The 57,671-nt window shown below is 59.4% G+C and carries 51 protein-coding genes (2 of these 51 only partly in view); 14 read left to right on the top strand and 37 right to left on the bottom strand.

Translation table 11 applies throughout. The annotated features are described in order from the left end of the window. Together ABIB48_RS04360 and ABIB48_RS04365 are read right to left on the bottom strand one after the other, a co-directional pair. On the bottom strand, window positions 1-55 hold the start of the coding sequence (locus tag ABIB48_RS04360) for a redox-sensing transcriptional repressor Rex (RefSeq protein WP_110105124.1). The gene continues 659 nt to the left of window position 1, outside the view; only the first 55 of its 714 coding nucleotides appear in the window; it begins with the start codon at window positions 53-55; the stop codon falls past the left edge of the window. Window positions 56-213: 158 nt separating this feature from the next. Further along, entirely contained in the window at window positions 214-516 is a 303-nt protein-coding gene (locus ABIB48_RS04365; protein ID WP_110105125.1) for a glutaredoxin family protein, read from the bottom strand. Between the two features lie 163 nt (window positions 517-679). Between ABIB48_RS04365 and ABIB48_RS04370 the strand changes: the two genes are divergently transcribed. Then, on the top strand, window positions 680-1,492 hold the full coding sequence (locus tag ABIB48_RS04370) for an HAD family hydrolase (RefSeq protein WP_110105126.1): 813 nt from the start codon (window positions 680-682) through the stop codon (window positions 1,490-1,492). 95 nt (window positions 1,493-1,587) lie between these two features. On the opposite strand, the gene ABIB48_RS04375 is transcribed toward ABIB48_RS04370, so the two are convergent. From ABIB48_RS04375 to ABIB48_RS04435, 13 genes are all read right to left on the bottom strand, one after another. Continuing rightward, window positions 1,588-1,686: a 30S ribosomal protein bS22 gene (locus ABIB48_RS04375; RefSeq protein ID WP_074712200.1), complete on the bottom strand. Its 99-nt coding sequence runs from the start codon at window positions 1,684-1,686 to the stop codon at window positions 1,588-1,590. 113 nt (window positions 1,687-1,799) lie between these two features. Further along, on the bottom strand, window positions 1,800-2,036 hold the full coding sequence (locus tag ABIB48_RS04380; protein ID WP_354212379.1) for a helix-turn-helix domain-containing protein: 237 nt from the start codon (window positions 2,034-2,036) through the stop codon (window positions 1,800-1,802). A 449-nt stretch (window positions 2,037-2,485) separates the two neighbouring features. Next, window positions 2,486-3,619, bottom strand: a complete 1,134-nt coding sequence (locus tag ABIB48_RS04385; RefSeq protein WP_354212248.1) for a 3-deoxy-7-phosphoheptulonate synthase — start codon at window positions 3,617-3,619, stop codon at window positions 2,486-2,488. A gap of 261 nt (window positions 3,620-3,880) precedes the next feature. Continuing rightward, the gene (locus ABIB48_RS04390) at window positions 3,881-5,140 is read right to left on the bottom strand and encodes an NAD(P)/FAD-dependent oxidoreductase (protein ID WP_110105129.1); all 1,260 of its coding nucleotides are present in this window, start codon (window positions 5,138-5,140) and stop codon (window positions 3,881-3,883) included. 134 nt (window positions 5,141-5,274) lie between these two features. Next, window positions 5,275-5,955 carry a DUF1961 family protein gene (locus tag ABIB48_RS04395; protein ID WP_110105130.1) on the bottom strand — a complete coding sequence of 227 codons (681 nt, stop codon included), beginning with the start codon at window positions 5,953-5,955 and terminating at the stop codon, window positions 5,275-5,277. 231 nt (window positions 5,956-6,186) lie between these two features. Then, on the bottom strand, window positions 6,187-7,281 hold the full coding sequence (rhaS, locus tag ABIB48_RS04400) for a rhamnose ABC transporter substrate-binding protein (protein ID WP_354212249.1): 1,095 nt from the start codon (window positions 7,279-7,281) through the stop codon (window positions 6,187-6,189). A gap of 65 nt (window positions 7,282-7,346) precedes the next feature. Next, a complete protein-coding gene (locus ABIB48_RS04405; RefSeq protein ID WP_354212250.1) occupies window positions 7,347-8,363 on the bottom strand; it encodes an ABC transporter permease in 1,017 nt (338 codons plus the stop codon). Then, the gene (locus tag ABIB48_RS04410; RefSeq protein ID WP_354212251.1) at window positions 8,353-9,375 is read right to left on the bottom strand and encodes an ABC transporter permease; all 1,023 of its coding nucleotides are present in this window, start codon (window positions 9,373-9,375) and stop codon (window positions 8,353-8,355) included. Before ABIB48_RS04410 ends, ABIB48_RS04405 begins: the two co-directional genes overlap by 11 nt. Next, window positions 9,372-10,931 carry a sugar ABC transporter ATP-binding protein gene (locus ABIB48_RS04415; RefSeq protein ID WP_354212380.1) on the bottom strand — a complete coding sequence of 520 codons (1,560 nt, stop codon included), beginning with the start codon at window positions 10,929-10,931 and terminating at the stop codon, window positions 9,372-9,374. The genes ABIB48_RS04410 and ABIB48_RS04415 overlap by 4 nt, the downstream gene beginning before the upstream one ends. A gap of 126 nt (window positions 10,932-11,057) precedes the next feature. Then, window positions 11,058-12,536, bottom strand: coding sequence for a rhamnulokinase (locus tag ABIB48_RS04420; protein ID WP_354212252.1), 1,479 nt, complete (start codon window positions 12,534-12,536; stop codon window positions 11,058-11,060). Then, entirely contained in the window at window positions 12,533-14,614 is a 2,082-nt protein-coding gene (locus ABIB48_RS04425; RefSeq protein WP_354212253.1) for a bifunctional aldolase/short-chain dehydrogenase, read from the bottom strand. Before ABIB48_RS04425 ends, ABIB48_RS04420 begins: the two co-directional genes overlap by 4 nt. A gap of 3 nt (window positions 14,615-14,617) precedes the next feature. After that, on the bottom strand, window positions 14,618-15,784 hold the full coding sequence (gene rhaI, locus ABIB48_RS04430; RefSeq protein ID WP_354212254.1) for an L-rhamnose isomerase: 1,167 nt from the start codon (window positions 15,782-15,784) through the stop codon (window positions 14,618-14,620). Next, window positions 15,781-16,140 (bottom strand): L-rhamnose mutarotase, encoded by a 360-nt coding sequence (locus tag ABIB48_RS04435; protein WP_354212255.1) that lies wholly within the window; start codon window positions 16,138-16,140, stop codon window positions 15,781-15,783. Before ABIB48_RS04435 ends, rhaI begins: the two co-directional genes overlap by 4 nt. Window positions 16,141-16,264: 124 nt before the next feature. On the opposite strand from ABIB48_RS04435, the gene ABIB48_RS04440 reads away from it, so the two are divergent. After that, window positions 16,265-17,275 carry a LacI family DNA-binding transcriptional regulator gene (locus ABIB48_RS04440; RefSeq protein WP_354212381.1) on the top strand — a complete coding sequence of 337 codons (1,011 nt, stop codon included), beginning with the start codon at window positions 16,265-16,267 and terminating at the stop codon, window positions 17,273-17,275. 104 nt (window positions 17,276-17,379) lie between these two features. On the opposite strand, the gene gdhA is transcribed toward ABIB48_RS04440, so the two are convergent. The 3 genes from gdhA to ABIB48_RS04455 all read right to left on the bottom strand — a co-directional run bounded on the left by gdhA (window position 17,380) and on the right by ABIB48_RS04455 (window position 20,827). After that, the gene (gene gdhA / locus ABIB48_RS04445; RefSeq protein WP_110105131.1) at window positions 17,380-18,720 is read right to left on the bottom strand and encodes an NADP-specific glutamate dehydrogenase; all 1,341 of its coding nucleotides are present in this window, start codon (window positions 18,718-18,720) and stop codon (window positions 17,380-17,382) included. A 160-nt stretch (window positions 18,721-18,880) separates the two neighbouring features. Beyond that, on the bottom strand, window positions 18,881-19,606 hold the full coding sequence (locus ABIB48_RS04450; protein ID WP_354212256.1) for an ArsR/SmtB family transcription factor: 726 nt from the start codon (window positions 19,604-19,606) through the stop codon (window positions 18,881-18,883). A 72-nt stretch (window positions 19,607-19,678) separates the two neighbouring features. Then, entirely contained in the window at window positions 19,679-20,827 is a 1,149-nt protein-coding gene (locus ABIB48_RS04455; RefSeq protein ID WP_354212257.1) for an acetoin utilization protein AcuC, read from the bottom strand. A gap of 189 nt (window positions 20,828-21,016) precedes the next feature. Between ABIB48_RS04455 and ABIB48_RS04460 the strand changes: the two genes are divergently transcribed. Genes ABIB48_RS04460 through ABIB48_RS04480 form a run of 5 tightly spaced genes read left to right on the top strand, consistent with a single transcriptional unit; the run spans window position 21,017 to window position 24,836 of the window. Continuing rightward, window positions 21,017-22,393 carry a TrkH family potassium uptake protein gene (locus ABIB48_RS04460; protein WP_354212382.1) on the top strand — a complete coding sequence of 459 codons (1,377 nt, stop codon included), beginning with the start codon at window positions 21,017-21,019 and terminating at the stop codon, window positions 22,391-22,393. A gap of 40 nt (window positions 22,394-22,433) precedes the next feature. Next, entirely contained in the window at window positions 22,434-23,072 is a 639-nt protein-coding gene (locus ABIB48_RS04465) for a potassium channel family protein (RefSeq protein ID WP_110105338.1), read from the top strand. 51 nt (window positions 23,073-23,123) lie between these two features. Further along, window positions 23,124-23,630 (top strand): methylated-DNA--[protein]-cysteine S-methyltransferase, encoded by a 507-nt coding sequence (locus tag ABIB48_RS04470; RefSeq protein WP_354212258.1) that lies wholly within the window; start codon window positions 23,124-23,126, stop codon window positions 23,628-23,630. Between the two features lie 21 nt (window positions 23,631-23,651). Continuing rightward, a complete protein-coding gene (locus ABIB48_RS04475; protein WP_354212383.1) occupies window positions 23,652-24,218 on the top strand; it encodes an RNA polymerase sigma factor in 567 nt (188 codons plus the stop codon). Window positions 24,219-24,224: 6 nt separating this feature from the next. Beyond that, window positions 24,225-24,836, top strand: coding sequence for a methylated-DNA--[protein]-cysteine S-methyltransferase (locus ABIB48_RS04480; RefSeq protein WP_354212259.1), 612 nt, complete (start codon window positions 24,225-24,227; stop codon window positions 24,834-24,836). A gap of 158 nt (window positions 24,837-24,994) precedes the next feature. Here ABIB48_RS04480 and proC read toward each other — a convergent pair whose 3' ends face one another. The 7 genes from proC to ABIB48_RS04515 form a co-directional block, all read right to left on the bottom strand. Next, window positions 24,995-25,834 (bottom strand): pyrroline-5-carboxylate reductase, encoded by an 840-nt coding sequence (gene proC / locus ABIB48_RS04485; RefSeq protein ID WP_354212260.1) that lies wholly within the window; start codon window positions 25,832-25,834, stop codon window positions 24,995-24,997. Window positions 25,835-26,205: 371 nt separating this feature from the next. Further along, the gene (locus tag ABIB48_RS04490; RefSeq protein ID WP_354212261.1) at window positions 26,206-27,045 is read right to left on the bottom strand and encodes a sugar phosphate isomerase/epimerase family protein; all 840 of its coding nucleotides are present in this window, start codon (window positions 27,043-27,045) and stop codon (window positions 26,206-26,208) included. Between the two features lie 20 nt (window positions 27,046-27,065). Further along, on the bottom strand, window positions 27,066-28,052 hold the full coding sequence (locus ABIB48_RS04495) for a Ppx/GppA phosphatase family protein (RefSeq protein WP_354212262.1): 987 nt from the start codon (window positions 28,050-28,052) through the stop codon (window positions 27,066-27,068). A 103-nt stretch (window positions 28,053-28,155) separates the two neighbouring features. Then, window positions 28,156-31,584, bottom strand: coding sequence for a family 20 glycosylhydrolase (locus ABIB48_RS04500; protein WP_354212263.1), 3,429 nt, complete (start codon window positions 31,582-31,584; stop codon window positions 28,156-28,158). A gap of 298 nt (window positions 31,585-31,882) precedes the next feature. Continuing rightward, the gene (topA, locus tag ABIB48_RS04505) at window positions 31,883-34,660 is read right to left on the bottom strand and encodes a type I DNA topoisomerase (protein ID WP_354212264.1); all 2,778 of its coding nucleotides are present in this window, start codon (window positions 34,658-34,660) and stop codon (window positions 31,883-31,885) included. A gap of 135 nt (window positions 34,661-34,795) precedes the next feature. Then, window positions 34,796-34,954, bottom strand: coding sequence for a hypothetical protein (locus ABIB48_RS04510; protein WP_354212265.1), 159 nt, complete (start codon window positions 34,952-34,954; stop codon window positions 34,796-34,798). A gap of 220 nt (window positions 34,955-35,174) precedes the next feature. Continuing rightward, window positions 35,175-36,809 (bottom strand): DUF7059 domain-containing protein, encoded by a 1,635-nt coding sequence (locus tag ABIB48_RS04515; RefSeq protein ID WP_315913969.1) that lies wholly within the window; start codon window positions 36,807-36,809, stop codon window positions 35,175-35,177. A 55-nt stretch (window positions 36,810-36,864) separates the two neighbouring features. On the opposite strand from ABIB48_RS04515, the gene ABIB48_RS04520 reads away from it, so the two are divergent. Continuing rightward, window positions 36,865-37,182 (top strand): YrhK family protein, encoded by a 318-nt coding sequence (locus ABIB48_RS04520; protein WP_110105144.1) that lies wholly within the window; start codon window positions 36,865-36,867, stop codon window positions 37,180-37,182. A gap of 64 nt (window positions 37,183-37,246) precedes the next feature. Here the strand turns inward: ABIB48_RS04520 and ABIB48_RS04525 are convergent, their stop codons facing one another. Beyond that, a complete protein-coding gene (locus tag ABIB48_RS04525) occupies window positions 37,247-37,801 on the bottom strand; it encodes a DUF421 domain-containing protein (protein WP_110105145.1) in 555 nt (184 codons plus the stop codon). Between the two features lie 47 nt (window positions 37,802-37,848). Then, window positions 37,849-38,742 (bottom strand): oxygen-dependent tRNA uridine(34) hydroxylase TrhO, encoded by an 894-nt coding sequence (trhO, locus tag ABIB48_RS04530; RefSeq protein ID WP_110105146.1) that lies wholly within the window; start codon window positions 38,740-38,742, stop codon window positions 37,849-37,851. Window positions 38,743-38,819: 77 nt separating this feature from the next. Between trhO and ABIB48_RS04535 the strand changes: the two genes are divergently transcribed. Beyond that, window positions 38,820-39,536: a GNAT family N-acetyltransferase gene (locus ABIB48_RS04535; protein ID WP_315913967.1), complete on the top strand. Its 717-nt coding sequence runs from the start codon at window positions 38,820-38,822 to the stop codon at window positions 39,534-39,536. 95 nt (window positions 39,537-39,631) lie between these two features. Continuing rightward, a complete protein-coding gene (locus tag ABIB48_RS04540; RefSeq protein ID WP_354212266.1) occupies window positions 39,632-41,962 on the top strand; it encodes a DEAD/DEAH box helicase in 2,331 nt (776 codons plus the stop codon). A gap of 91 nt (window positions 41,963-42,053) precedes the next feature. On the opposite strand, the gene ABIB48_RS04545 is transcribed toward ABIB48_RS04540, so the two are convergent. The 7 genes from ABIB48_RS04545 to ssd all read right to left on the bottom strand — a co-directional run bounded on the left by ABIB48_RS04545 (window position 42,054) and on the right by ssd (window position 47,928). Then, window positions 42,054-42,452: an Rv3654c family TadE-like protein gene (locus ABIB48_RS04545; RefSeq protein WP_354212267.1), complete on the bottom strand. Its 399-nt coding sequence runs from the start codon at window positions 42,450-42,452 to the stop codon at window positions 42,054-42,056. Next, a complete protein-coding gene (locus ABIB48_RS04550) occupies window positions 42,421-43,050 on the bottom strand; it encodes a TadE family type IV pilus minor pilin (protein WP_354212268.1) in 630 nt (209 codons plus the stop codon). The genes ABIB48_RS04545 and ABIB48_RS04550 overlap by 32 nt, the downstream gene beginning before the upstream one ends. A gap of 39 nt (window positions 43,051-43,089) precedes the next feature. Beyond that, window positions 43,090-43,395 (bottom strand): DUF4244 domain-containing protein, encoded by a 306-nt coding sequence (locus ABIB48_RS04555; protein ID WP_354212269.1) that lies wholly within the window; start codon window positions 43,393-43,395, stop codon window positions 43,090-43,092. A gap of 273 nt (window positions 43,396-43,668) precedes the next feature. After that, a complete protein-coding gene (locus ABIB48_RS04560; RefSeq protein WP_354212270.1) occupies window positions 43,669-44,283 on the bottom strand; it encodes a type II secretion system F family protein in 615 nt (204 codons plus the stop codon). A gap of 2 nt (window positions 44,284-44,285) precedes the next feature. Further along, window positions 44,286-45,158: a type II secretion system F family protein gene (locus ABIB48_RS04565; protein ID WP_354212271.1), complete on the bottom strand. Its 873-nt coding sequence runs from the start codon at window positions 45,156-45,158 to the stop codon at window positions 44,286-44,288. Beyond that, the gene (locus ABIB48_RS04570; protein WP_354212272.1) at window positions 45,155-46,459 is read right to left on the bottom strand and encodes a TadA family conjugal transfer-associated ATPase; all 1,305 of its coding nucleotides are present in this window, start codon (window positions 46,457-46,459) and stop codon (window positions 45,155-45,157) included. The genes ABIB48_RS04565 and ABIB48_RS04570 overlap by 4 nt, the downstream gene beginning before the upstream one ends. A gap of 152 nt (window positions 46,460-46,611) precedes the next feature. After that, window positions 46,612-47,928, bottom strand: coding sequence for a septum site-determining protein Ssd (gene ssd, locus ABIB48_RS04575; RefSeq protein ID WP_354212273.1), 1,317 nt, complete (start codon window positions 47,926-47,928; stop codon window positions 46,612-46,614). Window positions 47,929-48,048: 120 nt separating this feature from the next. Here ssd and ABIB48_RS04580 point away from each other — a divergent pair, with 120 nt between their 5' ends. Beyond that, window positions 48,049-49,779 (top strand): bifunctional 3'-5' exonuclease/DNA polymerase, encoded by a 1,731-nt coding sequence (locus ABIB48_RS04580; protein WP_315913944.1) that lies wholly within the window; start codon window positions 48,049-48,051, stop codon window positions 49,777-49,779. Between the two features lie 34 nt (window positions 49,780-49,813). Here ABIB48_RS04580 and ABIB48_RS04585 read toward each other — a convergent pair whose 3' ends face one another. From ABIB48_RS04585 to ABIB48_RS04595, 3 genes are read right to left on the bottom strand one after another with little or no spacing between them, the layout of a single operon-like run. Next, on the bottom strand, window positions 49,814-50,509 hold the full coding sequence (locus ABIB48_RS04585; RefSeq protein WP_315913943.1) for an NUDIX hydrolase: 696 nt from the start codon (window positions 50,507-50,509) through the stop codon (window positions 49,814-49,816). After that, complete coding sequence (gene nth / locus ABIB48_RS04590; RefSeq protein ID WP_354212274.1) at window positions 50,506-51,312, bottom strand: endonuclease III; 807 nt, start codon at window positions 51,310-51,312, stop codon at window positions 50,506-50,508. Before nth ends, ABIB48_RS04585 begins: the two co-directional genes overlap by 4 nt. 13 nt (window positions 51,313-51,325) lie before the next feature. Beyond that, window positions 51,326-52,744, bottom strand: coding sequence for a hypothetical protein (locus ABIB48_RS04595; protein ID WP_354212275.1), 1,419 nt, complete (start codon window positions 52,742-52,744; stop codon window positions 51,326-51,328). A 366-nt stretch (window positions 52,745-53,110) separates the two neighbouring features. On the opposite strand from ABIB48_RS04595, the gene acs reads away from it, so the two are divergent. The 3 genes from acs to ABIB48_RS04610 form a co-directional block, all read left to right on the top strand. Then, complete coding sequence (gene acs / locus ABIB48_RS04600) at window positions 53,111-55,087, top strand: acetate--CoA ligase (protein ID WP_354212276.1); 1,977 nt, start codon at window positions 53,111-53,113, stop codon at window positions 55,085-55,087. Window positions 55,088-55,368: 281 nt separating this feature from the next. Beyond that, complete coding sequence (locus tag ABIB48_RS04605; protein ID WP_354212277.1) at window positions 55,369-56,691, top strand: ABC transporter substrate-binding protein; 1,323 nt, start codon at window positions 55,369-55,371, stop codon at window positions 56,689-56,691. A gap of 108 nt (window positions 56,692-56,799) precedes the next feature. Beyond that, window positions 56,800-57,671, top strand: partial view of a carbohydrate ABC transporter permease gene (locus ABIB48_RS04610; RefSeq protein ID WP_110105158.1) — the 5' portion only. Its footprint extends 103 nt past the window's final position; 872 of the gene's 975 nt are visible here — the first part of the coding sequence; its start codon is at window positions 56,800-56,802; its stop codon lies beyond the right edge, outside the window.

Here is a 57,671-nt window from a genome sequence, read left to right on the forward strand (position 1 = left end):
GCTCTGCTACAGGCTCCTCCACGGGCTGCGCTGGGTTCACATCACTACTCCACATTCTCAAAATAAGGCCGCCCGTAGATACTGAACATGCGTCCGCAACGTCGGTGCTGGCCTGCAATAACTCTATGACTTCGCTGGGTCAGAGCCAAAAGCCACGGCCTGGTCGCCTCGAAGCGGCAGCGGACGCGGCGGCCCGCGCCCGGCAGCAGGGCCTCAGGAGTTCCCAGTGAGCGCTTGGCTAAGGATGTTACCCAGGCGGATCGGGTCAATGTGCCAAAAGTCGCGCTGGATCCCGTTAACAAGAACAACCGGGATCTCCTCGCCATAGCGTTCCGTCAGTTCGGGATGGTCATCGAGGCTGACCTCGGTCCAGTGCAACTGCAATTGCGTGGCAATGGTATCCACCACCTCACGTGCGTTCTCACACAAATGGCACCCCGACCGTGTCACAAGTTGTAGGAGTGGCACTTTGGGCAGCTCAGGCGTTGCAGCGGGGTTATTGAGAATAGATTCCATAACTACAACGGTACTCAACGTAAAGCCACCGGAGGGCTCTGGACCCGTAGGCCCAGCACCATGGGCGCTGTCCGTGCGTGAAATATATGATTTTGCCCAGAGTTAACCCCTGCAGGTAGTGGCGTGGCAGGCGGCACCTCGAAGCATTGACTAGACTCATTCCATGCCCGACGTGACTTCCAACAGTGCCGAGGCCCCCTCGACTGCTGCAGTGCACCAAGGCGAGGCAGCCTTTTTTGACGTGGACAATACCCTCATGAAGGGCGCCAGTCTGTTCCATGTAGCCCGCAAGATGTATCAGAAGCGGGCATTTACCCTGCAGGACGTTGCCGGCTTCGCGTGGAAGCAGGCAAAGTTCATCCTGCGCGGGGAAAATATGAACGATGTCCACTCCGTTCAGGATTCTGCACAAAAACTAGCCGCTGGCATCAGCACCGAATTCATCCGCCAACTTGGCGAAGAGGTCTATGACGAGATGATCGTCTCCAAGATCTGGCCCGGAACCAAAGCGCTGACCCAGGAACATTTGAAGTCCGGGCGTCAAGTGTGGCTGGTTACCGCCACCCCCGTGGAAGTAGCCGGCGTCATTGCCTCCCGGCTGAACCTGACGGGTGCCCTGGGCACGGTCGCGGAGATAGCGGACGGCGTCTACACGGGTCACCTCGTGGGCGAGATCCTGCACGGACCGGCCAAGGGCCGCGCCATTGAGGAACTTGCGGTTCGCGAAGATCTGGATCTGACGCGCTGCTGGGCTTATAGCGATTCTTACAATGACATCCCGCTGCTGACTACCGTGGGCAATCCTGTGGCCATCAATCCCGACGCAAAGCTTCGCAAGCACGCCAAGGAGAACAACTGGCCCATTTATGACTACCGCTCGGGGCGCCGTGCAGCCACGCTGGGGCTCAAGGCAGCCACCGGAGCCGGAGTTGTCTATGGCCTCTGGAAGGGCATCTCGATGATGCGCAAGCGCTAATCCCTCCACCACTCCCACTATTTGGGGCCTAGAGCATGAAAAAGCACCCGCCCACCACAAGGGTGAACGGGTGCTTTTTTGATAAAGAAGAAGATTTACTTCTTATTGCGACGCTGGTGACGCGTCTTGCGAAGCTGCTTGCGGTGCTTCTTCTTGGACATCCGCTTGCGGCGCTTCTTAACTACTGAACCCATGAAAGTTCCTCACAAACTGCATAGAACAACCTCGAATGAGGCCGTAAACGATTGGTCGACCGATCGCAGGAATCGGTCAAAGCCGAAAATGGATCTTTCCTAGGGTACCGCCTTTACCCTGTATGCGCCGAACCGGGGTTTCCATGAGTCCCTGTGCCATCGACCACTGCGGAGCGCAAATAACTTTCGACGGCGCTTGCCGGGACCCGATAGGAGCGCCCAAAACGCACTGCTGGCAGCTCTCCTGCGTGCACCATCCGGTACACAGTCGTCTTTGACACGCGCATGAGCTCGGCAACTTCTTGCACCGTAAGGAAATTCACATCTTGAAGATTTGACTCCTGCATCATGGCTGTTGGGTCCATTTCACTGAGGTTTTAGCCGTCCAGAACGCGGGTTCAAGCGCGCTCTAAAGGCTAACTCTAGGTGCTGTTGGGGCCAATGTGAATGGGGCGGATGTTATCTACCTGTCTTGGCACGACGGCGCTTGGCCCACCAACGGTCGATGATGAAAATGCCAAGAATCCAGCCGCCCTGCCACCAATGAATCAACAAGATTGATTGCTGTGCGCAAGAGAAACCGAATCATTTCCGCCACCACCCCATTCTGGTTGCGCCCCGGTTTCAGCGCCCGTTGAACGCTCCGCTGCTTCGTACGCTATCAGCGCACCTCCAGCCTAACAATATGGCTCTCCAGTACATGGTTTAGAGATGCTTGGTTTAGAGATGCTTAGCGGCGTCTCCATGCCCCCAGCGATGCCTCAGAACACGAAACCGCCGCCCCAAGCCCTGCTTTGACCTACACCTGGTTGCTGGTGCGCCGCACACGTGAGGCTTGCGCCAGCTTGGTCAAGACATCGGCCGTGACGTCCCAGTCCATGCAGGCGTCCGTGACACTTTGACCGTATGTCAGCTCCGCCTCGCCAGCGGCAACCTGCTCAACATTGAGATTCTGGGCGCCGCCCACCAAAAAACTTTCAAGCATGACACCGGCAATGGTGTGCGCCGAGGAGTCGCCTGTTTCCAGCTGGGCCCCAATTTCCAGCGCCACTTCTGCTTGACGGTGGTGGCTCTTGCCGGAGTTGGCATGGCTGGCATCCACGATCAGGCGCGGGTTCACCCCGGACCCGGCAGCCTTGGCGGAGGCCGCCGCCACCTCTGCGGCCTTGTAGTTGGGGCCCTTGCGCCCGCCACGCAGGATCACGTGCGTGTCCTGGTTGCCGGCCGTGCTGACAAGAGAAGCGCGCCCGTCGCCATCAATTCCCAAGAAGGACTGTGCCGCACTGGCTGCGTTGCAGGCGTCAAGGGCAACCTGCAGGTCGCCATCGGTGCCGTTTTTGAAGCCAATCGGCATAGATAGGCCAGAGCTGAGCTGGCGGTGGATCTGGCTTTCAGTGGTACGGGCACCAATGGCACCCCAGGAGATCAAATCTGCCGTGTACTGAGGGCTGATGGGCTCAAGGAATTCGGTGCCGGTAGGCAGCCCCAGCGCGGCCACGTTCAGCAGAAACTCGCGCGCCAACTCCAGCCCCTTCGCCACATCATGACTGCCGTCCAGGGCGGGATCATTGATCAGGCCTTTCCAACCCACAGTGGTGCGGGGCTTTTCGAAGTAGGCGCGCATGACAATCAAGAGGTCCGCTTCGTGTTCCTTGGCGGTTTCAGCCAGCCGTGCCGCGTATTCCAAACCGGCCTTGGTGTCATGGATGGAGCACGGGCCTACTACCACCAGGAGCCTGTCATCAAGCCCGCCCATGATGGCGCGGACCTGGTCACGGCCACGTTCGACGACGTTGCTTGTGTGGGCATCGAGCGGCAGCTTTGCGCTCAGTTGCGCAGGTGAGGGAAGTGCCGTGAATTGGCTGACACGCAGATTTGCTGTGATGGCTGGGGCTGAGTTTGTGGTGGATTCTGCGGCTGCTGTGATGCTCATGTGAGAGGGTTCCTTTTGCGGGCTGGCAGCGAGCCCCTTTTCAGAAACCCGCCTGGAAATGGCGAAGGACAGAGAAAGATTCTCTGTCCTGTTGGCTCTGAAGGTGATGGATGCGTGTCAGTTAGACGCGGGCTCCTCCAGAGCCAACGAAAAATACGCATACCAACGGTTTGTCATGTCCACACCATATGCCGAAAATTCTTCACCCCGCAAATCGGTCGCGTCACATGTGGACTCTTGAACTGAGCTGCGGCCAGCACCCTAACGCAACGGGTTGAAGTGGCGCATGCTGGCTGGCGGGGTATTGGACGTCAACTCCGCAGCCACCATTTTGCCCGTGAGCGGGCCCAGCGCGATTCCCCACATGCCATGCCCGCCAGCCACGTGCACGCGTGGGGAGCGGGTGGCACCCACCAGCGGGAAACCGTCGGTGGTGCAGGGCCGGGACCCCACCCATTCCTCGGCCCGGTCATCCCAGTTAATACCGGTAAACATGGGTGAGGCTGCGTCCACAATGGCCTTGATACGCCGGGCATCCAAGGGTGCATCAGCGTTCCGGAACTCCATCATCCCCGCCACGCGCAATCTGTTCCCCAAGGGCGTGCAGGCAACACGTTGGGCTGGGAAGTAAATGGGGTGGGTGGGTATGGCCTCCGGGACCACGGTGAAACTGTAGCCGCGGCCTGCCTGCACTACCCGTTTGACGCCAAACTTGCGTGCGAGCGTCCCCAACCAGGCACCCGTGGCGAGGACAACGGCGTCGGCAATCAGGGAACGCCCTGCCGAACCAATCACCTCAACACCGCTGCCGGTGTCCCTGACATCGAGCACTGTGAAGGCCGTGGTCACAGTGGCGCCACGGGCTATCACAGCTTCGGCGAGGGAAGCCATGAAGTTCGGCGGGTCAATGAAGCGCTGGTCACGGATGGCAATGCCGGCCGCAACTCCGGCACCCAGGGCTGGTTCCAGATGGCGGATTTCCTCCCCACTCATGAGAGTGAAGTCCACGTGACCACCCGTTTCACGGATCACATGAAATTCCTTAACCAGGGCATCACGGTCCTTCAGCGAGGCGAAGCCGGTCAGGAAGGGGTCGGCCAGATGCGTGGGCTCAGCGAGCGCCGGGGTGCCCTCGGCAAGTTCTTGGAACGCGTCGATCCCGGACCGACCAAGCTCGGCAAAAATTTTCATGGCAGCCCGCCATTTCCCGGGCGTGCAGTTGCGGGCAAAGCCGAGCAGGAATTTCAGCAGCAAGGGGTCGGTGGAAAAGGGGATGTAGAGGGGGGACGCCGGATCCAGAATGGCCTTGAGCCCATAGCTGAGCACGGAGGGTTCACTCAGCGGAAGCGTCAGTGCCGGGGTCAGCCAGCCAGCATTTCCCCAAGATGAACCGGACGCCACTTCACCCCTATCAACCACTGTGACCTTAACGCCTTGTTCCTGCAGGTACCACGCGGTGGACAAACCAATAATCCCCGCACCAACAACCACTACATGCCCAGGCGCCGTTGCACTGACCACGGTTCACACTCCTTGAGTGAAAAGCCGGAGAGCTAGTTTTCCGGCACTTCCCCTAGGGTATCCGTGATTGCTCCTCCAACGAGCCATTGCCCTGGCAAGCCACTTTTCCGCCAACTCGTGGGGTCAAGTCCACGTCAGTGCAACGCGGTGACAACGAGGTTTCTATAGACTGCCCACAGCGGTGCCATCTGGCGTAAACCCAAGTATCCCCCGCCGATGCCCGGGCCGGTGGCGGGGTCCTCATCCAGCCATTGGAAGATCCGCAGTCCGTTGATCTCAAGCGTGACTTGCGGGCCATCTTTACAGATTTCCATGTGATAGAAACCCTCTGCATCCTCCGGGCTTGGCAGCGGGTCTGCGCCCTGCACCACAAGGTGCGCCCCCGGACTCTTGCGCAGATTACACGTGCGGAAAGCCCTTTCGGAAGCAAACTTACGCCGCTGATAGGAGATGTGAAGCGCTTTGATATCTGAGGAATGGTAGTGCGGATAGAACCCGGTGCGTGGGGCAAGCTCAGGAGAAAAAAGATCGCGGCCGGCGCTGCCTTGAGCTCCAAAGAAGAGCATGGCAAGCCCCTGGCCCTCGAGGGGTTGGAAGTCCCAAGAAATCCGAATCCGGTCCGGGAAAATAATGGGGCACCAGAGGAGGAAATGGGCATGCGCACCCATTTTCACCGGGTCAGCGCTACTGCCCAACACGGCCCCACCGTAGCCGTCCTCAACAGTCACCGGCCCCTCACGCACCCAATCAGCCAGGGACTGCTCCGACATCTCGTTGCTGTACAGCACTGTTTCCCCAGTGGATCGCAGGTTCATGTGGTTCCTTTTGAAAATATCAGGCATGTGCGCCGGTGTGCCGTCTTGAACACCGACCCTACGCGACTTCTACGCTCGCCACGGGGCGGAGTAAAGCTGTAGCGGAAAATCCGAAAAGGGCTGGGCCACAAAAGTGCTGAAAGCGAAAAGCAGCCCACCTCGGGATCAACTGTGACTTGTCCGGGCTGGGCTGCTTTTCGGCCCCTTATGAGGGCTGGTGCGGTCTAATTTTTAGAAGTTGAACTGGTCCACATTATCTGCTGTGAACACGGTGGGATCGCCAAGGAGTACAACGCTATCAGCGCCAATAGTGAACTCGCCGAGATCGCCCGCCTTAAAGGTTTCACCTTCGGCCCCCGTGATCTGCCCGGATGCGAGGGCAGCGCCTGCATAGGCTGCCAAGTAGCCAAGCTTCTCAACGTCCCACAAAGCGAAGGACTTCATGGTGCCGTTCTTGATGAATTCTTTCATCTGGCTCGGGAACCCGAGTCCTGTCAGCTGAACCTTGCCTTTGTATTCTGAACCGGACAAATACTGTGCGGCCGCAGCGATACCTACAGTAGTAGGCGAAATGATTCCCTTGAGGGTGGGGTGCTGTTGCATCAGCGCCTGGACCTCCTGCTGTGACTTCTGAGCATTATCATCACCATACACAGTGGCAACGAGCTTCAACTTGGAGTACTCCGGTTTCTGAAGTTCCTTCTTCATCAGTTCGATCCAGGCATTCTGGTTCGTTGCGTTTGCTGTGGCTGAAAGAACGGCGATGTCTCCGCCATCGGCTCCGATGGCTTCTGAGATGAGCTTCACTTGAGTGGAAGCGATCCCCTCTGCTGTGGCTTGGTTGATGTACAGGTCACGGCAGTCAGCGTCAGTGTCCGAGTCAAAGGTAACCACCTTGGCGCCCGCACTGCGTGCTTCATCGAGCGCCGAGCAAATGGCTTTGGGGTCGTTGGCTGATGTGGCAATCACATCCGCACCCTGCTGGGTAAGGGTGTTGATGTAACTCACCTGGCTGGATGCGCTGGCTTCAGAGGGGCCAACCTCGGAGAACGTTCCCTTGTACTCTTCAACGGCCGTCTTCCCTCCACGGTCAGTCACAGTGAAGTAGGAGTTGTTGAGCTGCTTGGGAAGGAACGCAACTTTAAGACCCTCTTTGAGCGGCGCATCCGGGTTAGCCGACGCTGCCGAAGTACCACTGTTGGCAACCTCGTCTGAATCGGAATTGACTGTGGTTCCTCCGCATCCAGAGAGGGCCAGGGTAAGACCTGTGACAATAGCTAAGAACACCGGTGCGGTGCGGCGTGTTGCTTTGCTGCTAAACCTCATTGTTAATGCCTTTCAGTTGAGAAGTTATTGCCGCCATTTGCAGCAACAAGGAAGTGTGAAATCAGTTAATAGGTGGTGAGAACTTTCTTGCGGATTTTTTGGGCCCATGTAATCGCGTTCGGAGCAATCACTGCCACGATCAGCAGCCCACCGGTCAGCATCGACAAGGTGTCTTCTGGAACGCTTGCAAGTTGTAAGGCGTTGCGAAGGATAGCCAAAAGGGCAACGCCAGCGATGACACCGGGCAAGTTTCCCTTGCCGCCAAAGATGGAAACCCCACCTAAGAGCACTGCCGCTATAACTGAGAGTTCCAGTCCGTTGGCGTTGTCACCACGTGCACTTCCGTAGCGCAACGTCCACCAAATACCCACAATCGCTGCCACCACTCCGGACACTAGAAAGAGCCAGAACTTAGTCTTTGCAACAGTGATACCGGCGAATCGTGCCGCATCTTCGTTGTATCCGATCGCGAACAGTGAACGGCCAAAGCCAGTGAAGTGAAGAACCACCCCAAACACAATCGCCAGCAACAGAACCGGGAGAATCCACACGGGAATCCCGGTTGTACCAATCTTTGCCTGCAATCCGGTGGTGATGGCTCGCGGGAAGCTGGTTACCGCTTGATCCCCTAGGATCACGAAAGCCAGGCCTCGGTAGAGTGCCAAGGTTCCGATGGTCACTGCGAGGGAAGGTAAGCCAACCACGGCAACGAGAAAACCATTGACTGCCCCTGAGACGGCCCCGACCACTAGGCACAACGGGATGATGACTTCCATGGGCAGCCCTGCGTTCCACAGGAACCCAAAGACACAGCTGATGAAACCGACAATACTGGCAACCGAGAGGTCAATTTCTCCTGTCAGTACAATCAGCGTCATGGGAAGCGCCAGCAACAGGATGGGAATCATGTCTATCAGCATGAATCCGGCATTTCTAGGTGAGGCGAAGCCGTCAACAACCAACGACGCCACGAGGACACTGAGAATGACGGCCACAATTATGGCTGTATCCCAGGTCTTCAGAAAGCCGAATCGGTGAACTTTGATGGAGGCCTTGCTTCGAACTCTTGTATCAGTCAGCATAGGAATTGAGTCCTCTCAGCCTTCGCTCAGTACGAATGGCTAGGTAGCGGTCAAGGGCGATCGAGGCGAGGATCAATGCACCGATCATGGCTCGTTGCCAGAACGGAGATACACCCAGAACAGGCAGGGCAGAAGTGATCGTCGTCAGGAGGACTGCACCAATCGCAGCGCCATAAACGGTACCTACCCCGCCAGCAATTGCTACGCCGCCAACAACAGCCGCTGCAACAACGTTTAGTTCCAACCCTTGTCCCGCGGTGGCATCCAAGTTGCCATACTTGGCAGCGTAAATGACACCTGCCAACCCAGCTGTGGCGCCTGAGATAGCAAAGGCCATGAAGATCTTCTTCCCAACACCAATACCGTAGAGACGAGCCGCCAGATCGTCGGAACCGATCGCATAGAATTCCCGACCAGAGCGCATATTTTTGAGGTAGAAACCGCAAACAATGACAACAGCCAAAGCGATGAGTGCAAGATAGGGAAGACCAAAGAAGGTTCCGTTGCCGAGGTTTAGAAATCCTTGGGGCAAGTCCGAAGGGCTAATCTGTTTGCCTTGTGCCCACGCAAAATCAATACCTCTGAAGATGTACAAGGTTCCTAAGGTGACAACGAGCGAAGGTACTTTCGCCACTGCGATCAGGGCTCCGTTAAACGCGCCGAGCAGCGCTCCCACGACAATTCCAATCACAATCATGGCCGCTACGGGAAGATCAGGAAGTGCGATGAATATTTTCCCTGTTGCAAACGCTGTCAGCCCAAGGATGGATCCGACAGACAAATCCACGTTCTTCGTGATAATCACAACGGCTTGACCAACAGCCAAAATAACGAGGATGGAGGAGTTGAGCAATAAGTCTTTGATGCTCTGTGCGCTGAGGAAACGAGGGTTTACCGCGACGGTGACGGCAACGAGAATCACGAGAGCGAGAAGGACACTGAACTCTCGAGAACGGGTCAACGTTCCCAGCAAGTTCGCTGCTGGCACGCGCCGTAAAGTTACTGTGGTCACGCGGGGATCTCCTTAGTATGGGCATTGATGCCGGTAGCGGCAGCCATGACTGTTTCCTCTGTGGCCTCGCTTCTGTTGAGCTCTGCGGTAATTCGTCCTTCATGCATCACCAACACTCGATCCGACATTCCTAGAATTTCGGGTAGTTCTGATGAGATCATCAGGACAGCCAATCCGGTTCCCGCTAGTGCGGAGATCAGACGGTGAACTTCAGCTTTTGTACCAACGTCAATGCCCCTGGTTGGCTCGTCAATAATGAGTACTTTAGGTCCGGTGGCCAGCCATTTACCGAGAACGACTTTCTGCTGATTTCCTCCAGAGAGCGTGGAAATTGGCGAACTGGGTGCGCTGGCTTTGATCTGCAGCCGCTTGGCCCAATCGCTGGTGGTGCGCGCTTCGGCTCCATTGGTGATCAATCCAAAGCGGCTCAGTTTTCTGCGCAGTGTCAGCGTCAGATTCCGGCTGACATTTAGTTCCATCACCAGGCCTTGTTTGCGCCGATCCTCGGGGACGAAACCCAACCCTGCCACCATGGCATCTCGCGGCGAGAATTTTCGTAGAGATTCTCCATTCACACTGACTTCGCCTGTGTCATATTTATCAATCCCGAAGACAGCGCGCGCCACTTCGGAGCGGCCGGCACCCACCAGCCCGCTGAGGCCAACAATTTCCCCAGTCCGAACGGTAAAAGAAATATCTCGGAATACGCCTTGACGGCTCAGCCTTCTGACTTCTAAAGCAACTTCGCCTATTTCGGTTTCCTGCTTGGGAAAGAGCGTGGCCACGTCTCGGCCCACCATTTGACGAATAACCTGATCAACGCCAAGCTCAGAAGTCGGCGAGGTGGCCACGTGTGCCCCATCTCGCATCACGGTGATCCAATCTGAGAGGGCGAATACCTCTTCAAATCGGTGAGAGATAAACAGGACCGCCGCGCCCCTGGCTTGCAGCGTCCTAGTAACAGCAAATAGCCGCTCCACCTCCACACCACTTAGTGCAGCGGTCGGTTCATCCATGATCAGAACCCTGGCTTCCAAGGAGATGGCCTTGGCGATCTCCACTACCTGCTGATCAGCAATGGACAAACCTTGTGCCAAACGATCAGGATCAATCCGCACACCAAGCTGCTCGAAAAGCCCGGCAGTCTTACTGCGCATCGTTTTGCGATCGATCCGGAGGAAAGCCCCAAGCGGCTGGCGGCCCATAAAAATGTTTTCCGCGACGGTCAGGTCCGGAAACATGGTTGGCTCCTGATAAATCACTGCAATCCCAGACTCCCGAGCATGCAGTGGATCACGGAATGAGACCTCCTCCCCATCGAGGAATACCTGCCCGCTGTCCTGCTGGTGCAAACCCGCCAGCGTCTTAACCATTGTCGATTTGCCGGCGCCATTTTCTCCGACGAGGGCCGTAACCTGGCCGCGGTAAAGGCTGAGGTTGGCCCCTTGGAGAGCTTTGGCTGCGCCAAACGATTTATGCACATTCCGCATTTCAAGAACGGGGCTGGCAAGTGGGTCGCTCGGGAGGTCGACGTCGCGTGTTTCGGTGCCGTCCATACCGCTTCTCCTTTGAATGAATCGTTTCATTTGTGAACTCTCTCACAGATTAGGGCAATGTTTGGTAGGCTGTCAAGCCGTCCCTTCGTGCGGCTTTGGAAGCTGAACTCCGGCTAGATTCCACGCCTAGGCAGCCGGCGCATAGCGCTTCATTGGATGACTGGCCGCAACCATGGCCCGCAGTTCCATGAGCGTGGCAGGTGCCGCGCAGGCAGCCCGCGCCTGCAGCAGGACATTACCCAGCGCTGTTGCCTCAACCGGACCGGCCACAACACTCAGCCCGGTTGCGTTGGCGGTGAGCTGGCACAGCAGCTCGTTTTGAGATCCGCCACCCACAATGTGGATGACCTCCACCCGCTTACCTGACAGCTCCTGCGCCCGAGCCACCGTGTCTGCGTAAGCCGTGGCCAGGCTGTCCAGGATGCAGCGCACAATCGCGGCCGGCCGGGTTTCCAGCGTCTCTCCCGTTGCGCGCACCGCGTCACGGATTCGTTCCGGCATGTTTCCGGGGGCTAGAAACTCTTCAGCATCGACGTCGATCTGCGGGCCGCCCGCCGGCTCTGTTGCCGCCGCAACCAATAGCTCCGGGAGGGAAAGCTCAGCCGGGGCCACTACGGAAGCCGGGGAACCGGCGTCGGATGCTTCCTTCTCCCACGTACGGATCGATTCACTGAGCAGCCACAACCCACCCACATTGCGCAGGTAGCGGGTAGTCCCGTCCACGCCTCGCTCGTTGGTGAAGTTCGCGGATCGACTAGCCTCCGTCAGGACCGGCGCATCCAGTTCCACCCCCACTAGCGACCAAGTACCAGAGGAGATGTAGGCGAAATTGGGCCCCGAGGCAGGCACCGCCGCCACGGCAGAGGCGGTGTCATGGGAGCCCACGGCGACAACGTTCGTGGTCACGGGCAGCCCCGTCCGTGAAGCAATCTCAGATAGCAGCGGACCAACAACATCGCCAGGCTCTATCAGCGGGGGGAAGAGTCCGGCAGGCAGGCCCAGGGCATCGTGAAATTCCGTGGCCCACTCCCCCGCCACCGCGTCATAGAGCTCCGTGGTGGAGGCGTTGGTGGACTCTGTTCGGCGCTGACCTGTGAGCTTGAAAGCAATAAGATCTGGAATGAGAAGTGCCTGACGTCCCTCTAAAACCCGGCCCGTGGCCTGCTCGGCAGCCAGCTGGAAAATGGTGTTGAACGGCAAATGCTGCAAGCCGGTGGTTTCATACAGCCGTTCAGGGCCGATAAGCCCATGAACCCGTTTCACCTGTTGAGCGCCTCGGCCGTCACGGTAACTAAATGGCGGCCCTGCAAGCTCTCCTGACGCGTCTACCAGCCCGTAGTCCACAGCCCAAGTGTCGATGCCGATGCTTTCAATGGTGCTGCCAGCGGCTGCCGCGTATTTCGCGGCAGCCGCCAGCCCTGTCAGGACTTCTGCGAACAGTGTGTCAAAGTCCCAGTGCAGGCCGCCGTCATGGTCCACCACGCCGTTCGGGAAGCGGTGCACCACGTGAAGTTCCGCCGCACCGTCCAAAACTTCCCCCACCTCACCGACAATGACACGTCCGGAGGACGCGCCAATGTCGACGGCGGCAAATAGCTGTGTCATCGCAAGAATGCTGCGGCCACGCCGGCGTCCACCGGAATGTGCAGGCCTGTGGTGTGCGAAAGCTCCTGGGAGGTAAGTACCGCTGCGGCATTGGCCACGTTTTCCGGCAGGACTTCACGCTTGAGCAGAGTCCGCTGTGCGTAGTATTCGCCTAGCTTTTCCTCGTCCACACCGTAGACGGCTGCGCGCTTGGCACCCCAACCACCGGCGAAGATGCCGGAGCCACGGACCACGCCGTCGGGGTTAATGCCGTTGACGCGAATCCCGTATTCGCCCAGCTCAGCGGCTAGCAGGCGCACCTGGTGGGCCTGGTCAGCCTTGGTGGCCGAGTAGGCGATGTTGTTGGGTCCGGCAAACACAGAGTTCTTGGAAGAGATGTAGATGATGTCTCCGCCCATGTCCTGCTCTATGAGTACCTTCGCAGCTGCCTTGGACACCAAGAAGGACCCTTTGGCCATGACGTTGTGTTGCAGGTCCCAGTCCTTTTCGCTGGTTTCAAGCAGTGGCTTGGAGATGGAGAGTCCGGCGTTATTGACCACCAAATCCAATCCGCCGAAGGCGAGGACTGCGGCGTCCACCGCACCGCGCACGGCGGCTTCATCGGTCACATCGGCCTGGATCCCCACCGCGACGTCGGGCCCGCCCAATTCGGTGGCAACAGCCTGCGCTGCCTCAAGATTCAAATCCGCAATGACAACGCAGGCACCTTCTGCCGCGAGGCGGGTGGCAATAGCCTTGCCAATACCGCTCGCCGCACCCGTCACCAGCGCGATCCGAGTCGCGTGAGATTTAGGCTGAGGCAGGCGTGCCAGTTTTGCTTCTTCCAGCGCCCAGTACTCAATGCGGAACTTCTCCGCCTCGTCAATGGGGGCATACGTGGAGAGCGCTTCGGCCCCCCGCATGACGTTGATGGCGTTGAGATAGAACTCCCCCGCCACGCGTGCGGTCTGCTTGTTGGCACCATAGGAGAACATGCCAACTCCGGGTACGAGCACGATGGCCGGGTCCGCACCACGCATGGCAGGGGAATCTGCCACAGCATTACGGTCATAATAGGCGGCGTAATCAGCGCGGTACTCGGCGTGCAGTTCCTTCAGGCGAACAATGGAGTCCTCCACAGATGCATCCGCGGGCAGGTCAAGAATCAATGGCTTGACCTTGGTGCGCAGGAAGTGATCCGGACAGCTAGTGCCCAAGGCGCCCAAGCGCGGGTGTTCGGCCGAGGCCAGGAAGTCCAGCACCGCAACGTCGTCGGAAAAGTGACCAACGGCCGCCTTGTCAGTGGAGGCGAGCCCACGGATCGTGGGCGCCAGTGCGGCAGCTTTCGCACCACGCTCAGCCTCGGACAGGGCACCGTAGCCGGAAAGTGCCGGCCCGAAGGGGTCTTTGCGGCCCTGAGCGCCAATATAAGCCTCAGCAGTTTCAATAATCCACAGTGAGTTTGTCTCTGCTTCTTCACTGGTGGCACCCCAAGCGGTGATGCCGTGGCCACCCAAAATGGTGCCGATGGCTTCGGGGTTGTTTTCCTTGATAGCCGCAATATCCAAGCCCAGCTGGAAGCCGGGACGCCGCCAAGGCACCCACGCCACCTTCGTACCAAAGATCTTGGCGGTCAGCTCTTGGCCATCAGCGGCTGTAGCAATAGCAATACCCGAATCCGGGTGGAGGTGATCCACATGAGCGGCATCAACCAGACCGTGCATGGCCGTATCAATTGACGGCGCGGCGCCGCCCTTGCCATGCAGACAGTAGTCAAACGCGGCAACCATTTCATCCTCGCGCTCAACACCCGGATAAGTGTTGACCAAGGCGCGCATGCGATCCAGGCGCAGCACAGCGAGACCGGCTTTCTTCAGGGTGCCTAGATCTCCACCGGATCCCTTAACCCAGAGCAGTTCCACGTTTTCGCCCGTGACGGGGTCAACCGCAGTGCCCTTGGCGGAGGTGTTACCACCGGCGTAGTTGGTATTGCGCTTATCCGCACCCAAGCGGTTGGAGCGGGAGATCAGCTCAGCCACAGTGTCGGCGCCCTTGGACGCTGAGATGAGGTCCGTCGTCGTGCTTGTTGCTTCAGTCATTTCTTATGCTCCCCATCCGGCCTGGGTTCCGCCCACGCGCTCTTCGTTGATCTTCTTTTGGTAACCACTGGCAGCAAAAGTAGCCATGGGGTCCGCAGGTAGGCCGCGGGATTCGCGCCATGTGGCTAGTGCGGGACGGACGTCCGTGTAAAAAGCATCGGAGAACACCGCGTTGGCGGTGAGAACATCGCCGGTGTTCTGCGCCTCAGCCAGTGCAACACGGTCCACCAGCAGAGCGCGGGCTGTCATTTCCTGCACGTTGAGAACTGAGCGAATCTGGCCGGGAATCTTCTCCTCCAGGTTGTGGCACTGGTCAAGCATGAGGGCCACCTCGGAATTACCACCAAGCCCCTCGCCCCGGATGACCTCAAACATAATGCGGAACAGCTGGTAGGGATCCGCTGCGCCAACAATCAAGTCATCGTCGGCGTAGAAGCGCGAGTTGAAGTCGAAGGAACCCAGCTTGCCCAGCCGCAGCAGCTGCATGACGATGAACTCGATGTTCGTGCCGGGTGCGTGGTGACCGGTGTCGAGGCAGACCTTGGCCTTCTCCCCCAGCGCGAGTGTCTGGGCATAGGAGGTGCCCCAGTCTGGAACATCGGTATGGTAGGTAGCCGGCTCGAAGAACTTGTACTCCAGCACCATTCGCTGCTCAGCACCAAGGCGGGCATAGATTTCCTGCAGGGACTCGGCGAGGCGGTCCTGGCGGCCGCGCATATCGCCTTGGCCGGGATAGTTGGTGCCGTCAGCGAGCCAAATTTTCAGATCACGTGAGCCGGTGGCGTCCATGACATCGAGGCAGTCAAAGTGATGGTCGATCGCTTTTCGACGGACCGCCGCGTCCACATGGGTCAGGGAGCCGAACTTGTAGTCATCGTCCTGGAACGTGTTGGAGTTGATGGTGCCCAAGCCCACGCCCAGGTCCCTGGCGTAGGCGGTCAACGCATCGTAGTCCTCAACCTTGTCCCACGGAATATGCAAGGAAACCAGGGGGGCCAGTCCCGTCAACTGCTGAACCTGTGCCGCGTCAGCAATCTTTTCGTGAACCGTGCGCGGGGTTCCGGGCGTACCGAAGACCTTAAAGCGAGTGCCAGAGTTGCCATAAGCCCACGAGGGGACCTCAATAGCCAAATCATCCAAGCGGCCGAATCCCGCTGCCATGTCTGTCATTTGTTATTTCCTTCTGTCATGTTGCTGGCAGCGGCCAGCTGGTCTTCAAGGTTGAAAACTTCTTCTATCACAATGAATCCCGCATCCGGGCCTGTTTCCGACGGAGGGAAGAGCTTGGACATCTCCAGCTGCCAGCGGGAATTGACGTCCGTCACAGCCATGCGGGCGCGGGCCGCGTCGAGGTCGTCGCATTCAACGATGCCGATCAGGAGGCCGTCCTCGCCAAGGTGCAGCGTGTAGTCCTTCCAGCCCGCATTGTTCAGTTCTTGCAGCATTTCCGGCCAGACCTTTGCATGAGCTGCTTTATAGGCCTGGAGGTGTCGGGGATCCACTGCGGATCGAAAACAAACTCGCACTATGGAACCTCATCTTTGAATCGTTTCATTGTTACGTTTCAAAGTACACTTGAGCACAAATCAATGTCAACTGTCACCCACATTAAAATGATGAGTCGGGCGAAGAATGCCGGAGCAAAAGGAAATCATGCGAGCTGCAAGCATCAAAGATGTTGCCACCCATGCAGGCGTTGCGGTGGGCACAGTATCCAATGTCCTAAACTACCCGGACCGGGTTTCCAGCAAGACCCGGGAACGAGTTCAGGCATCCATTAGTGAGCTTGGCTTTGTTCGCAATGACGTGGCACGCCAGTTGCGGGCCGGACACAGCCGCACCATAGGACTTGTGGTGTTGGACATCGGAAACCCCTTCTTCTCCTCCGTGGCTCGCGCGGCAGAAGATGCAGCAGCGGAACGTGGAAACGTGGTTTTACTAGGGAACAGCGGGCACAATATAAGCCGTGAAGAGCACTACATAGAACTCTTTGAGGAGCAGCGAGTGCAGGGCGTACTTATTTCCCCTGTCACAGAAAATTCAAAACGGCTGGCCGATCTGGCTGCCAAAGGTCCCAAAGTTGTCCTGGTTGACAGCCCGTCACGCACGGGAGAATTCAGTTCAGTTTCAGTTGATGACGTTTACGGTGGATATCTGGCCACCAAGCACTTGCTGGACATTGGCCGGCGCAGAATTGCCTTTGTGGCCGGTCCGCTGCAGTTTCACCAGGTTAGCGACCGTCTGGCTGGCGCCAAGCAAGCAATTGAAGAGTGCCCTGACGCCACCCTAGAGGTCCTGCAGGCCTCAGATCTCACGGTTTTAGCCGGACGCGAGGCGGGAGACTCTCTCGTAGAACGCAAGCGCCGGAATTTACCCGACGGACTTTTTTGCACCAACGACCTGCTCGCTCTAGGCATCATGCAGTCACTCACAATGCTGCGCACAATTCGCATTCCTGAAGATGTGGCTCTTGTGGGCTACGACGACATAGACTTTTCAGCTTCTGCCGTAGTTCCACTGACTTCCATTCAACAGCCCACCGCCAAGATCGGCAGTACCGCAGTGGAACTCCTCATCGAACAATTAGAGAGCCCCGGAGTACCGCCACGGTCTGTGGTTTTCAAGCCGGAATTGATCATCAGGGCAAGTAGCTGCCCATGACGTCCTCCACCATCGGCGTTTAAATGCGCAGCGGCTTAAATGCACAGCGGCGCGCTCCCCACTTTAGGGGGAACGCGCCGCAGCACTTCTTGAAGCTGGGAAGCTTAGATCAAACCCTGCGCCAGCATGGCGTCAGCAACCTTGACGAAGCCGGCAATGTTGGCGCCCACCACGTAGTTGCCCGGTGAGCCGTAAGTATCTGCGGTCTCGGCACAGCGGTCGTGGATGCCGATCATGATCTTGTGCAGGCGCTCCTCGGTGTGCTCGAAGGACCAAGCGTCACGGCTGGCGTTCTGCTGCATTTCCAAGGCGGAGGTGGCCACGCCACCGGCGTTGGCTGCCTTGCCCGGAGCGAACAGGATGCCAGCTTCCTGGAAGACGGCAATAGCACCACTGGTGGAGGGCATATTGGCGCCTTCAGCCAAGGCAACCAGACCGCTCTTGACCATGCGGGTGGCTGCGTCAGTGTTGATTTCATTCTGCGTGGCACACGGCAGCGCAACGGAGGCGTTGACGTCCCAGACGGAACCGCCTTCAACATAGCTGACAGAGGAACCGCGGCGGACCGCGTATTCCTTCAAGCGGCCGCGCTCTTTTTCCTTGATCTGGCGCAGCAGCGGGACGTCAATGCCGTTCTCGTCCACAATGTAGCCGGAGGAATCCGAGCAAGCCACAACCTTGGCACCCCACTGCTGGGCCTTGGCAATGGCGAAGGTGGCTACGTTACCGGAGCCGGAAACAACGACGCGCTGTCCGTCGAGGGACTGACCGCGGGTCTTGAGCATTTCCTGTGTGAACATCACGGTGCCAAAGCCTGTAGCTTCCGGACGCACCAAGGAGCCGCCCCAACCGATGCCCTTGCCGGTCAAAACACCGGATTCGTAACGGTTAGTGATGCGCTTGTACTGACCGAAGAGGTAGCCAATTTCCCGGCCGCCAACCCCAATGTCACCGGCAGGAACGTCGGTGTACTCGCCAATGTGACGGTAAAGCTCAGTCATGAAGCTCTGGCAGAAGCGCATAACTTCGCCGTCAGACTTGCCGCGAGGGTCAAAGTCGGAGCCGCCCTTGCCGCCACCAATGGGCATACCTGTCAGGGCGTTCTTGAAGATCTGCTCGAAACCGAGGAACTTCACAATGCCCAGGTATACCGAGGGGTGGAAGCGCAGTCCGCCCTTGTACGGGCCAAGAGCTGAGTTGAATTCCACACGGAACCCGCGGTTGATCTGCACACGGCCGGAATCATCCATCCACGGCACCCGGAAGATGATCTGACGCTCAGGCTCACACAATCGCTGCAGCACGGCGGCGTCAACAAATTCTGGATGCTTATCCAAAACGGGGCCAAGGCTTTCAAAAACTTCCAGTACTGCCTGGTGGAATTCTTTTTCACCGGGGTTGCGGGCTAAAACTTGCTCCCGGATGGCTTCGAGCCTGGTATCCATGAGTCTCCTGAAAGGGGTGAGGCGCCGTCATGCAGCGCATAAATATGCTCTGTGGCAATTTTCCAGTCATGGTGCCACTTAGACTAATTTTTCTCACAATTCAGTATTTTATGCATGATCATACGTATCTTGATCAAGCAGTAAGATTTTTTTGTTATTTTTAGCTTTTGCGTCGCTTGAACGCGGGTAGGGCGGGCAAGTTAGCCAACAGATCGGCAGCCTTATTCGCCGCCCTGCCCATACTGCGGCTGATTTGTCCGGGTACACCGCCTTCGTATTCATTCGGCTGCGCAACACCGGAGTGCACGCTATCGAAGGGCGCCACGGCCGTAGCGTTCCTCAGCTGTTCCGAATCGGTCACGTGGGAAGCAGCCACGGCGGAATCGCTCATGTGGGAATCGGTACCCGCTGCGGCAGGTACCAGTTGGCGCGCAGGCTCCGGCGCAACTACAGGAGTAGAAACCGGAACAGGAGTTGGTACCGCAGGGGTTGGTACAGCAGCGGCAGGCACAGCAGGGGAAGCCGTAGCCGCGGGGCGAACCTTCACCACAGGTGCGGCGGCGGGCACACTACCAACGGCAGAAGCCCCAGCCCCCGCGGTTGTGCTCGCCGCGCGGGCAGCTCCGGTGGCCCCGAGGGTTTCCAGCCATGTGGATACCAGGGCAAGCGGCTCGGTATTGATGAGGTAATAGCGTTTTTGACCTTGCGCACGCATAGTCACCACTCCGGCTTCACGCAGCACGCGCAAGTGCTTCGAGACTGTGGGTTGTGAAACACCCAATTCATCAACCAGCTGCCCCACCGATTTACTCTCTTGGGCCAGCGCTTCTAAAAGATCCCGACGGGTGCTTTCGGCGATCACCGCAAAGACTTTTTCAACAACCATCCCACTACCCTAGCGACATATGCCGCTCACAGCATCTTGAAACGCTTAAAGAGCTTCAGGGTACGGCTGGAATCAGTCGAACCACGGGTCCAAGCCGTAGAGAGGGAAAACGGCCTTCCGTGTGGCCATGACGGTTCGGTCGAGCGCATCGGAGGGGTTGTAGCCAACTTCCCAGGAACGCCACCAGGTGTCTGCGTCTTCGCTCATGAGCAGCGGCGCAACCTTGCCGTACTTCTCCGCTACATAACTGCGCCACGCCTCAGGAACTGCCGTGCGCAGCGGGACCGGGCGCCCGGCAGCAATCGCCATCAGATGGCTCCATACCCTCGGCACTACGGAGACAATGTTGTACCCGCCGCCGCCCATGGCGATCCAACGGCCACCACACACCTTGTCAGCCAGCGCCGCAATGCTCAGCGCGGCCTCCCGCTGCCCGTCCACACTGGTGTTCAAGTGCGTCAGTTCATCGTCCCGGTGTGAGTCACACCCGTGCTGACTGACAATTACCTGCGGCGCAAAGGCTTCCACCAACTGAGGCACGACGGCGTGGAAGGCTCTCAGCCAGCCGGCATCTGAGGTGCCCGCCGGCAAAGCGACGTTGACAGCGGAACCTATGGCTCCCGGCCCGCCAAGATCGTTGGCGAACCCTGTGCCAGGAAACAGGCTCACACCGCTTTCATGCAGCGAAATGGTCAAAACACGCGGTTCATCCCAGAATATTTTTTCGGTGCCATCACCGTGGTGAGCATCAATGTCGATGTAAACAATCTTGGAAACACCGGAATCGAGCAGTTTTTGGATGCAAAGCGCGGTGTCGTTGTAAATACAGAAGCCGGCGCCCTTATCGGCAAAGGCGTGGTGCATGCCGCCACCAAAGTTCACTGCACGGGGAACGGCACCACTAATAATGGCGTTGGCGGCCACGAGTGAGCCGCCAGCCAGCCGTGCGCTTGCCTCATGAATGCCGGCAAAGACGGGGTCGTCCTCCGTGCCCAGCCCGCGTTCTGGATCACTGAGGGTAGGGTCCTGCCCCACACGATGCACCGCGTCAATGTAGTCGCGCGTGTGCACTGCGGCAAGTTCGTCGTCGGAAGCCACATAGGCCTCCACCACATCAACTTGGGGCAAATCAAAGATTCCCAGCTCACGGGCAAGCGTTGCCGTCAGGTCAAGGCGCTTGGGCGACATAGGATGGTTTGGGCCAAAATTGTACGCAGACATAGCCGCATCGCAGACTATGCTTGTCGGGACGGCCGCTGGCCCTGAGCTGGCAATTGATGACATCCATCACAGGCTATCGAAGTCCGGGCACAAATGACGTATCCGCGACTTCTTGAGCATTTCGTGACAGTAACTTACGGCAGGAGGGGAAGTACCGCGTTGGCTGTTAAAACCGTTCTTCCCCAATGGCTGCCCAACTGGCCGGTACGCGTTGTAGTGAGCGTCCGCGATTTCGTGGACAGGGTAGCCAATAGTTCCCCCGCCAGGTTGGCGTTGATTGTTTTTGCCCTGGTTATTCTTGCCTTCACCTTGACCCTGTGTCTGCCAGCAGCAGCCCGGGATGGTCAGGCCACCGCCTTCTATGACGCCCTGTTCACGGCGGCGTCAGCTGTCTGCGTGACGGGGCTTACCACCGTCTCCACAGCCTTGCATTGGTCATTCTTTGGCCAATTGGTGATCTTGATTGGCATCTTCGTGGGTGGTTTGGGCATCTTGACGCTCGCCTCGTTGATGGCCCTGATGGTCAGCAAGCGGCTCGGCGTGCGTGGGAAGCTCATTGCCCAGGAAGCCATGAACGCTGGCCGCATGGGCGAAGTGGGTACCTTGCTGCGCATCGTCATCAGCACGTCCGTAGCCATTGAGGTGATCTTGGCTTTGGCGTTGGCACCGCGGTTCCTGATCTTGGGCGAGCCCCTCCCCCAAGCCATCTGGCACGCCACTTTCTACTCTATCTCCGCCTTCAACAACGCAGGCTTCACACCCCATTCAGACGGTGTAGTCCCCTACGAAGCCGATCTGTGGATCCTGACCCCGCTCATGATTGGCGGTTTCATCGGCAGCCTGGGCTTCCCGGTGCTCATGGTGCTTTTGGCCACGGGCTTCCGCTTCAAAAAGTGGACGCTGCACGCAAAACTGACCATCCAGGTCTCGCTCATGCTGTTAGTGTCCGGCGCCATCCTGTGGGGTGCCATGGAGTGGACCAACCCTGACACCATTGGCGGGATGAGTGTGGGAGACAAGATCACGCACTCCGTGTTCGCCTCCGTCATGACCCGGTCCCTTGGATTTAACCTGGTGGATATGAATGCTATGCATTCCTCCACCATGTTGCTCACCGACGCCCTCATGTTTGTGGGTGGCGGTTCGGCCTCAACAGCAGGAGGCATCAAGGTCACTACCTTGGCTGTGATGTTCCTGGCCATTGTGGCCGAGGCCCGGGGTGATAACGATGTGAAAATCCACGGCCGCACCATCCCCCAAGGCACCATGCGCGTGGCCATCTCTGTGATTATGATGGGTGCCACCTTCGTCATGATTGCTTGCGGGCTCCTGCTAGCCATCTCCGGGGAAAGCCTTGACCGGGTCCTTTTTGAAACCATCTCGGCCTTCGCCACCGTGGGACTGAGTACGGGGCTCAGCGGCGAGCTGCCGCCGTCGGGCAAGTACATCCTGTCCGCCATGATGTTCTTCGGCAGGGTGGGCTCCATCACCCTGGCCTCAGCGCTGGCTCTGCGCCAACGCCGCCAGCTGTACCACTACCCGGAAGAGAGGCCCATCATTGGCTGAGAAAATAGACTCCAGCAACCGCCCACCACACAACGCGCCCGTGTTGGTGATAGGTCTGGGCCGCTTCGGGGCTGCCACGGCACACCAACTGGTCAAGCAAGGCCGCGAAGTGTTGGCCATAGAACGCGATCCGGCCCTGGTCCAAAAGTGGGCGGGCGTGCTCACCCACGTGGTTGAGGCCGACGCCACCAACATTGACGCGCTGCGCCAGCTCGGCGCGCAGGACTTCAGCTCCGCCGTGGTGGGTGTGGGTACCTCCATTGAATCCAGCGTGCTCATCACGGTGAACCTGGTGGATCTGGGCATCGCGCACCTGTGGGTCAAGGCGATCACGCAGTCGCACGGCAAGATCCTGACCCGCATTGGCGCCAACCATGTCATCTACCCCGAGGCCGACGCCGGTGTCAGAGCCGCGCACCTAGTGGGCGGGCGGATGCTTGACTTCATCGAGTTCGACGACGATTTCGCGATCGTAAAAATGTACCCGCCCAAGGAAACACAGGGCTTTACGCTGGAGGAATCCAAGGTCCGTTCCAGGTACGGGGTGACAGTGGTTGGCGTGAAATCCCCGGGTGAGGATTTCACGTACGCCCAGCCAAATACTCGTGTTTCCAGCCGAGATATGCTCATTGTTTCAGGCTATGTGGACCTGCTGGAGCGCTTCGCCGCCCGGCCCTAACCTCACATTTTATACGCGGTGTGCGTCTACAGGGCAGGAGGTTTTTTGATAATGCAACACCTGATTATTGACTCGCCCGTGGGCCTGCTGACCCTTGTGGAGAACCGCGCCGGGTTGGCGGGCGTGTACATGGCCGAGCATAAGCGCCGCCCAGCGTGGGAGACGTTGGGTGACTTGGTTGGGCCCCCAGGCTCACCGGTGCTCTGCGCCGCGACTGAGCAGCTCGGTGAGTATTTTGCCGGCTCGCTGCGCGAGTTTACGATTCCACTGGCTCCCGTAGGCTCTCCGTTCCAGCAGCGGGTTTGGGATGCGCTGAGTCAGATTCCTTATGGTGAGCTGCGAACGTATGGGGCGCTAGCGTCAATGCTGGGCGATCCCTCCATGGCGCAGGCCGTGGGCTCTGCCAACGGCCGCAATCCCCTCAGCATCATTGTCCCGTGCCACCGCGTGGTTGGTGCCGATGGTTCACTGGTGGGCTATGCCGGCGGCTTGAAGCGCAAGGAGTTTCTTCTGGAGTTGGAGAACCCAGCGCTGGGGCACACTGAGGCGCTGTTCTAGGTGAGGCTGTTCTAAGTGAGCATGAACGAATCGGGCGGGGCCGGATTGGCACGGGCAGCGGCTGCACCCCGTGCAGCTCCACCGCCCTTTGAGATGCTGGTTTCTGCCCACGGAACCGCCGTGCTGCGGGTATGCCGGGCGATGGTGGGGGTTGTGGACGCCGACGATGTCTGGCAGGAAACCTTCCTGGCAGCCCTGCGGACCTACCCGACAGCGCAAAAGGTTGTGAATTGGCAGGCCTGGCTTGTCACGATCGCACGCAACAAGTCACTGGACCACTTGCGCCGCACGGCCCGCGTCCCGGAACCCATGGAGACCGCTGGTGACGGTCCCCTGGAAGGCGGGGACGTCGTCGTACATGCCGTGGAGGCAGGTGAAACGGCTGCGGCCGTGTGGGCGGCGTTGGCGAGGTTGCCGCAGCGCCAGCGCGAGGCCGTTGTCTATCACCATTTGGTGGGGCTGCCCTATGCGGAGGTGGCGGCTTTGTTGGGGAATTCGGAGGCGGCTGCGCGGCGGGCCGCCTCTGATGCAATGGCGGCGCTGCGTGCTCTGCTGGGCGGCGATGGTAAGGGACACGGAAAGGATTGAGGGGCAATGAGTGAGACTGGAATTCCGGAAGTTTTGGCACCGCTTACCGGCGGCGAGGCTGCGGCCTTGGCTGCGCTGGCCGGTCACTTTTCTGCTGCCGCGGCCGCCGAGGGGCTGGTGGATGTGGCCTACCGCGTAGTCGATTCGCCGGTGGGTTCACTGTTGTTGGCCCGCACAGAGGCCGGACTGGTGCGGGTGGCCTTCGCCTCCGAAGGCCACGATTCCGTGCTGGACTCGCTAGCGGCGAGCATCAGCCCACGGATATTTCTGGCACCGGCACGCCTTGATGCGGCTGCACGCGAACTGGATGAGTACTTCGCCGGGCACCGGAGGCGCTTCGATCTGACCTTGGATTTTAGGCTTGCGCAAGGCTTTCGGCGCGAGGTTCTGGATTATCTGCCGCAGATCACGTACGGGCATACGGCCAGCTACGCCGCGGTGGCTGCCATGACGTCCAGTCCGCGGGCTGTGAGAGCTGTGGGAACAGCGTGTGCCCGCAATCCACTGCCGCTGGTGGTTCCCTGTCACCGGGTTGTCCGCTCTGACGGGCGCTCAGGCGCGTACCTGGGTGGCCCCGAGGCCAAGGCCCTGCTGTTAGCGCTGGAAGCCGCCTCCTGACCTGCCCTTGCCCCAGCCCCCGTGCGGACCCTATCCCAGCAATGGGGCCCATCTGCCGGACCCTATCCCAGCTATGGGGCCCAGAGCTATAGCGTTCTGACTCAACTAACCGTTGCTGCACTAGCGTCGTGAAAAATGTGACCAATGCTGCACTAGCGTCAGTTGAGGGCGGAAAGCTCCTTCGTGATCTCCGCGGCCCTTGCTGCAGCTGCTTGAGCACCCTTGAGGATAATTCCGGGCAGGCCTTCGCGATCAAAGCTGGCGATGGCTTGTTCCGTGGTCCCATTGGGACTTGTCACGGCACGGCGCAGCTCAGTGGCGTTGGCCCCCGGCTCCGCAAGCATCATCCCGGCCCCTGCTACGGTCTCGCGGGCAAGCACATGGGCTATCTGGGGCGAGAGCCCAAAGTCCTGCGCCGCAGCCGCCATGGCCTCAGCTAAGTAAAATGCGTAGGCCGGGCCGGAACCGCTGATGGCTGAAACAGCGTTTTGCTGATCTTCTGCAATATCCAGAACCACACCCGAACCATCGAAAATCTCATGGGCGCTGGCAAGATGATGCTCGTCAACGGATGATCCGGCGGATAGCGCCACAACGCCCCTGCCAACCTTTAGCGGCGTGTTCGGCATGGAACGCACCACGGGCTGTCCCGGGCGCAGCGCCCCTTCCAACTGTGCAAGCGAAACCGCTGCGGCAACGCTGATCACCACAGCGTTGGACTCGAGCGAACCGGCAATTTCTTGGCACAAGGCCGTGATCCCTACCGGCTTGACGCCAAGGATCACCACGCTTGCCCCCTCAACAGCCTGAGCGTTGGCACCGGATTCCTCATTTGAGGCCAGCGCCGTAACACCGTGCCTGATTGCCAGTTCATTGGCTCGCTCCGGGCGGCGCACCGTGACAACAACCGACAGCGGCGATACCCCCGCGGCCAGCATGCCCGCCAGAATGGCCTCGCCCATAGAGCCACAACCCAGAAACACAATCTTTTTCATCATGTCTCCATCTTTGCTTTGCACCGGCGACACACGCAAGCTGGGGCAACGCAGAACCCCGGGTTCAGGGCTCAGAAGGCGCACAAAAATTGTTTAACGGCAAATGCACAGCTTGCGCCCGGGCTATTCTCAAGAGCCGCCCGTAGTCTTTTAAATACCTCATAAGGGTGCGAGTGATGATCGGATTGGTCTTGTCCTGAAGACCAATCAAATCGCCGGAGATCTCGCCAGTGATTCCCCCCATCCACTGGTGACGACGTCTCCGGCGATTTCACGTTAAACGTCTCTTGGCCCCGACAAGCGAGAGCCGCAGCGCGGTCAACGCACGGTACCGCCAACGCACCGAGCCCTCAGCCCACGGTGCCGCGGGCCCGCTAGGGCGCTGTCTGGCCCAAATGCACTCGCGCAAATTCAAGGGTCTCGGCCAGCCATTCCTCGCGCTGCCCGGCGCCCTTGGCCTTGCGAGTGGAAACTTCGGCGACCACCGCGCCGTCGAACCCGCTATGGGCAATGTGCTGGAGCACCTCAACGCACTCCTGCGTGCCGCGTCCCGGAACCAGGTGCTGGTCCTTTGTAGACGGGGAAATCCCGTCGGTGAGGTGGACGTGGCGCAGCCGGCTACCGAGGGCCCGCACGGCGTCCAAGCTCGAAGCGTCGGCCGTGGCAGCATGCGAAAAGTCCCAGGTAACGTCCTGGTAGTCCATGCGCACCGGATCCCAATGCGGCAGATAGGCCAATGCCTCGCGTCCGCGGACACGCCACGGGTACATGTTTTCCACTGCAATACGTACTCCAAAAGCGTCAGCAATATCGCGTACACCCTGGGCAAAAGTTTCGGCGTAACCGTTCTGCCAGCGGAACGGCGGATGCACCACCACTACCTCGGCGCCCACATCCACCGCCATCTGGGCTGAGCGCTGCACCTTGTTCCAGGCACTGCCCCAAACCTGCTGCGTCAACAAGAGCGTAGGCGCATGGATCGCCAAAATGGGTTGCTCATACCGTTCGGCCAGCCGGTTCAGTGCGGATGAATCCTGGCTGTCACCGTTGTGTGTCACGAGCACCTCGACGCCGTCGTACCCCAAATCCGCCGCCACCGCGAACCCGTCATGCACCGAAAGTGGATACACAGATGCCGTGGAAAGTGCCACGGGAATGTGCCGCCGTGGAGCCTTGGGAACATCGGCGCCGTGATTAGGGCTGGTTGAATCCATAGGTCCTGACATCCTTTCTACTACTTAGTATCCGAATTTCTCAGCTTAGCAACATGTGCAGGCGGGTCCAGCGGGCCATCAAAGACCAACTGGTCAAGGCGCCGCAGAATCAAACCTTCGCGCAGCGCCCAGGGACTGATTTGCATGCTCGTCACATTGAACATTTCAAGGGCGCTCTGTGCCACGAGCGCCCCGGCCAGCACCTGTTGTGCCCGTGCGGATGAGACACCCGGCAAGAACAATCTGTCCGCCGAGGACATCGCTGAGAGCCGTTGGGACCACAAGCCAAGATCGCTCAGATGAAGTTCCCGGCGCACATAGGGCCCCATGGACGACGGCGCAGCGCCCGTTATGCGTGCCAGCGCACGGAATGTTTTGGAAGAGCCCGTCACGATGTTCGGGACACCGAGCTTCTTGGTTTCCGCGATAGGTTCCTTGAGCGTCGATTTGATGTGCTTGCGCAGTTCCTTAATGCTTTTGGCCGTGGGCGGGTCCTCAGCCAACCATTCCCGGGTCAGCCGCCCGGCACCCAACGGCACCGAATGGGCCAGGACTGGCAGCTCGTTCTCGCCCTGGGAGATCTCAAAGGAACCACCGCCTATGTCAAGGTTCAAAATGGTTCCCGCACCCCAGCCGAGCCAACGACGCACGGCAAAGAACGTCATTGCAGACTCCTCTTCACCGGTCAGTTCGGTCAGGCGGACAGTGGTCTCATGCTGGACCCTGGCCAGTACGGCCGCACCATTGGTGGATTCACGGATGGCTGAGGTGCAGAACGCCAACAAATCCTTTGCCTTGTGCTTGGCAGCAAATTCCCACGCCTCAAGGATGAACTCAATCAGCTCATGTTGGCCCTCGTCGCTGATGTTTCCTTCATCATCAAGGTACTTCACCAAGCTCAACGGGCGCTTGTGGGAGGCGTAGGGCACGGGGTTTGCCCCGGGGCGCGCATCAACAAGCAGCAGGTGGACTGTATTTGACCCAATGTCGAGTACGCCTAATCTCATAAGCCCATTATTGTCCCTCGGAACCCATTCCATGCAGAAGGCCGCCCGGTGGCGAAGCGTATTGCCTCGCTTTGCCACCAGAGGGCCTCGTTTGAGCAGTTAGCTACTTGTGCTGACCTGCGCGGCGGCGGTTTCCAAGGACCATGCCGGCGCCCATCAACGCCATCAACAGTGCACCGACCCAAAGGGCACTGGTGTTTGCCCCGGTGTTAGCCAGATCGCTGTTGCCTTGCTCGGTGGTCGAGGTGGGCAAAACAGTAAAGACGGCTTCAACCACACGATGCGAGTGTTCACCACTGAGGATCACGGTGTGCTCCCCCACTGCGAAGTTGGCAGGCACATTCCAGAGGAACGAAACGTTTCCATTGGCATCTGCCACGGTTGTGCCAAGGTCTACCGGCTCACTGTGAACAACGCCGGAGACTGGCTCGCCAGGCTGGAACCCGGAACCTGTGAACGTCAGGGCTTGACCCTGGCGAACATCCTTAGCAACGACCTCGGCCGTCGGCGTGGTCATAGCAACCGTTGTAGCCGTCGCGGGCGCCGTCGTTACCGGCGCCGTCGTCGCAGGAGCCGAGGTTACCGGCGTAGTCGTCGCAGGAGCCGTCGTTGCCGGGGCAGTCGTGGCCGGAGCCGTCGTTACCGGCGCCGTCGTTGCCGGATCGGTTGTGGCCGGGGCAGTCGTTACCGGTGCCGTTGTTGCCGGATCGGTTGTTGCCGGGGCAGTCGTCGCAGGGACCGTCGGAACTAGGGCTGAGTCCACTGAATCAACGGTCAACTCTGCCAACGTAGTCCAGGGATTACCTGCCTGCTCCGACAATGCTTTCAGAGTCAGGAACTGTCCCACGGCAGGAGAATCTAGCGCGACACTCTGCATCGTGGCTACGTTGGGGAAGGTTCCTTGGGCAACCTTGGTACCCAAGGAATCAGCACTGTTGCTGACGTAAATTTCGTAGTCCTTGATACGGCCATTAACCGCACCTGAACTCGTTCCTTGACGTGGCAGCGCATTGACGGCACAGATGCTCATCTCCTTGCCCAGAACCACCTTAATGGTGTGTGGCAGCGGGGCGTTGGAGGGCGTCCACGCGGTTCCCCAGAACGTATTGGGATCACCGTCAATGGCATTGGACCCCGGGGTGATTTCCCCGCCGCCGTTGTTGAAGCTGTCAACAACCGCAGCAACAGGGCGTACAGGAACTGCGGAGCAAGTCAGCAATCCTGTGGTGCTCGACGAACTGATCTTAGACTCGGCACCCACTGTGTAAGCGGTCGAGGAGGAAAGGGTGAAGTTACCGTAGGGTGTTTCAGCGCCGGGAGTTACGGTGAATTTTGCTGTTTTTTCTGCTCCTGCGCTCAATTCTCCGACAGTGATGGATGCTGGTGAGAGCGCCCAGCCGGCTGGAACAGTGGGGGTAACCACAGCACCCGTAACCGTGCTGGCTGTACGGTTCTCAACCTTGACGGTGATGGAAACCGGCGTGCCAGCAACAACCCTGGCCGGGCCCGTCACGCTAGTGGAGAGGTCTCCTGCCAAGGCGAAGACACTCGGTGCCAGCACATCAGCAGCTTGTTGCGTCAACGCTCCCGAAGCATTCACGCTCAGAGGCATCTGGGTGATGGCGTTGCGAATCATGTAGCCGCCATCAACTTTGAGAACTTCCCATTTTTGCAGGTTGTTCACGCGACGGTCTGTTGTGGTGCATGTGGAAAGCGAAGGTGCCAAGTCCTGATCCATGGGCGCTTCTAGCCACAACGTGCCACCAGCCATGGCCAAGCACTGGCCATTCTCAGCAGTTATCTTGTAGTAGTTGTCAGTGGTGGCAGCCAGGGTCCAAGTGCTATTGGGGGCTGTTGAAACAGTGACGCCAGCGGCCGCCGCATTGACTGACTTATTTGCTGTGGAGATGGTGTAGCCACCGTTACCAAGGGGTGTGCGGTTGTAGCTGTTGTACCCGGGGGCCCGGCCAAGCTTATTGGTCAAGGTGGTGAACTGGGTGAAGTCAGCTGTGGGTTTGGGGCTACCCCATGTTGCCTGGGCCAGGAAACGCATGGTCGCGAACATCTGTTCCTCAACCATTGCCTCAGTGGCTGCGGGTGTGTCATCGGGCCATGCTGAGAGCTTCGCTCCGATGATTTTGCCCTTGCCGGGCACATCAGTGGCGGTTCGTCCGCCGTCGAACTTCTCCGGCGTCCAACCCGTGTTCCATAGGTTGGCCAGGTTCACGTTATAGGCGCCAGGTCGGTTGAAGTACAGCCCCTGCATGGAGTTCTGCACGTTGTGGCCTGAATCCAGCAATGCCTGAGGCGTGGGGCCGGAGTTAACCCAGTGCTCAACCACAATGTCAGTATCCAGCTTGACAACACTGGAGGCTGGCACGCCGTCGTTCCAAATACGCAGCGTCTTGCCGTTGGCCTTGACGTGGGCATTGACCTGGTTCATGAACCAGATGAACACATCGCCGGGGCCGGAACCGGCTGGGAACTTGTCCGGGTTCGCAGCGACAAAGGCAGCAAACTGTGAGTAGTTGCTGTAGCTGTCACTGATCATGTATTCGTCACCGCCCATATGCCAGTAAGGCGAATCCGGGAACGCCGCGGCGTATTCGTCAGCCAGAGTCGTGACCATTTCCAAGGCCTCGGGCTTGCTGATGTCCAGCTGATTTTCCTTCTTAACACCAGCGTTGTTAACTAACTGCAACTCAGGGTACTTGTAGAGCCAAGGACGCATGTGACCGGGAGAGTTAACTTCCAGAATCAAATTGATGTGATATTTTTTTGCCCATGCGCTGATCTGGGCGGCTTCAGCCTTGGTGTAATAGGACCAGAAATTGGCGTTGGGGTAGGCATCCGATTTCAGCTTCGTTTCCAACCACAGCTGGTTAAGCTTGTTGTACGCCATATCCTTCATGGTGCGCTCTAGAGATTCCATAGAGATTTTCAACTGGCATGCGCACAAGCCGACGCCGCGCTCTTGGTACCGCGGGAAGTCAATGGAGCTTCCCTTGTTGACGACATTGCCCTGAGTCATCAATTGCAGGATGGTCTGGGCTCCGTAGAAGGCACCTGTGGTGGTTGCTCCGGTGACCTTGAGCGTTTCACCGACCACAAGCTCGTAGCCTTCCTCGCCCAGCGCGGCACTGCGGGAAGTATCTACGGCAACTTCGATATCTCCGGCTATGGCACCGGTAGCTGCAGTGCCCACGGTGCGATCAAGAATCGAGGAGAGTTCAGTGGCAAGTTCGCCTCTAAGCGGCGCATCAGCACCGATCACTTTGGCGCCGTCACCTAGGGTGAATGCGCCGGTGGCTGCTGTCCATGTCTTCAGTCCGGGGACGGTCGCGGGTGCACCCACGGGAGTCACAGGAACTGAACCCGAAGGTGCATTAACGGCAAGAACCGCAGGGGCAAGCGCAGGCGCCACGGCAGCATTTGCCCCTGGAAGTACGACGGCGGTGGAGGCCAGGGTCAGCGTGGCCGCGGCCAGAGCCGCAACAATCGCGTTTCTGCCCTTGCGATGGCGAAGTTTCATTTTTCCCCGTGGAAGCTGGATGTGTCAGGTGGATACGAGCGCCTGCGGCTGCAACGAACCACCATGGATCGTGATAGGCAGCACACAAGAGAGCTACCTGCACGATGATACAGATCACATTCCCATCGAGCTTTATGTTACGCATACCATCGACGGGTTTCAGCCTGCTCAACCCCCGCCACCAGCGTAGGAAGCTGCTTATAAAAGGCTTCAGGGTATGGAAAAGCCCCGCCTGGGCGGGGCTTTTCCATACCCTGAATGGGCTCTTGAAATTTTTTTACTTGTTAGTACTTCTCGGCTACTTCTTGGCAGGTGCCTTCTTCTTAGTCGGGGCCTTGGCTGCGGGCTTCTTGGCAGGCGCCTTCGCAGTCCGTTTAACGGGACCTCGCTCACGCTTGTCGGCCAGAAGCTCGACGGCGGTTTCCCGAGTCAGCTGTTCAACTTCGGTTCCGCGGGGCACCGTGATGTTAGTAACGCCGTCAGTGATGTAGGGGCCAAAGCGGCCCTCCTTCACCACAATGTTCTTGCCTGAAACGGGGTCTTCACCAAACTCTGCCAAGGGCGGCACCGCGGCGCGCGCGCCTCGCTGCTTGGGCTGGGAGTATATCTCCAACGCCGCTTCCAACGTGATGGTGAAGATCTCTTCCTCGGAGCCGATGGAGCGCGAGTCCGAACCCTTCTTCAGATACGGGCCAAAGCGGCCGTTCTGCACAGTGATTTCGTTGCCCTCAGCGTCTGCACCCAAGACTCGCGGCAGGCTCATGATCGCCAAAGCTTCATCCAGCGTGACGGTTTCCACGCTCATGGCTTTGAAAATTGAACCGGTCCGCGGCTTGACCTTAACGGGCTTCTTCGGCGGCTTCGGCTTGCCGTTCTTGTAGTACTCCACCGGCTGGTTGGCGATTTGCTCTTCTGTCATTTCCGGAATGACTTCGGTGACATACGGACCGTAACGCCCGTTTTTGGCCACCACTGTGTTGCCGGAAACGGGATCCGCTCCCAGAACACGTTCCTCAGGGGCGGCAGTGTCCATGAGTTCTTGCGCCTTTTCGGGCGTGAGCTCATCCGGAGCCAGATCCTCGGGCACATTGGCGCGGGCCGCCTCAATAATTTCACCGGTTTTGGCATCCACCGTGGGGACGGTGGATTCCAGGTACGGGCCAAACTTACCCACACGCAACACCAAGGTGTCGGTGATGGGCATAGAGTTAATCTCGCGAGCGTCAATGTCGCCAAGGTTATTGACAATGTCCTGCAAACCGCGGTTGCCGTCATCACCAAAGTAGAAATGGGTCAGCCAGTCGGAGCCTTGCTCCTGGCCGTTGGCGATCCTGTCCAAACCCTTTTCCATACCGGCAGTGAACTCGTAGTCCACGTAATCGGTGAAGTGCAGTTCCAGCAAGCGCACCACGGAGAACGCGATCCAGCTCGGCACCAGGGCGGAACCCTGCTTGCGAACATAACCGCGGTCCATGATGGTGGACAAGGTAGAGGCGTAAGTGGACGGGCGGCCAATTCCGCGCTCTTCCATTTCCTTGGTCAGGGATGCTTCCGTAAAGCGCGGCGGAGGCGTGGTGTCATGGCCATTGGCCTGGACATCGGCGGCGCTCAGAGAGTCATTTTCCTTGACGTTGGGCAGGCGGCGGTCTGAATCATCGGAGGCGTTGCGGGACTCATCCCGGCCTTCCTCATACGCGGCCAGGAAACCACGGAAGGTGATGACAGTACCTGAAGCTGAGAACTCGGCATCCTGCCCATCAGCAGCGCCACCGGAGGCTTTGGCACCCAACTTGATGGTCGCCGTCGAGCCCTTGGCATCAGCCATCTGAGAAGCAACGGTGCGCTTCCAGATCAGCTCGTAGAGCTTGAACTCATCTCCTCGCAGGGCGCTGGCAACCTGAGCCGGGGTACGGAAAGAGTCACCGGCGGGACGGATGGCCTCGTGGGCTTCTTGGGCGTTGGCGCTCTTGCTGGCGTAAACACGCTTGGCGGCGGGCACGAATTCGGGGCCGTACAGCTCCGAAGCCTGCCGGCGGGCAGCGTTGACGGCCTCATCGCTCAGCGAAGAAGAATCCGTACGCATATACGTGATGTAACCATTTTCATACAGGCGCTGGGCTGTCGACATGGTCGATTTGGAGGAGAAGCGCAGCTTACGCCCCGCCTCCTGCTGCAGTGTGGAGGTAGTAAACGGCGGGGCCGGGCGGCGGGTGTACGGCTTGTGTTCCACCGAACGGACTGAAAATTCAACATCCTGCAACCCTGCCGCGAGGGCCTTGGCGGCAACCTCGTCCAGGTGTGTAACGTTCTTGCCGGTCAGCACGCCCTGATCACTAAAATCACGGCCCGAGGCAACACGTTTGCCATCCACCGCGGCCAGCTTGGCACTGAAAGACTCGCCGGTGTCAGTGGTACTGAAGGTTCCAGCCAGGTCCCAATAGTTGGCGGAGCGGAAGGCCATGCGTTCACGCTCACGCTCAACCACCATGCGGGTCACCACTGACTGCACGCGGCCGGCGGAAAGCTTCGGGGCCACCTTGCGCCACAGCACCGGGGAAAGCTCGTAGCCGAACAGGCGGTCAACTACTCGGCGGGTTTCCTGCGCATCAACAAGGTCTGTATCAAGTTCACGCAGGTTTCCCAGGGCGCGCTGGAGCGATTCCTTGGTGATTTCGGCAAAGGTCATCCGATGCACGGGCACCTTGGGCTTGAGTACCTCGAGCAGGTGCCACGCAATAGCTTCGCCTTCGCGATCCCCATCAGTTGCGAGGTAAAGTTCATCGGCGTCCTTGAGCTGCGCCTTGAGCTCGGCCACCTTCTTCTTCTTATCTGAAGAGATGACGTAGTACGGCTTGAAGTCGTTTTCAAGGTCCACTGCGAACTTGCCGATCGAGGACTTCTTCAGCTCTGCGGGCAGCTCGGAAGGCTGCGGCAGGTCGCGAATGTGCCCGATCGAGGCCTCAACAACGAACCCCTCGCCCAAGTACTTGGCGATGGTCTTGCTTTTGGCAGGGGACTCTACAATAACGAGCTTTTTGCCGGTCTTGGGCTTGCTGGCTGCTGCCTTGCTGGGCACGGTACTCCTACAGGGAATGAATGGTGGACGAACGGTGTCCCCTGAGCTAGTTCACCATATTTTTACTGTGAACGCGTACTGCCGGGGAAATTTGGCTTGCCGGAGCAACCGTTGGGAAGGCGGCGGTACCGGGTTTTATTCGTTTTCATCAACAAGGAAAATGGTCTTGCTGATGGGCAGCTCAGATAAGGCCTTAGGGAGCGCGTGGCGCGAGCCGAGGACCGCAATCTCCGGGTCAAATCCCACGTATTTTGGCTCTTCGGCAACTTCTTCGTCGTTGCGGATCAAGGCCATGGGAGAACCGCTTCCCCGTGCCGTGGACGCTTCGCAGAATCTCCCGCAGCGAACCTGTCCCGTCCAGATATGTCATTTGCACCACACGGTGGCCCCAGTCGGTAGTGCCAGTTGGTAGTGCCAGTCGGGTCAGCGCTACCGCCCCCCCACATCCGCGCCCGGTAGACAGGGCGCGGATGTGGGGGGCGGTAGCGGATGTGAGGGGCGGGCGGGGAAAGTCTCAGGCCGGGAGCAAGAAGCCGTCGCGCACCAAGTTGCGTACGTCCCGTGCCAGGGATTGGGTGAATTCAGCGTCGTCACGTTCCATCAACACAGCCAAGGCGCCGATGATCTGCCCGGCGGTGAGGTCGCCGTCGCACGCGGAAACAAAGCCGGCCAGCTCGGTGCTGAGCAAGTTGGTGCGCCGCAATCCAGCTCCCTGGCGAAGGAGGATCACGCCGGGATGTTCTGCCCCAGGCTTCTGATGGCGTTCCTCCGTGACGTCCGAGGCCACTAAGAGATATTCGAAGGTGAGGTCTGGATGCGCCTTGAGCCATTGTGCACGCTCCAAGGCGTCTGCCAGATGAGGGCCAACGGGTTGTTCGATGGGGTACAGAATTTCCTCGAAGCGAGGTTCATCAACGGTTTCTTGCGCCGTGGGACGGCGCAGCACAATGTAACCGAAGCCGATTCCGGCCACCTCGCGGGAGGCGAAATCGAGCAGGTAGTCCTCATAAGCGTTGGCATAGGCCACCTGGTCACGGCCCTGCGAGGCATCCTGGAGCCAGGTTTCGGCATAGCCGCCCGGGGACACCTGCTCGCGTTGAATGAACCACGCCTCAATTCCCGGTGCCAGCCATTGCGCGGGGCGGGTATGCCACAGCACGCTGGTGCCCGAGCCCGAGCTGGTGCTGTCCGCACTATGCTGGATTTCCCAGTTGCCCAACATCTGTGCCGTACCGCCGGTGGCCAGCACGGTGGGCAGTTCGCGCACCAGAGACTCCACGATGGCGTCCCCAGCCATGCCGCCGTCGCGGTACGTGAATTGTTCGCTGCTCTGTTCCCCTCGGTGACGGGGTGTGATGACGAACGGCGGATTGGAAACCACCAGATCAAAGCGCTCCCCCGCGACAGGTTCCAGCAGGCTGCCCAGGCGCAGGGACACGCGGGCGCCCGGGTTGGTTGGTTCAAGGTCAGCCTGTGTGAGGCCAAGAGCCTGTGCATTGAGAGCCAGATTGAAACGGGTGAAGGCCAGTGCACGCTCGGAGATGTCGGTGGCAACCACGGCTTTGGCATGGCTGAGCAGGTGGAACAGCTGAATGCCGCACCCGGTGCCCAAATCCAGCGCCCTCTCAACGGTGCGGCGCATGGTCCCTTGCGCCAGTGTCAGAGAGGCCTGCCCAATACCCAGCACGTGATCCTTGCGCAGCACGCCAGGACGCTGGTGTGCGCCGAGATCGCTGGCCACCCACAGGTTAGTCTCCGCTGTATCTTCCGTAGCTGCGGGCCAGCCGTAAGGGCGGAGGTCGACGGCGGCACGAACCATACCCGGGGTTCCGGCACCTTCCACGATGCCCATTTTCAGCAACGCTTCAACACCGGTTGATGGCAGTGCGCCGGCCAGCTCCGCGGCAGGGACGCTCTGGTCCACCAGCCACACCTTCACTAGTGTGGCCAGCGGCGAGGTGTTGGTGCGCAGCAGCAGTGCTGCCGGTACGGTTTGGTCTCTACCCAGCGCCTGGTTCGCGTCCTTGCCAAGGAGCTCCGCCACACCGTCGACCGTGTAATTGATGGCTGTCAGGTCGTGGGCCAATCCGGCAAGGATGTCAGGGTTATCACTTTGCGGGGCGTCGGGGATCGTAGCGAAATCAGTCATGGATCAAGCCTAACGAGTCTGCAACGCCCGTTGACCACCACGGTATGGTTTGCCCATGGATGCAAAATCTAGGCGAGACGGTGGGGGCGAATCTGAGCAGCCCTTGATTCTGCACCTGGGCCATGAGGAACTCATCATTCGCCAACGCTACGAAACAATCAGCATAGTCAACGACCTCTTGATAGGGCTGTGGTTTCTGGTGGGGAGTATTTTGTTCTTTTCACCGGCGTTAACCCATATGGGTACGTGGCTGTTTGTCCTGGGAAGTATAGAAATGCTCATCCGGCCGGCCATCCGCTTCACCCGGCGAGTGCATTTGGGCAGATACCATCCAAATGTCCCTGGTATTGGCGACGGCGGTCATGATTTTTAGCACCACGGTGAGGGCACCAGCTTTGATGGGACTCTAGCTCCGCGAGTAGCCATCAGTGGCTGGATCAGTCCTGTGGCTGGGCTAAGAAGGCTGCCGGGATTAGTTCCGCGCCCTTCACATTCGCCAAAAAACTTGGCTCGATGCCAATGCCTACCCGCAGAACGCTGATCTCACCCGTTGCTTCGAGGATTACGGCGGCGATCTCCGTGCGGCTGCGGATACCGGCCAAGCGTAGCCGTACGGTAATCTCCTGTTCGGAAACATGGGTGCGCCACAAGTTTGCTGGAACAATCTCGCTGCCAGCCATGAGTAGGTAGGCACGATTGCTCACGACCGCCTCGGCGCGGGGAAAACGGCGCAACTGACCCGTGAGTGCCTGCAACGTCAATAAGGTAACCAAGCCCAAAGCACCAGCCAAAAGCGTGGGTGTGTAGCCCAAGATTGCCCGGCCAACAACGGCACCGAGCGCCACCGCCGCAGCGAGGTCCCAACTAGACAAGCTCGCCATGGTGCGTTGGCCCAAGAACCTAATCAATAACAAGACAAAAAGGTAGAGGGCAATCGCGGAGAGCACCACTCGGGCGGCGTCACCCCATGTCAGTCCATAATCGTTCCACATGGTCATTCCTTCCTCAGGAACTCCAGCTTAATCCGTGAACCCCAGGGCTATTCGGTGCAGCCTTGCGGGCATTGCAGTGTTGATGGGTTCGCGGCGCAGCTGGTGCAGTACAGGTTCAGGTTGCGGCAGCTGGGGTTGGAGCAGTTTTCGAACTTGTTACTGGGGTTGTTGCAGCGGATACAATGGCCAACTTCTTTGGCTTCCTCGCTGAATTCCATGTGCATGCGCTTGTCGAAGACGTAGAGAGAGCCCTCCCAGAGACCCTTGTCTTTGAAGGTTTCCCCATAGCGGACAATGCCGCCGTCCATTTGATAAACCTCTTTAAAACCGCGGTTGACCATGAGGGAGCTGAGCACTTCACAGCGGATACCGCCGGTGCAGTAGGTGACCACCGGCTTGTCTTTAAGATCGTCGTACTTGCCCGAGTCAAGTTCTTTAATGAAGTCGTGGGTCGTCTCGACGTCGGGCACAATGGCGTTCTTAAATTTGCCGATTTGCGCCTCGAAGGCGTTACGGCCGTCGAAGAATACAACTTCTTCACCCTTGGATTCCTTCTCGGCAACAAGTTCGTGAAGCTCTTGCGGCAACAGGTGCGTGCCACCGCCAACCACGCCATTTTCATCCACTTTGAGTTCACCGGGGGCACCGAAGCTGACAATCTCGTCCCGGGCCTTCACACTCAGGCGGGGAAAATCATCCCCCGTGCCGTCTGACCATTTGATGTCCATGTTCTTGAAGCCAGGGTATTCACGCGTGGTTTTGAGGTACTGCTTGACGTCCCTAATGTCACCGCCAACAGTTGCATTGATGCCATCTTTGGAGATGATGATGCGCCCCTTAAGGCTGAGCTTTTCGCACAGGGCACGTTGCCAGAGCTTGATCGCTTCTGGATCGCTAAGGGGAGTAAAGCCGTAAAAGAGCACAATTTTGTTCAAAGCCACGTATTAAAGCCTACTTTGTGCCACCAAATGGCTTCGCCTGCGCCCCTCCGGACTGTCCAAAGGGATAGGCTGAGCCCATGATCGTTGCCTCCACAGGGCTAGCTGACCAGAGCGCTGCATGGTTTGCCGGCTGGACTGCGCTAAGAAGCTACCCGAGTCGCTCCGGAACAGGGTATTTGGCCGCCTTGCGCCTCGATCGCAATAGCGGTTGGGAATACTTCACTACCAATCCCACCCCGTCCTCTTTTGCTAGCTTGGCTCAAGAAGTGAATGCTTCATCTCAACGTGCTTTGTGTGTGCTGGGCTCCGATGTGCACAAGTACGTAAAGATGGCGCACCAATCAGGGATGGGAATGCTCTCCGCCTCAGAGCAGCTCATGGTGTGCCATTTGGAGAATCAAGATAATCAGGACCCTTTTTTGGGCGACCCTGAGCTGTCCTTGGTGGTCAAGGCGATGGGCGGCAAGCATAGCTCTTCAGTCTGCGAGGAGCGTTTCTCTGTTGCGATTGTGCGCGGGCAAACTGTTCTGGCGGCGGGAAAGGTGGGCATCTACGGCGAATATGCCATCTTCGATCAGATTGAAACCCACACTCAGCACAGACGCCGCGGTTACGGCATGCTGCTCATGAAGGCCATGACTGCCAGAGCCCAGGCCCATCCAGTGACCACCGGGCTGTTGTTAGCCAGCACCGATGGACAACGGCTGTACTTCAAACTCGGCTGGCGCGCCATCAGCCCCGTCACCGTCTTGGTGCCCAAATCCCGCATCGAAGAGCTGACCCGCACCCACTGATAACCGCCTCCAGGAAGTAGTCCCGTGGAGATTGGCATAGCTGGAGCCTTGACAGCGAGACTTCAGCGGCACAATCCGGTGGCACAATGATGAAGGTGTCCATCAATGATTCCCTTATTCCGCTGCTCGGCGGGGGAAATGCCCCTGCCCAGCTGCAGCATGTTCGGAGAATTCCGGCCCGGCAAGCTGTGCACCGGCCGTGGCCGGATTGGGTTCACCCCGACATTGTCAGGGCTTATTCATTTCTGGGTGTTGACCAGCCTTGGCTGCATCAGGTGGAAGGCGCCACGAGTGCCTATGAAGGCCAGCACACCATAGTTGCCACGGGCACTGCGTCTGGTAAATCACTTGCTTATCAATTACCCGCTCTGGACGCTGTCCACCGGGCAGCCCTGCGGCTGGCGGAAAATCCCGGACTTTTAGAGGCCGACGGCGCCGTGGCCCTTTATCTGTCCCCCACCAAGGCGCTGGCAGCTGACCAGCTTGCCGCTCTAAACTCGCTCAACTTGCCCACCCTGCGGGCAGCCACCTACGACGGCGACACCGCCCCGGGCGATAGGCGCTGGATCCGCGATCACAGCAACTTCATCCTGTGCAATCCGGACATGCTGCATTTTGGTGTTTTGCCCAACCACACATGGTGGGCGCGATTCTTCAAGCGGTTGAAATACGTCATCATCGATGAAGCACATAGTTACCGCGGAGTTTTCGGTTCCCATGTTGCTCTCTTGTTACGGCGCTTAAGGAGGATCTGCGCCCATTACGGGTCTGATCCGGTTTTTATCGGCGCATCCGCCACCTCGGCTGACCCGGGCAGCTCGTTTGCGCGCCTGATAGGAGCCCCTGTCACAACTTTCGCGCAGGATAGCTCTCCTCACGGTGCCACCACAGTGGCATTGTGGGAACCGGAGTTGACGGAGTTTCCAGGCGAAAATGATGCAAAAACAAGACGCACCGCCATCGCCGAAACGGCAGATTTGCTGGCGAATCTGGTCTCCGCCCATGTGCGCACCATTGCCTTCATCAAATCCCGCCGGGGCGCCGAAACCATCTCCACAGTAACCAAACGGCTCCTAGAAAACGTCGATGCCAGCCTTCCGCCACGTGTGGCGGCGTACCGTTCCGGCTATTTACCGGAGGAGCGCCGGGAACTGGAAAAGGCGCTCCGCGCAGGAGACTTACTGGGAATCTCCAGCACGTCAGCATTGGAATTGGGGATCGACATCTCCGGACTGGATGCGGTTCTTGTTGCTGGCTGGCCTGGGACTAAGGCCTCTTTTTTTCAACAAATTGGTCGCGCGGGGCGTGCAGGGCAGGACGCCCTGGCAGCTTTTGTGGCCAGCGATGACCCACTCGACACCTTTTTGGTCCATCACCCAGAGGCTATCTTTGACAGCGCCCTCGAAGCCACCGTGTTTGACCCTGCAAATCCCTACGTCCTGGGACCGCATCTGTGTGCCGCTGCGGCCGAGCTGCCCCTCACCCCTGACGACTTGGCCATTTTTGATGACAGCGCGCCGGCCGTGCTGGAGCAGCTGGTGGAGCAGGGATATTTGCGGCGTCGCCCCGCCGGCTGGTTTTGGACCCACCCGCAGCGTGCGGCCGCCATGGTCAACCTGCGTGACGACGGTGGTGGCCCTATCAATATCATCGAAGCTGACACAGGCGCACTGCTGGGAACCATGGGCTCTCCCCAATCCCACTATCAAGCCCATACCGGAGCTGTGTACGTCCACCAAGGAACCAGCTACGTGGTGTTGGAACTCAATGAAGCCGACCATTGCGCTCTGGTGCGCCGCGGCACTCCCGACTTTTATACAACGGCCCGAGATGTCACTCAAATTGAGGTTGTTGAGTCAGTCAAGCACGAACTGTGGGGGCCAGTGGAAATGCATTTTGGTGCTGTGCAGGTCCGTACGCAGGTTGTTTCATTCCAACGCAAGGCCACCATCTCCAATGAGGTTCTTGGTGAGGAACCTCTAGAGCTGGAAGCCCGTGACCTCTTCACTAAGGCCGTGTGGTTCACCATGGACAACGCGACGCTTTTGGCTGGCGGGTTAGTGGAACCACAATTTCCTGGCGCCCTCCATGCCGCTGAGCATGCCGCCATTGGTTTACTCCCTCTCGTGGCCTCAAGCGACAGATGGGATGTTGGCGGAGTTTCCACAGCGCTTCATGCGGACACCGGCCAGCCCACCATTTTTGTCTATGACGGTCATCCGGGCGGCGCAGGTTTTGCCGAGCGCGGCTTCGACATGGCCCGAACTTGGCTTCGCGCCACCATGGAGGCCATTGAAGCCTGCGAGTGCCCCTCCGGCTGCCCCTCTTGTATTCAATCGCCCAAGTGCGGCAACAAGAACAATCCACTGGATAAACGGGGGGCCGTCATGCTCTTGAAGATCCTGCTGGACAACGCCCCCGGCTGATCTCACTATCCGCTGTTCACTTTCCACTGTTCACTTTCCACTTTTCACTTTTCAAAACGGCACCATGGCAGGCAGTCCGTGCATGTGCCGGTCAGGGTTTGGTGCCGCTCTCCAGAGGCCGGACTGTATCCGGTGGCGGGCCCGCTCTTGCCTGCCCCTGCGCAGGCCACGGCAAAGTTGTTCTAACAAGAACTTTCACCTGCACAGATCTGCTTTCCGGCATCTCAAGGCATTCCACAAGAGCCGCAGAATTGGCTGCTGCTATGTCTGCCGCAACCTGACAAGGCACCTCTGAACTCAGTCCCCTATAAGCATCTGCTGCGGCCAGGGCTGCCAGATCGGCGGCGGATGCGGCCTTCCCGGCTGCCACCGCGGCCGTTGCCAGCCCCATGAGCAGCGCCAGCAGAATGAGCACTGCGAGGGCAATCCCCGCACCCAGCATGGTGCCAGCTCCTCGCTCACTGCCGCCCATGGTCAACCACTCCCCCATCCATTGCGAGCGCCTCACAACGCCCATCTCGCAGCGGACATTCTGGACTTCTAGCCCACCGCCATAAGGATGACTTGTGGACTGTTGAACCATCCATGAATAGAGCGGCACTCCCGTCAGCAGGATTTGAGCGGTTCTTTCGTTGGACAAGTGATGGCACAGCTGACTCGTCCTTTGCCGTGGCTTGTGCTGACTGAGTCCAAGGCACCAGCCCGGAGAGGACTCCACCTGCCCGGCCAGATACGGTGACCGTCCCATATCCTTCGGCGCGATCCACGGTAACTGTTACGCCTTCACCCGATACCCGTGAGGCAGCTTCTACCACTTGTCCGGGAGATTCTCCTCTAGCCAGTGCACGAGCACCTGCTCTGGCGCCTTCTTCCAAGCGCAATTGCAACACGCTGGTGGAAAAACCCAGCAGCAGCAGTGCTAACAGCACCATGACAGCGGGCAGAACCACGGCAAGTTCGGCAGTAACCGAACCACGGGATCTTGGTCCGTGGCACCGACTAACAAGCGCTGGCACAGTGCCCGCCTGTTGCACAGTGCCCAACCCAGGCTCTTCCACGATGCACTCCATTCCGCTGTTCAAAGCCATCCGCTGAGACGGGCTTAGTGGCTGCCGAGGCAACCTTAGTTACATGCTCAACGCCGTGCGAATGATGTTCATCAAGAAGCCGCGAACTTCATCGCTCTTGAGGATCACCACTAAAAGGCCAGCAAATCCCACGGCTGCCAATGTGGCGATGGCGTACTCAGCAGTTGCCATTCCCGCTTCCAGCCCTGCCCTTGGGCGCCACCACCGGGACCGTACGGAGCGGATGGGCCGGTTCGCAACGGGCACATTGTTGCTAGCTCCGGGAAAAATCTCAGCGACGTTATCCAGATCTACCTTGCTTGCCGTCCTTGTTACCACGCCATGCGCAGCATCATTGCTGTTCATCGTGACTCCTCATGAGTAGTGATTCTTGTGGCAGCAGCCGGATCGGATTCTGCCCCAGCGCGAATTCTCCGCTGCCGATAAATTCGCGACAGCAATAAAACGAGCTGATGAATCAACTTTTCACTCACCGCCGTCCCAGTGGAAGAGGACAAATGTGTTTGGTGGGCGGATTGGGTTCCGGCACCACCTGTGGATAAATGAACAGGCGGCCCGCCTATAGCTACGACGCTGTCTAGACGCTGAGCCGGATGAACAAGTGGCCCGGTAGGTCACCTAGAAAGCCGGCACCATGGCAATCACTACTGGCACAATTCCCAAGGCAACAAACGCGGGCAATGAGCACAGGCCCAGCGGCAGGACCAGTTTCACGCCGAGCGCAGCTGCCCGTTTCTCCGCTTGACGCCCTCGGGATCTGCGAATTTGGGCGGCTTCGGCATAGAGCAGCGAGGCGGCACTTGCGCCTGTAAGGGCACCAAAGATCAATGCTGAATGTATCTGGGCCAACTCGCTGCTTTCCGTGTTTCCTTCCCAAGCATCCTGCCAGGAAACGCCTATTTCCAAGGCGGCCGCCACCCTGCGAAGAGCCTCGCGGACAGTGCCCCCTGTTGCTCCGGCCACTACGTGCAACGCATTTTGCATGGGTAACCCCGTTTCAAGGGCGGTGCCCAAAAAATCCAGCATCAAAGGCACATTGACTATGCCGCTGCCATGATTTGCGCCCGCCTGCTCCGAACCGGATAGCTGCGCTGCCGTGCCAAAGCTGGCCGGACCATCCCGCTGCTCTGATCTGTTACCGCTCAGGTACCTTCCGGCAATGCCAGGACCCGTGGAGCTTGAGAGGAGGAGGATCGCTGCCGCAGCAAGGAGGAAGACAACAACTGCACCCATGATTAGTGCCTCATTTTTGCGGATATCCAGGACAACCGTTCCTTGACGCCCGTCACGCTCTGCACAGGGCTGCCCTGCGGGTGCGCGGCATGCCTAATCAAGGCAGCTGACCACAACTGGCCCGCCACGGAAAAAGCGATCCCTGCACACAGCACGGCCCAGCCAACCGGCGAACCGAAAAGGACGGCGAAGGGGTCAACGCCCATGGCCATTCCTAAGCCCACACCAATGAAGGGCAGCCAGCCCAACAACCTCACTGTCGCGCGGGGCCCTGCTAAAGCCGTTTCACGTAAGGCGGCCGCATCGAAGTCCGCTTCCATAGTGTCGGCCAGCCTAGTCAGAACAGCGGCCACGGGGGCGCCACTGGCCTCACAGACCTCAAAACAGGCAGCAGTTTCCACCCACAACAGGTGCTGTCCGGGCGTCAACGCCGGGGCGTGAGATCTTCCCCTCAAACCGACTGCGCGCTCGGCACAAGCGCTGCGGATGGCCGCTGCACTGGAAAAACCCAGCGTGCTGGCACGCTGAACAGCAAGGAGTAACTCCACTGTTGCAGCGTCCCCGGTTTCCTTGGACACGGGCTTTTTTGCCAAGAACCCTCGCCCCCCAATCCTGGGATTCGGTGGTTCTGCCACGAGCACCTGGGCTAAGACGCCCCAAAGCTCTGCACCCGTACGCCCGGCAGCCAGAAGCGACGCCATCTGGCGTACCAAGCGTGGCAGAGATTCCGCTTCGCTCGCTCTGCGTCCTTGTGTGCTCAATCTCCGTGCGTGTCTCAGCCTGCGCACCGGAGCATTGCGCAGTGCCGCCGTAGCGGTGAAGAGCAGCCAGGCCGCCATTGCCAGGATGAGAAACAAGACGAAGGATCCGATCATGTCCGTTCCGTCTCTGCCGCGGCTCCGGGGCTTTGCCCGGGGCCGGATTTGGGCTGTTGATGGGACGGCATTGCCGAGCCGCTGCTGCCCGGATTCTTTCCACCTATCTCCCAGTTCCCAAGACCCAAGCGCTCTGCCAGGACGGGCCAGGCCGGGCCGTCGAGCAATCGGGCGGCCACCGGATCATGGGCACGTTCAGGGACGGCAGCAGCCAATGAAAGAGCCGGCACCGTTTCTAGCCGACCATGGCGCAATTCCACCATGGCAATCTCAGAAACCACCCGCCTACCGAGGCGACGCTCCACGTGGATGACTGCGTCCAAGGCGCTTCCACCCTGCAGAAACACCGCTTCCTGGCTCATGCCTGCGAGCGCACCCAACGCAGCCAGCCGGGCAGGGATATCGCGAGCGCTATTGGCGTGGATGGTTCCTCCGCCACCGCTATGGCCGGTGTTGAGTGCCATGAGAAGCTCACGAACTTCCCGGCCACGGCACTCACCCACGATGAGCCGTCCAGGGTTCATCCGCAAAGCCTGGCGAACTAGTTCCGCCAAATCCACGGCACCGGCCCCTTCAGCGTTTTCGTGTCTGGCCTCCAAGGTGAGCACGTGCGGATGCAGTGGTTCAAGTTCCGCGGCGTCTTCTATGAGAACGAGTCGTTCGGATGGTTCGCATAATCCCAAGAGTGCCGAGAGCAACGTGGTTTTCCCTGCCCCCGTGGCACCGCTGATCAAGAAGTTCAACCGTTTTTCCATGACCTGAGCCAAAATCTCCGCCAGTATTTGTGGCATGGCTCCTGAATCCACCATTTGGGCCAGTGTCAGCGCGCTCTTCTGTCTTGTGCGGATGGATAAAAGAGTTCCCGCGGTAGAGATGGGCGGGAGCACCGCATGCACACGGTATCCGGCCGGAATTTTGACATCTACGCAGGGGCTCCCTTCATCGAGCCGGCGCCCGCCACTTGCCACGAGCCGAACTGCCAAGGCGCGCAGTTGCCCCTCGCTGGGGAACACCACGGCCACCCGCTCCGGGCCCGCTCCCCGGTCAACCCATACGGAGTCTGGGGCGTTGACAAAAATATCCGTGACAGCCGGATCGGCAGCCAACCCCTGAAGTGGCCCTAACCCGTTCAGCTCGGCGGTGATCCGATCCATGGCCACCAATGATCCCGCGGCACCCAACAATCGGCCACTCTCACGCACCGCACTCGCCACCTGCAGGTCGGTGACAGGCCCGGCCTGCGCCAGAACCGCCCTCCGGACCGTATCCAAAAGTCCCGGATCCAAAAGGCCCATATCCATCACCCCTGGGTTCAAGAGTGGTTGATCCGTTAATTGGGGCCGTGTTTTTCCTGCTTCCCCTGTTTTTCCTGCTTCCCCTGTACCCAGCGCTCCCGTTGCGGGGACCCCGGACCAGGCGAATGAGGCGTGCCTGCCTCTGGCTCCCCTGGCAGTCATGACCGGCCACCGGAGCGCCTCTGCGCCATCGCCGGCTCATCCCCTGCCATCCATTCAAGGATGCCCGCGAGCAGCAGGCGCAGGCGGCGTCTGCGCAATAATTCTGGAACCCGCTGGGCAGCCAACACTTGCTCCACATTGCGTAGCCAGGGCATTTCGCCCACGAGAGGCAGCCCGGCAGCTGTTGCCACCATGGCGGCATCGAGCCCTTCACCCATGGGCCCGCGAACCGCTGCGGCAACAGGCAAGGCAGGAAGTGCCGCCCCCAACTGCACGGCTGCCGTGACGGCACGTGCCCGCCCCGGTAGAACCACCACCAGCCCGGTGCAGTGCGGGCCAAAGGTGCCAAGCGACTCAAGGGTCCGAGCCAAATCCACTACCACCAGGCCATAGACGCCTTGCGCCGCACGCATGACCTCATTGACGGCATGGTTCGTATTGGCATTCGCAGGCAGATCCTTCCCCCACCAGCGCTGATTCTGGCCAGGAGAGATCTGGCCAGGAGAGATTGGGTCAGGAAATATTGGGTCAGGAAATATTGTGGCCGGTAATGCGGATACATCCTGGTTTGAGAAATAAGAATTCGCGAGGCGCGCCGTTCCGCCCGCGTCCGTCCCGCTCTCCCCGGCTACGCCCGACTCCCAGGACAGCAGAGCCAGCGGGCCCACATGTGGCAGAGCCGCCGCCAACTGCCCCGGATTGATGGATCCGGAAACCTGTAACAACTCAGGCCAGCGCAGTCCGGGCGCTTCCTGTCCCGAGACCAGTGCAGCCAATCCGCCACCCCATCTATCACCATCAACCAGCAAGGTCCGGGTCCCGCGAGAAGCCGCCTCGGCAGCCACCAGCAGAGACAGGGTAGAGGCACCAGATCCGCCGCACCCTCCCACCACTCCCAAAACCCCTGCAGCCGATTCCGGGTTTTGTAGGCCAGCAAAATAGTCGGCGAGCCACGGGGCAGAGTCTGGCAAAACAGCGACTCGATCAGCCTCCAAACGCGCTGCTTGCTGCCACATTTGCTCAGACTCGCCCGGGAATCCCACCACGATCACAGGACCACGCCACCCGGTGGTCACAACGCCTTGCCCCGCGTCCACCAGCACTGCCGCAATGTCACGCTGGGATCCGGCAAGCTGTTCCAGCTCGTCACCAAAGATCAGTTCGACGGCGGCCGCAGCTGCAACGCGCCCCACCTCGCCTTGTAGCTGTGGAGAGCCGGACAGCAAGAGCACGGTTGTGTCCCGGTGGGGCAGCCAAGGCTTCTGTGCCGGTTCAGAAGCGTGGCGGGCTACCGCTTCCTGACGTCTTTTCATGCACCCACTCTGTACCCGCCCGCACAAGTGGAATAGTCCGTATCCGGCAAAAGTGAACAGCGGCCAGCATTAGGCGGCTTGTGGAGGAATTAATCTCCGCACCAGTGGAGAATAGAACTCATGTACGCATTGCTGGCCCTGACTTCCCATGAATCTGCCGCCGTGGTCCAGCTCAGGAATGACGACGGGACACCGGCTTCGCCTGTCCAAACGGTCTCCCGGGCTGCCTTGCCCGCCGTTGTGCGGGCACTGGAAGAGGCGCACCATCCGCGCTGGGTGTGGGACAGGGCCACTCATTGGTACCCAGATCTTTTGGCAGCCAATGTCCGCCTAGAAAGATGCCACGACCTGTCCTTGTGCCAAAATATTCTGCTGTACTCGGCATTTGCCGCAGACACCGACTATGCCAGGCAGGCCACACCCGTACCCCCGGAAGCGGAGAACCTACGGCAAGGCACTCCCTTGGGCACAAACACCTCCAGTCAGGACAGCTTGTTTGATGCCCCCGTTGCCGCAGCAAAGGACAAGGCCTGGGATCTAGCCGCTGTTGCCAAGGAACTTGGCGCCCAAAAATCCGCGATTAGTTCCTCCACACACCCTGCCAGACTCACACTTTTACTCAGCGCAGAATCTGCAGGTGCGCTGGTGGCCGCGGAGATGCATCATGAAGGTATCCCCTGGAGGGAAGATCTGCACAGGAGGCTGCTCAATGATCTACTTGGCCCGGAGCCCGCCCTTCATAATCGCCCGGAAAAGCTGGAGGCATTGGCCGATCTCCTGCGCACGGAGCTAAATGCCCCCACCCTGAATCCCGACTCGCCACAGGAACTGATCCGGGCCCTGCACCGGGCAGGGATTGACGCGAAGTCCACGAGAAGCTGGGAATTGCAAGAGTTCAACCATCCGGCAATTGCGCCTTTGCTGACTTATCGAAAACTCAGCCGGCTCTTCACCACTAACGGCTGGAACTGGCTCCATCAGTGGGTACGTGAGGGCCGCTTTCATTCCGAATACGTGGTGGGCGGGGTTGTCTCGGGGCGCTGGGCCTCCCGTGGCGGCGGTGCCATGCAAATCCCGGCGCAGATCAGGGGCGCTGCCGTGGCTGATCCCGGTTACACGTTCATCGTGGCAGATGCCGCCCAACTCGAGCCCCGTGTTTTAGCGGCACTGTCTCAGGATAGCGCCATGGCTGCTGCTGGCCGCGACGCTGCAGGGCAGAGCAAGGACCTCTACGCTGGCATCGCAGCCCAAGGGTTTGGTGGGGATCGAAGTATGGCCAAGATTGCTCTACTGGGAGCCATCTATGGTGCCACCACGGGCGAATCCGGGCGGCTGGTACCTCAGCTTGCCCGCATGTACCCCCGGGCACTGGATTATGTGGAGAATGCTGCACGTGCCGGTGAACGGGGGGAACGTGTCAGTACTCATCTGGGCCGGAGCACCCCGCCCACCGGGACCGACTGGCACGCGAGCCAGCAAAGTTCATCCGCCCTGGAACAGCGCAGGGCCGAGTCTGCAGCTCGCTCACGGGGAAGGTTTACGCGCAATTTTGTGGTTCAGGGAACCGCCGCGGAGTGGGCCTGCTGTTGGCTGGCTGAATTACGACGCCGGCTCCGGGCTTTGCCGCCCGGCACGCCTAGCACTGGGAGCTTGGCCGTTGCAGGCGGCCCCCAACTAGTCGCTTTTTTGCATGATGAGGTGGTGGTGCACTGTCCCGTGGAATTAGTGGAGGAGGTCAGCGCCATCCTGCATGACTCCTCACAAGCGGCTACTGACCTACTTTTTGGTACGATCCCGCTGGCGTTTCCCGTCAATGTCAGTGTGGTCCAGTGCTACGCTGACGCCAAATAACAGCCCGCACCGTACAGCTGAGATACTGCCCCCCTTAGATGGGGGCTGGAAACTCTTTGTCTTCATCCCACGGAACCGCCCAGCCTAGCTCGTGGAAAACATAGTTCAAGATGCCCGCGGTAAATCCCCACACCACTACTCCGTTGACGGCAAAGGCCGGTCCACGGTAGCTATTTCCGCCACGTGTCAGCACCGCCGTAAAACGATTTTCCGGGTCGAGCAGATCCCGCACCGGAACCCTGAAAACCTGCGCCGATTCGCCAAAATCAACCACGTCCACGGGGGTCTGCCGCGCCCACCAGCCAATCACGGGCGTAACCATAAAATTACTGACGGGCAGAGGTACTTCAGGCAAGATACCCAAAACCTCCACCCCCAAAGGGTCAAGTCCCGTTTCTTCCTCGGCTTCACGTAGGGCCGCGGCCCTCACGGATGCGTCGCCGGGGTCTACTCCCCCGCCGGGGAAGGCCACCTGACCGGGGTGGTCGTTCAAGGTTGCGGCCCGCTCAATAAGCAAAATGTCCAGATCAGCTGAGGCCAGCGGTTTCGCTGAAGCAGCCGGGACGTCATCAAGGGCCCCGAACAACATCAGCACTGCGGCCTTGCGGGGAGTTGCCCCGCCCATAGACAGTTTCCAGAGGGAAGGCCGCCCCCGCCGCAGAGCTTCCGGAAGCTCAGAAAAAGCTGCCGCCTTCTCCGCCAGCATGGCCAGATCTGAATAAGCGCTCACTGCGCGGCGGCCTTGCTCCGAGCCGCCAGCTGTGATTCCTGCCGGTACACGGACGCATTGTCCACGTCGGCGAGCATACGGGCCAACAGAGCTTCCTGTCCTGGTGCCATCTCATACTTGAGTAATTTCGCGGCCTTGACCGGGTCCACTTCCCCGTCGCCATAGGCGGGACATAGGTGTGCAATGGGACAGGCCCCGCACGCTGGTTTCCGGGCATGACAGATCCGCCTGCCGTGGAAAACCACGCGATGGGACAGCATGGTCCAGTCCCTGGATTCAAACAGGGCCGCCACATCGGCCTCAATCCGTACGGGGTCGGTGGATTCAGTCCAGCCAAACCTCCTGGCCAAACGAATGAAGTGGGTATCCACGGTAATCCCGGGAACCCCAAACGCATTCCCCAGCACCACATTCGCGGTTTTCCGCCCGACTCCCGGGAGAGTGACCAGCTCGTCAAGGGAACCTGGGACCACGCCGTCGTACTCGTCAACGAGGCGCGTGGCCAGCGCCAGCAAATTGGCAGCTTTCGCGCGAAAGAAGCCCGTGGATTTGATCAACACTTCAAGCTCCACACTCTGAGCCTGCGCCATCGCCAACGGGGTGGGGAAACGGGTGAAGAGCCCCGGGGTCACCGCGTTGACACGAATGTCAGTGGTCTGCGCCGAAAGCACGGTGGCCACCAGCAGCTCAAACGCGTTCCGAAAATCCAGTTCCGCATGCGCATAAGGGTATAGCTGCGCCAACTCACGGTTGATTCTTCGGGCCCGACGCTTGAGCGCAAGCGCGGTTTCCTGTTCGGCCATAGTGAGGACCCTACTAGCTGTCTGAGGCCCGTTCGATGCCGGCGAGGTCCAGCAAGAGGCCCGTCTTGCCATGGCTGTCTTGCACGAGGAAACTGCTGCCGCGGTCTTCCAACGCCAGAATCCAGGCGCCTGGAGCCAGCTTGAACGCGAACTGCCGCGTCCTTTCATCAATCACGTTTTGTGGGCGGTCAACTGCAAACCAGAAAGGCTCTGCAATGACAGGGGCAGCACCCGGGTTGACCGTGGCCGAGATACTCTCCTTAACAACGGCCGGTGCCACATGAGCTTCGACGGCCGGCTTCGGCGCCTCGGCAACCTGCGGGTTCAGTGTGGTCACCACTGCTTCCTTGTCCGGCGCGTTCCCGCCCTGCACAGGGGCTGCGGCTTGTACCGCAGGCTGAGCGGTGGTCTGCACGGAAGGCTGAGCAGCAGTCTGCGCTGCGGGGATATTGCTGCTGGCGGCTGCTGCGCTGCCTGCGAGAGGGCTCTGCGCTGCGTTATGGGGGGCATTGGCAGACGCTGCTGCCGGGCTTACCACACCCGCAACCTTTGAGTCGGCCGCGGCTGCCGCAGTCGCCGCTGGCGACGCAACACCAGCGGCGCCAGCCGTGGTGTTCTCCTTGGCGGGGGTGAAGATCTGGCCGCCATGAGTGTGGGAGTTGGCAGCCGGTGTGGCATTCCAGCCACCCTGCTGGCCCGGGACGTGCTGGGCCGGCGCACCCGCAGAGGCACTCTGGGCGTTCTGCTGACCAAACGCCTGACCAGCCTGACCTGCGTAACCCGCCTGACCAGCCTGGGCGAGCACGGGCTTGGGTGCAGCAGGGATCTTGAGCGCAGGAACGGCGTCGCGCGCGGCAACATGGGCCAAAACATCGGCCCGGCCGGTAAAGTCTGCGGCTAGGACAGGGATCCACTGTGCACAGACGGTGGAAACCAGCAGCACCAGTGAACCGATCAGACCCACCAAATAGACGAGGCTGAAGTTACTCACCGTGGCTGTGAAGAAGAAGTACGTGGCGAAGGCAGCCACTACCGAGGCGAACTGGTCAATGGAGAGCGAACCAAAGCGCAGCTGCGTTGCCGGACTCATGCGCCGGGCCAGGAAGAGTCCTCCCACGGCAAGAGGGAGGACCACGCCGATCCCCACAAAAAACAAGCCGCTGGTGTTCCAGAGGTTGAAGTCGCCTGCAAACGTCTTGATAATCGGCAGCAAGGAAGCCACGAAGATGATCAGGACGGCGCCTAGTACGCTCAGGTCCCGGATAGTCAGCGGCCCAGCTACAGCTTTAGCAGCTGTCACCTTTGAAGCCCCTGAAACCCCGGAAGCCCCCGAGACACCTGACGCCGCTGCCGCCGGAGCACTCACCGCAGACTGCGATCCTTCCACTGCTGGCGATCCCATTGCCGACGCTGGCCTGTTTTGTTCATTCATGGTCTGACTCCTCAAGTGTCACGTTTACTTCCAGCCTAGTTAACGCGGGCGGGCAACACTAGCAAGCCACAACCCAAACTGACTGTGAATACGCCAGATGGGCAGTTCTGCCCATCTACCCGCACACGGCAACAACATGCTGTTGAGCGCAGAAACAGCCCCGCTGACCCCATTCGACTGTGATGGCGGACACGTTGATCTGTGAGAAGCGCTACAGTTAAAGATGGAACGAAAAGTTGTCCTTAGCAACCACCCAGCGGAATTTTTTGCGTCGCCAAACGAGGGCGGACGCATGCCTTCGCCTGGATGGAGTACCGCGGGTCAACAGCAACGCAGGATCGCTAAGAAGCAATGAAGGGATATTAGATGTCTGAGGTCACAACTGCAGCGGACAACCAGTCCGGCGACGCATTGGAAAATCTGCTCACCGAGAACCGCCGATTCGCCCCAAGCGTGGAATTTGCTGCAAACGCGATCATTCACGGTGACGAATACAGCAAAGCAAATGCTGACCGTCCCGCATTCTGGGCCGATCAGTCCCGTGAACTTCTTTCCTGGTCCAAGCCCTTCACCAAGACCCTGGACTGGTCCAACCCTCCCTTCGCCACTTGGTTCGAAGACGGCGAAATCAACGCCGCTTACAACGCCTTGGACCGCCACGTTGAGGCCGGCAACGGCGACCGTGTAGCCATTTACTTTGAGGGCGAGCCTGGCGATACCCGCACGTACACTTATGCGCAGCTCACTGAAGAGGTCAAGAAGGCTGCGAACGCTTTTGAAACCTTGGGCCTGATTAAGGGCGACCGCGTGGCCGTCTACCTGCCCATGATTCCGGAAGCCGTCATCACCTTGCTGGCATGTGCCCGCATTGGCGCCATCCACTCCGTAGTCTTCGGCGGCTTCTCCGCGGATGCCCTGCGCAGCCGCGTTGATGATGCGCAGGCAAAGCTTGTCATCACCGCGGACGGCACCTTCCGCCGCGGGAAGCCGAGCTCACTCAAACCCGCCGTGGATGAGGCCCTCTCCGCCCCCGGACACTCTGTCCAGAACGTGGTTGTGGTCAAGCGCAACGGCCAAGACGTCAACTGGGTTGAAGGCCGGGACGTCTGGTGGGATGACACCGTAGGCACCGCCTCCACCGAGCACACCGCCGTGGGCCATCCCGCCGAGCACCCGCTGTTCATCTTGTACACCTCCGGCACCACGGGCAAGCCCAAGGGCATTTTGCACACCACCGGTGGCTACCTCACGCAGACCGCCTACACGCACCGCGCCGTGTTTGATCTGCACCCGGAAACGGATGTTTTCTGGTGCACGGCCGACGTCGGATGGGTCACTGGCCACTCCTACGTCACCTATGCGCCCCTGATCAATGGCGCAACGCAGGTCATGTACGAGGGCACCCCGGATTCCCCACACCAGGGCCGCTTCTGGGAGATCGTTCAAAAGTACAAGGTCTCCATCCTGTACACGGCCCCCACGGCGATCCGCACGTTCATGAAGTGGGGCGAGGACATTCCCGCCAAGTACGATCTCTCCTCCATCCGCCTGCTCGGATCCGTGGGCGAACCCATCAACCCGGAAGCGTGGATGTGGTACCGCCGTGTCATTGGCGGGGACAAAGCCCCCATCGTGGACACTTGGTGGCAGACGGAAACCGGCGCCATCATGATCGCCCCCCTGCCCGGGGTGACCTCCGCCAAGCCCGGCTCAGCTCAGGTCCCCATGCCTGGCATCGCGGTGGACGTGGTGGACGAACTCGGCGCCTCGGTGGCGCACGGACACGGCGGCTACCTGGTGATCCGCGAGCCGTGGCCCGCCATGCTGCGCGGCATCTGGGGAGACAACGAGCGCTACAAGGAGACGTACTGGTCCCGCTTTGACGGCATGTACTTCGCCGGCGACGGCGCCAAATGGGACGAAGACGGCGACGTCTGGCTGCTGGGCCGGGTGGATGACGTCATGAACATTTCCGGACACCGCCTCTCCACTACGGAGATCGAATCGGCGCTGGTGAGCCATCCGTCAGTGGCCGAAGCCGCCGTGGTGGGTGCCGCCGATGAAACCACCGGCCAAGCCGTGGTAGCTTTCGTGATCCTGCGCGGTTCTGCCGCGGAGGATGCGGACATCGTCACCACCTTGCGCAACCACGTGGGCCACGAAATTGGGCCCATTGCCAAGCCCAAGACCATTCTGGTGGTGCCCGAACTGCCCAAGACCCGTTCAGGGAAGATCATGCGCCGCCTACTTAAGGACGTTGCCGAAGGCCGCGCCGTTGGAGATTCCTCAACGCTGGCGGATAACACCGTTATGAACCAGATCGCGGAGTCCCTGCGCAAGTAACATTCCAACATAATCCGCCGCCGAGCTGGCCCTGCGCAGGTTTTCCCTCCGTGCAGGACCTCCTCGGCGGCGGATTTCCTCTTTAAACCACCAAGACACTTCACCGCCGGAACGTTGACGGAAAACCCTTACCGAACGGATGCGTGTCACTAAAGCGACAAAAGCGACACCAAACCGTGATCAATATTTTTGTCTTTTGAGTATTGACGTTCTTTTTTGAACAACTCATGCTTGTTTCATGTGATCCAATTCACAGGCTGCATTTTTCAAAGGGAGAAATCATGTCACGAAACGAAGAACGGTCCTCCGGCGGAATCATCCTCCCGGGCTTGGACCGCCGCACACTCTTGAAGACCATCGGCGTCGGTGCCGTCGCCGCGGCCGGCATCCCGCTCTTGTCCGCCTGCACAGGCGGCTCCGGTCCCAACGCTGACCCCTCCGCATCAAAGTCGCTCACCTTCGGTTCCGGTTCCTCCGATGATGTTCCCAAGGCCGCGTACAAGGCCGTAACGGATGCTTTCACCGCGAAGTCCGGTGACACCGTCACCTCCAACGTTGTTCCCCACAATGACTTCCAGAACAAGATCGCTACCTACTTGCAGGGCAGCCCTGATGACTCCTTCACCTGGTTCGCCGGCTACCGCATGCAGTACTACGCCAAGCAGGGCCTACTCTCCCCCATCGATGACGTGTGGGAGAAAATCGGCGCCAACTTCTCCGAGGGTATGAAAAAGGCGGCCACGGGCCCCGACGGCAAGATGTACTTTGTTCCGAACTACAACTACCCGTGGGGCTTCTTCTACCGCAAGAGTGTCTGGGCTGAGAAGGGCTATGCGGTCCCCACCACCTTTGACGAGCTCAAGGCCCTGTGCGCCACGATGAAAAAAGATGGGCTCATCCCCATCGAGTTCGCCGACAAGGACGGCTGGCCGGCCATGGGTACCTTCGATTACATCAACATGCGGCTGAACGGCTACCAGTTCCACATGGACTTGACCGCGCATGAGGAATCCTGGGACCAGCCCAAGGTCTCGGCCGTCTTTGACACGTGGCGGGAAATGCTTCCTTACCAGAACCCGGGAGCCTTGGGCATGACGTGGCAGGATGCTGCCATCAACATGGGCAAGGGCAAATCCGGCATGTACCTGCTGGGCTCCTTCGTGACCCAGCAGTACACCGACGCAACGCTTCTGGCAGATATTGATTTCTTCCCGTTCCCGGAGATTGCCATGGAGGGCCAGGACGCTGTGGAGGCGCCCATTGACGGTTTGCTGCTGTCTAAGAAGGGCGGCAATAACCAGGCGGCCCGCGACTTCGTCGAATTCATCGGCACCCCTGCCGGTCAGGATGCCTACGCGAAGGTGGACCCGTCCAACATCGCCACGGCCAAGGGCGCCGATACCAGCAGCTTGAGCCCCATGATGAAGAAGTGTGCTGAAACCATAGCCAACGCCAAGAGCATCAGCCAGTTCTTTGACAGGGACGCCTTGCCGGCCATGGCTAACAATGTGATGATCCCTGCCCTGCAGGGCTTCATCAAGGACGGCAAGATCGATGTGAAAAACCTCGAATCGCAGGCCAAGGCCCTGTACGCAGCCCAGTAGCTGCCTTTGAGGTGGCGGGTCAGGACAACGCATCAAGGCCCGCCACCTCAAGAAACCATCAGCACTGAGACTTTGCCACCGACCCCCGCAAGAAAACGAGTTGCCGCCATGAGCACGCCAACCGAAGTTTCCGAACCGTCCACCCCAGATGGCAGGGCTGCACGCCCCGCCGGAGCGCCAGTGATCAAGGCCCGCCGCGTCCGGCGCCTTTCAAAGAGTGACAAGGTGATCCTTGGCTTCATGATCGGCTTGCCCACACTGATCCAACTGCTGTTCGTGTGGATCCCCACGTTACTGTCCGTCTTTTTATCCTTTACGCGATGGAACGGCCTGGCCCTTTCAGATATCCGCGCGGCCGGGTTCGCGAACTTCAGCTACGTCTTCAACGACAGCCCCGCGTTCTGGCCGGCCGTCCAGCACAACATCCTGTGGCTGGTATTTCTCGCTGTCATTGCCACACCGCTGGGGCTGCTGCTCGCCGTACTTCTTGACCAACAGATCAAGGGCAGCAAAATTTACCAGAGCGTCTTCTTTGTTCCGGTCATGCTCTCACTGGCCCTAGTTGGCATCATCTGGCAGCTGTTCTACCAAAAAGACAACGGCCTGCTGAACTTCCTGCTCGGCACGGCAGGCACCCCGGAAGCCGTTGACTGGTTCGGGGATCCCAGCGTCAACATCTGGGCCGCCCTGGTCGCTGCCACGTGGCGGCATGCCGGCTATGTCATGATCCTGTATTTAGCTGGCTTGAAGGGCGTGGATGCCTCACTGAAGGAAGCTGCGTCCCTAGACGGAGCTAACGCCCGCCAAACATTTTTCCGCATTGTCTTCCCGGCCATGGCCCCCATCAACATCGTCATAGTGGTCATTACCATCATCGAGTCCCTGCGTGCCTTTGACGTTGTCTGGGTCATCAATAAAGGAACCAACGGTTTGGAGCTCATCAGCGCCTTGGTCATCACTTACCTGATTGGTGAAGGCCA

Origin of the sequence: Arthrobacter sp. UYCu511 (genome assembly GCF_040547105.1) — a bacterium.
In the GTDB taxonomy this organism is placed as follows: Bacteria; Actinomycetota; Actinomycetes; order Actinomycetales; family Micrococcaceae; genus Specibacter; species Specibacter psychrochitiniphilus.

What these genes read in the sequence shown, in the direction of transcription:
- ABIB48_RS04420 (WP_354212252.1), bottom strand. Translation starts at nt 12,536, where the DNA reads ATGACACAGCTATTTGCCGCCGTCGACATTGGCGCGTCCTCCGGACGT.
- ABIB48_RS04560 (WP_354212270.1), bottom strand. Translation starts at nt 44,283, where the DNA reads ATGGGTGCAGTTGTTGTCTTCCTCCTTGCTGCGGCAGCGATCCTCCTC.
- proC (WP_354212260.1), bottom strand. Translation starts at nt 25,834, where the DNA reads ATGATGAAAAAGATTGTGTTTCTGGGTTGTGGCTCTATGGGCGAGGCC.
- rhaS (WP_354212249.1), bottom strand. Translation starts at nt 7,281, where the DNA reads ATGAGGTTTAGCAGCAAAGCAACACGCCGCACCGCACCGGTGTTCTTA.
- ABIB48_RS04565 (WP_354212271.1), bottom strand. Translation starts at nt 45,158, where the DNA reads ATGATCGGATCCTTCGTCTTGTTTCTCATCCTGGCAATGGCGGCCTGG.
- acs (WP_354212276.1), top strand. Translation starts at nt 53,111, where the DNA reads ATGTCTGAGGTCACAACTGCAGCGGACAACCAGTCCGGCGACGCATTG.
- ABIB48_RS04495 (WP_354212262.1), bottom strand. Translation starts at nt 28,052, where the DNA reads ATGAGATTAGGCGTACTCGACATTGGGTCAAATACAGTCCACCTGCTG.
- ABIB48_RS04395 (WP_110105130.1), bottom strand. Translation starts at nt 5,955, where the DNA reads ATGAACCTGCGATCCACTGGGGAAACAGTGCTGTACAGCAACGAGATG.
- ABIB48_RS04455 (WP_354212257.1), bottom strand. Translation starts at nt 20,827, where the DNA reads ATGTCTGCGTACAATTTTGGCCCAAACCATCCTATGTCGCCCAAGCGC.
- ABIB48_RS04520 (WP_110105144.1), top strand. Translation starts at nt 36,865, where the DNA reads ATGGATGCAAAATCTAGGCGAGACGGTGGGGGCGAATCTGAGCAGCCC.
- ABIB48_RS04365 (WP_110105125.1), bottom strand. Translation starts at nt 516, where the DNA reads ATGGAATCTATTCTCAATAACCCCGCTGCAACGCCTGAGCTGCCCAAA.
- ABIB48_RS04555 (WP_354212269.1), bottom strand. Translation starts at nt 43,395, where the DNA reads ATGAACAGCAATGATGCTGCGCATGGCGTGGTAACAAGGACGGCAAGC.
- ABIB48_RS04500 (WP_354212263.1), bottom strand. Translation starts at nt 31,584, where the DNA reads ATGAAACTTCGCCATCGCAAGGGCAGAAACGCGATTGTTGCGGCTCTG.
- ABIB48_RS04450 (WP_354212256.1), bottom strand. Translation starts at nt 19,606, where the DNA reads ATGGTTGTTGAAAAAGTCTTTGCGGTGATCGCCGAAAGCACCCGTCGG.
- ABIB48_RS04375 (WP_074712200.1), bottom strand. Translation starts at nt 1,686, where the DNA reads ATGGGTTCAGTAGTTAAGAAGCGCCGCAAGCGGATGTCCAAGAAGAAG.
- ABIB48_RS04550 (WP_354212268.1), bottom strand. Translation starts at nt 43,050, where the DNA reads ATGGCTTTGAACAGCGGAATGGAGTGCATCGTGGAAGAGCCTGGGTTG.
- ssd (WP_354212273.1), bottom strand. Translation starts at nt 47,928, where the DNA reads ATGAAAAGACGTCAGGAAGCGGTAGCCCGCCACGCTTCTGAACCGGCA.
- gdhA (WP_110105131.1), bottom strand. Translation starts at nt 18,720, where the DNA reads ATGGATACCAGGCTCGAAGCCATCCGGGAGCAAGTTTTAGCCCGCAAC.
- ABIB48_RS04470 (WP_354212258.1), top strand. Translation starts at nt 23,124, where the DNA reads ATGCAACACCTGATTATTGACTCGCCCGTGGGCCTGCTGACCCTTGTG.
- ABIB48_RS04525 (WP_110105145.1), bottom strand. Translation starts at nt 37,801, where the DNA reads ATGTGGAACGATTATGGACTGACATGGGGTGACGCCGCCCGAGTGGTG.
- ABIB48_RS04380 (WP_354212379.1), bottom strand. Translation starts at nt 2,036, where the DNA reads ATGATGCAGGAGTCAAATCTTCAAGATGTGAATTTCCTTACGGTGCAA.
- ABIB48_RS04475 (WP_354212383.1), top strand. Translation starts at nt 23,652, where the DNA reads ATGAACGAATCGGGCGGGGCCGGATTGGCACGGGCAGCGGCTGCACCC.
- ABIB48_RS04515 (WP_315913969.1), bottom strand. Translation starts at nt 36,809, where the DNA reads ATGACTGATTTCGCTACGATCCCCGACGCCCCGCAAAGTGATAACCCT.
- ABIB48_RS04605 (WP_354212277.1), top strand. Translation starts at nt 55,369, where the DNA reads ATGTCACGAAACGAAGAACGGTCCTCCGGCGGAATCATCCTCCCGGGC.
- ABIB48_RS04595 (WP_354212275.1), bottom strand. Translation starts at nt 52,744, where the DNA reads ATGAATGAACAAAACAGGCCAGCGTCGGCAATGGGATCGCCAGCAGTG.
- ABIB48_RS04425 (WP_354212253.1), bottom strand. Translation starts at nt 14,614, where the DNA reads ATGACTGAAGCAACAAGCACGACGACGGACCTCATCTCAGCGTCCAAG.
- rhaI (WP_354212254.1), bottom strand. Translation starts at nt 15,784, where the DNA reads ATGACAGACATGGCAGCGGGATTCGGCCGCTTGGATGATTTGGCTATT.
- ABIB48_RS04480 (WP_354212259.1), top strand. Translation starts at nt 24,225, where the DNA reads ATGAGTGAGACTGGAATTCCGGAAGTTTTGGCACCGCTTACCGGCGGC.
- ABIB48_RS04490 (WP_354212261.1), bottom strand. Translation starts at nt 27,045, where the DNA reads ATGGATTCAACCAGCCCTAATCACGGCGCCGATGTTCCCAAGGCTCCA.
- ABIB48_RS04405 (WP_354212250.1), bottom strand. Translation starts at nt 8,363, where the DNA reads ATGCTGACTGATACAAGAGTTCGAAGCAAGGCCTCCATCAAAGTTCAC.
- ABIB48_RS04545 (WP_354212267.1), bottom strand. Translation starts at nt 42,452, where the DNA reads ATGGGGGAGTGGTTGACCATGGGCGGCAGTGAGCGAGGAGCTGGCACC.
- nth (WP_354212274.1), bottom strand. Translation starts at nt 51,312, where the DNA reads ATGGCCGAACAGGAAACCGCGCTTGCGCTCAAGCGTCGGGCCCGAAGA.
- ABIB48_RS04385 (WP_354212248.1), bottom strand. Translation starts at nt 3,619, where the DNA reads ATGAGCATCACAGCAGCCGCAGAATCCACCACAAACTCAGCCCCAGCC.
- ABIB48_RS04580 (WP_315913944.1), top strand. Translation starts at nt 48,049, where the DNA reads ATGTACGCATTGCTGGCCCTGACTTCCCATGAATCTGCCGCCGTGGTC.
- ABIB48_RS04415 (WP_354212380.1), bottom strand. Translation starts at nt 10,931, where the DNA reads ATGGACGGCACCGAAACACGCGACGTCGACCTCCCGAGCGACCCACTT.
- ABIB48_RS04510 (WP_354212265.1), bottom strand. Translation starts at nt 34,954, where the DNA reads ATGGCCTTGATCCGCAACGACGAAGAAGTTGCCGAAGAGCCAAAATAC.
- ABIB48_RS04535 (WP_315913967.1), top strand. Translation starts at nt 38,820, where the DNA reads ATGATCGTTGCCTCCACAGGGCTAGCTGACCAGAGCGCTGCATGGTTT.
- ABIB48_RS04370 (WP_110105126.1), top strand. Translation starts at nt 680, where the DNA reads ATGCCCGACGTGACTTCCAACAGTGCCGAGGCCCCCTCGACTGCTGCA.
- ABIB48_RS04570 (WP_354212272.1), bottom strand. Translation starts at nt 46,459, where the DNA reads ATGGATATGGGCCTTTTGGATCCGGGACTTTTGGATACGGTCCGGAGG.